This window comes from Catenovulum sediminis, assembly GCF_007289895.1.
Lineage (GTDB): Bacteria > Pseudomonadota > Gammaproteobacteria > Enterobacterales > Alteromonadaceae > Catenovulum > Catenovulum sediminis.
This window is the reverse complement of sequence record NZ_CP041660.1, coordinates 230,686-288,356: the sequence shown is the minus strand read 5'-3', so window position 1 is coordinate 288,356 and position 57,671 is coordinate 230,686. Positions and strand designations below refer to the sequence as shown.

The 57,671-nt window shown below is 40.7% G+C and carries 45 protein-coding genes (2 of these 45 only partly in view); 27 read left to right on the top strand and 18 right to left on the bottom strand.

The features are described 5' to 3' along the window. The 10 genes from FNT16_RS01165 to speD form a co-directional block, all read left to right on the top strand. Positions 1-5,722, top strand: the end of a protein-coding gene (locus FNT16_RS01165; protein ID WP_143869826.1) for an immunoglobulin-like domain-containing protein. 17,450 nt of this gene lie to the left of the window's left edge; 5,722 of the gene's 23,172 nt are visible here — the last part of the coding sequence; its start codon lies beyond the left edge, outside the window; it ends in the stop codon at positions 5,720-5,722. A gap of 57 nt (positions 5,723-5,779) precedes the next feature. Further along, positions 5,780-7,936 carry a type I secretion system permease/ATPase gene (locus tag FNT16_RS01160; RefSeq protein WP_143869825.1) on the top strand — a complete coding sequence of 719 codons (2,157 nt, stop codon included), beginning with the start codon at positions 5,780-5,782 and terminating at the stop codon, positions 7,934-7,936. A 5-nt stretch (positions 7,937-7,941) separates the two neighbouring features. Then, positions 7,942-9,309, top strand: a complete 1,368-nt coding sequence (locus tag FNT16_RS01155; protein WP_143869824.1) for an HlyD family type I secretion periplasmic adaptor subunit — start codon at positions 7,942-7,944, stop codon at positions 9,307-9,309. Positions 9,310-9,348: 39 nt separating this feature from the next. Continuing rightward, a complete protein-coding gene (locus FNT16_RS01150; protein WP_185976655.1) occupies positions 9,349-10,683 on the top strand; it encodes a TolC family outer membrane protein in 1,335 nt (444 codons plus the stop codon). After that, positions 10,673-11,701, top strand: coding sequence for an OmpA family protein (locus FNT16_RS01145; protein ID WP_143869822.1), 1,029 nt, complete (start codon positions 10,673-10,675; stop codon positions 11,699-11,701). The genes FNT16_RS01150 and FNT16_RS01145 overlap by 11 nt, the downstream gene beginning before the upstream one ends. Next, positions 11,682-12,338: a transglutaminase-like cysteine peptidase gene (locus FNT16_RS01140; RefSeq protein WP_143869821.1), complete on the top strand. Its 657-nt coding sequence runs from the start codon at positions 11,682-11,684 to the stop codon at positions 12,336-12,338. The genes FNT16_RS01145 and FNT16_RS01140 overlap by 20 nt, the downstream gene beginning before the upstream one ends. Before the next feature lie 14 nt (positions 12,339-12,352). Then, the gene (locus FNT16_RS01135; protein WP_143869820.1) at positions 12,353-14,299 is read left to right on the top strand and encodes a bifunctional diguanylate cyclase/phosphodiesterase; all 1,947 of its coding nucleotides are present in this window, start codon (positions 12,353-12,355) and stop codon (positions 14,297-14,299) included. 24 nt (positions 14,300-14,323) lie between these two features. After that, the gene (locus FNT16_RS01130) at positions 14,324-15,466 is read left to right on the top strand and encodes a MalY/PatB family protein (RefSeq protein ID WP_143869819.1); all 1,143 of its coding nucleotides are present in this window, start codon (positions 14,324-14,326) and stop codon (positions 15,464-15,466) included. A gap of 86 nt (positions 15,467-15,552) precedes the next feature. Next, a complete protein-coding gene (locus tag FNT16_RS01125; RefSeq protein WP_143869818.1) occupies positions 15,553-15,894 on the top strand; it encodes a DUF3802 family protein in 342 nt (113 codons plus the stop codon). A gap of 68 nt (positions 15,895-15,962) precedes the next feature. Beyond that, positions 15,963-16,772, top strand: coding sequence for an adenosylmethionine decarboxylase (gene speD, locus FNT16_RS01120; protein ID WP_143869817.1), 810 nt, complete (start codon positions 15,963-15,965; stop codon positions 16,770-16,772). A 100-nt stretch (positions 16,773-16,872) separates the two neighbouring features. Here the strand turns inward: speD and FNT16_RS01115 are convergent, their stop codons facing one another. The 4 genes from FNT16_RS01115 to FNT16_RS01095 all read right to left on the bottom strand — a co-directional run bounded on the left by FNT16_RS01115 (position 16,873) and on the right by FNT16_RS01095 (position 21,733). After that, the gene (locus FNT16_RS01115) at positions 16,873-18,210 is read right to left on the bottom strand and encodes an HD-GYP domain-containing protein (protein ID WP_143869816.1); all 1,338 of its coding nucleotides are present in this window, start codon (positions 18,208-18,210) and stop codon (positions 16,873-16,875) included. A gap of 1,036 nt (positions 18,211-19,246) precedes the next feature. Further along, positions 19,247-20,284 (bottom strand): oxidoreductase, encoded by a 1,038-nt coding sequence (locus FNT16_RS01105; RefSeq protein WP_143869815.1) that lies wholly within the window; start codon positions 20,282-20,284, stop codon positions 19,247-19,249. Continuing rightward, on the bottom strand, positions 20,284-20,916 hold the full coding sequence (locus tag FNT16_RS01100; protein ID WP_143869814.1) for a DUF952 domain-containing protein: 633 nt from the start codon (positions 20,914-20,916) through the stop codon (positions 20,284-20,286). The genes FNT16_RS01105 and FNT16_RS01100 overlap by 1 nt, the downstream gene beginning before the upstream one ends. 61 nt (positions 20,917-20,977) lie before the next feature. Further along, positions 20,978-21,733: an IclR family transcriptional regulator gene (locus FNT16_RS01095; protein WP_143869813.1), complete on the bottom strand. Its 756-nt coding sequence runs from the start codon at positions 21,731-21,733 to the stop codon at positions 20,978-20,980. Between the two features lie 270 nt (positions 21,734-22,003). Here FNT16_RS01095 and arfB point away from each other — a divergent pair, with 270 nt between their 5' ends. From arfB to FNT16_RS01080, 3 genes are all read left to right on the top strand, one after another. After that, positions 22,004-22,420, top strand: a complete 417-nt coding sequence (arfB, locus tag FNT16_RS01090) for an alternative ribosome rescue aminoacyl-tRNA hydrolase ArfB (protein WP_143869812.1) — start codon at positions 22,004-22,006, stop codon at positions 22,418-22,420. Positions 22,421-22,428: 8 nt separating this feature from the next. Beyond that, positions 22,429-22,980, top strand: a complete 552-nt coding sequence (locus FNT16_RS01085; RefSeq protein WP_143869811.1) for a DUF1993 family protein — start codon at positions 22,429-22,431, stop codon at positions 22,978-22,980. 63 nt (positions 22,981-23,043) lie between these two features. Then, positions 23,044-23,289 carry a VF530 family protein gene (locus FNT16_RS01080; RefSeq protein ID WP_143869810.1) on the top strand — a complete coding sequence of 82 codons (246 nt, stop codon included), beginning with the start codon at positions 23,044-23,046 and terminating at the stop codon, positions 23,287-23,289. 8 nt (positions 23,290-23,297) lie between these two features. Here FNT16_RS01080 and FNT16_RS01075 read toward each other — a convergent pair whose 3' ends face one another. After that, a complete protein-coding gene (locus tag FNT16_RS01075) occupies positions 23,298-23,744 on the bottom strand; it encodes a YaiI/YqxD family protein (RefSeq protein WP_143869809.1) in 447 nt (148 codons plus the stop codon). A gap of 14 nt (positions 23,745-23,758) precedes the next feature. Then, positions 23,759-24,850 carry an alanine racemase gene (gene alr, locus FNT16_RS01070; RefSeq protein ID WP_143869808.1) on the bottom strand — a complete coding sequence of 364 codons (1,092 nt, stop codon included), beginning with the start codon at positions 24,848-24,850 and terminating at the stop codon, positions 23,759-23,761. Between the two features lie 231 nt (positions 24,851-25,081). Between alr and FNT16_RS01065 the strand changes: the two genes are divergently transcribed. From FNT16_RS01065 to FNT16_RS01055, 3 genes are all read left to right on the top strand, one after another. Then, positions 25,082-27,214, top strand: a complete 2,133-nt coding sequence (locus FNT16_RS01065; protein ID WP_143869807.1) for an endonuclease/exonuclease/phosphatase family protein — start codon at positions 25,082-25,084, stop codon at positions 27,212-27,214. Positions 27,215-27,244: 30 nt separating this feature from the next. After that, on the top strand, positions 27,245-29,080 hold the full coding sequence (locus FNT16_RS01060; protein ID WP_143869806.1) for a PhoX family protein: 1,836 nt from the start codon (positions 27,245-27,247) through the stop codon (positions 29,078-29,080). Between the two features lie 149 nt (positions 29,081-29,229). Then, positions 29,230-30,945: a hypothetical protein gene (locus FNT16_RS01055; protein WP_221935047.1), complete on the top strand. Its 1,716-nt coding sequence runs from the start codon at positions 29,230-29,232 to the stop codon at positions 30,943-30,945. Positions 30,946-30,956: 11 nt separating this feature from the next. Here FNT16_RS01055 and dnaB read toward each other — a convergent pair whose 3' ends face one another. Further along, the gene (gene dnaB / locus FNT16_RS01050) at positions 30,957-32,360 is read right to left on the bottom strand and encodes a replicative DNA helicase (RefSeq protein WP_143869805.1); all 1,404 of its coding nucleotides are present in this window, start codon (positions 32,358-32,360) and stop codon (positions 30,957-30,959) included. A 318-nt stretch (positions 32,361-32,678) separates the two neighbouring features. Between dnaB and FNT16_RS01045 the strand changes: the two genes are divergently transcribed. The 4 genes from FNT16_RS01045 (at position 32,679) to FNT16_RS01030 (ending at position 35,380) form a co-directional block, all read left to right on the top strand. After that, positions 32,679-32,876: a DUF4250 domain-containing protein gene (locus FNT16_RS01045; protein ID WP_143869804.1), complete on the top strand. Its 198-nt coding sequence runs from the start codon at positions 32,679-32,681 to the stop codon at positions 32,874-32,876. 155 nt (positions 32,877-33,031) lie between these two features. After that, positions 33,032-34,633: an NAD+ synthase gene (locus FNT16_RS01040; RefSeq protein ID WP_143869803.1), complete on the top strand. Its 1,602-nt coding sequence runs from the start codon at positions 33,032-33,034 to the stop codon at positions 34,631-34,633. Between the two features lie 17 nt (positions 34,634-34,650). Next, entirely contained in the window at positions 34,651-34,989 is a 339-nt protein-coding gene (glnB, locus tag FNT16_RS01035; RefSeq protein WP_143869802.1) for a nitrogen regulatory protein P-II, read from the top strand. A 16-nt stretch (positions 34,990-35,005) separates the two neighbouring features. After that, positions 35,006-35,380 (top strand): rhodanese-like domain-containing protein, encoded by a 375-nt coding sequence (locus tag FNT16_RS01030; protein WP_143869801.1) that lies wholly within the window; start codon positions 35,006-35,008, stop codon positions 35,378-35,380. 2 nt (positions 35,381-35,382) lie between these two features. Here FNT16_RS01030 and FNT16_RS01025 read toward each other — a convergent pair whose 3' ends face one another. After that, on the bottom strand, positions 35,383-37,812 hold the full coding sequence (locus FNT16_RS01025; protein WP_143869800.1) for a PilZ domain-containing protein: 2,430 nt from the start codon (positions 37,810-37,812) through the stop codon (positions 35,383-35,385). Positions 37,813-37,863: 51 nt separating this feature from the next. Beyond that, a complete protein-coding gene (locus FNT16_RS01020) occupies positions 37,864-38,091 on the bottom strand; it encodes a hypothetical protein (protein WP_143869799.1) in 228 nt (75 codons plus the stop codon). 196 nt (positions 38,092-38,287) lie between these two features. Here FNT16_RS01020 and FNT16_RS01015 point away from each other — a divergent pair, with 196 nt between their 5' ends. Next, the gene (locus FNT16_RS01015) at positions 38,288-39,175 is read left to right on the top strand and encodes an aspartoacylase (protein ID WP_143869798.1); all 888 of its coding nucleotides are present in this window, start codon (positions 38,288-38,290) and stop codon (positions 39,173-39,175) included. Positions 39,176-39,307: 132 nt separating this feature from the next. Here the strand turns inward: FNT16_RS01015 and FNT16_RS01010 are convergent, their stop codons facing one another. Further along, a complete protein-coding gene (locus tag FNT16_RS01010) occupies positions 39,308-39,964 on the bottom strand; it encodes an RluA family pseudouridine synthase (protein ID WP_143869797.1) in 657 nt (218 codons plus the stop codon). Positions 39,965-40,127: 163 nt separating this feature from the next. Here FNT16_RS01010 and FNT16_RS01005 point away from each other — a divergent pair, with 163 nt between their 5' ends. Further along, positions 40,128-40,454 carry a VOC family protein gene (locus FNT16_RS01005; RefSeq protein WP_143869796.1) on the top strand — a complete coding sequence of 109 codons (327 nt, stop codon included), beginning with the start codon at positions 40,128-40,130 and terminating at the stop codon, positions 40,452-40,454. Here FNT16_RS01005 and FNT16_RS01000 read toward each other — a convergent pair. The 3 genes from FNT16_RS01000 to pdsO all read right to left on the bottom strand — a co-directional run bounded on the left by FNT16_RS01000 (position 40,441) and on the right by pdsO (position 43,778). Next, on the bottom strand, positions 40,441-40,977 hold the full coding sequence (locus tag FNT16_RS01000) for a hypothetical protein (protein ID WP_185976654.1): 537 nt from the start codon (positions 40,975-40,977) through the stop codon (positions 40,441-40,443). The two genes, FNT16_RS01005 and FNT16_RS01000, sit on opposite strands and share 14 nt — an antisense overlap. A gap of 72 nt (positions 40,978-41,049) precedes the next feature. Continuing rightward, entirely contained in the window at positions 41,050-42,780 is a 1,731-nt protein-coding gene (locus FNT16_RS00995) for an ABC transporter substrate binding protein (RefSeq protein WP_185976653.1), read from the bottom strand. A gap of 209 nt (positions 42,781-42,989) precedes the next feature. After that, positions 42,990-43,778 (bottom strand): sortase-associated OmpA-like protein PdsO, encoded by a 789-nt coding sequence (gene pdsO, locus FNT16_RS00990; RefSeq protein WP_185976652.1) that lies wholly within the window; start codon positions 43,776-43,778, stop codon positions 42,990-42,992. Positions 43,779-44,044: 266 nt separating this feature from the next. On the opposite strand from pdsO, the gene pdsR reads away from it, so the two are divergent. The 3 genes from pdsR to FNT16_RS00975 all read left to right on the top strand — a co-directional run bounded on the left by pdsR (position 44,045) and on the right by FNT16_RS00975 (position 49,365). Beyond that, positions 44,045-44,749, top strand: coding sequence for a proteobacterial dedicated sortase system response regulator (gene pdsR, locus FNT16_RS00985; protein WP_143869793.1), 705 nt, complete (start codon positions 44,045-44,047; stop codon positions 44,747-44,749). A gap of 2 nt (positions 44,750-44,751) precedes the next feature. Further along, positions 44,752-46,905: a proteobacterial dedicated sortase system histidine kinase gene (gene pdsS, locus FNT16_RS00980; protein WP_185976651.1), complete on the top strand. Its 2,154-nt coding sequence runs from the start codon at positions 44,752-44,754 to the stop codon at positions 46,903-46,905. Positions 46,906-46,971: 66 nt separating this feature from the next. Further along, a complete protein-coding gene (locus FNT16_RS00975) occupies positions 46,972-49,365 on the top strand; it encodes a PilZ domain-containing protein (protein ID WP_143869791.1) in 2,394 nt (797 codons plus the stop codon). A 373-nt stretch (positions 49,366-49,738) separates the two neighbouring features. On the opposite strand, the gene FNT16_RS00970 is transcribed toward FNT16_RS00975, so the two are convergent. After that, a complete protein-coding gene (locus FNT16_RS00970) occupies positions 49,739-50,746 on the bottom strand; it encodes a phospholipase A (protein ID WP_221935046.1) in 1,008 nt (335 codons plus the stop codon). A 368-nt stretch (positions 50,747-51,114) separates the two neighbouring features. On the opposite strand from FNT16_RS00970, the gene FNT16_RS00965 reads away from it, so the two are divergent. Beyond that, positions 51,115-51,549 carry a hypothetical protein gene (locus FNT16_RS00965; protein WP_143869790.1) on the top strand — a complete coding sequence of 145 codons (435 nt, stop codon included), beginning with the start codon at positions 51,115-51,117 and terminating at the stop codon, positions 51,547-51,549. Between the two features lie 46 nt (positions 51,550-51,595). On the opposite strand, the gene miaE is transcribed toward FNT16_RS00965, so the two are convergent. Both miaE and lldD read right to left on the bottom strand, forming a co-directional pair. Next, complete coding sequence (gene miaE / locus FNT16_RS00960; protein ID WP_143869789.1) at positions 51,596-52,354, bottom strand: tRNA isopentenyl-2-thiomethyl-A-37 hydroxylase MiaE; 759 nt, start codon at positions 52,352-52,354, stop codon at positions 51,596-51,598. A 906-nt stretch (positions 52,355-53,260) separates the two neighbouring features. Beyond that, positions 53,261-54,400, bottom strand: a complete 1,140-nt coding sequence (gene lldD / locus FNT16_RS00955; protein WP_143869788.1) for an FMN-dependent L-lactate dehydrogenase LldD — start codon at positions 54,398-54,400, stop codon at positions 53,261-53,263. A gap of 103 nt (positions 54,401-54,503) precedes the next feature. On the opposite strand from lldD, the gene FNT16_RS00950 reads away from it, so the two are divergent. Then, positions 54,504-55,406: a LysR family transcriptional regulator gene (locus FNT16_RS00950; protein ID WP_143872825.1), complete on the top strand. Its 903-nt coding sequence runs from the start codon at positions 54,504-54,506 to the stop codon at positions 55,404-55,406. A gap of 11 nt (positions 55,407-55,417) precedes the next feature. Here FNT16_RS00950 and dbpA read toward each other — a convergent pair whose 3' ends face one another. Together dbpA and tsaD are read right to left on the bottom strand one after the other, a co-directional pair. Next, positions 55,418-56,806 carry an ATP-dependent RNA helicase DbpA gene (gene dbpA, locus FNT16_RS00945; RefSeq protein ID WP_143869787.1) on the bottom strand — a complete coding sequence of 463 codons (1,389 nt, stop codon included), beginning with the start codon at positions 56,804-56,806 and terminating at the stop codon, positions 55,418-55,420. An 82-nt stretch (positions 56,807-56,888) separates the two neighbouring features. Continuing rightward, a protein-coding gene (gene tsaD, locus FNT16_RS00940; RefSeq protein ID WP_143869786.1) for a tRNA (adenosine(37)-N6)-threonylcarbamoyltransferase complex transferase subunit TsaD crosses the window boundary here: on the bottom strand, positions 56,889-57,671 show its 3' portion. The gene runs 228 nt beyond the window's last position; 783 of the gene's 1,011 nt are visible here — the last part of the coding sequence; its start codon lies beyond the right edge, outside the window; it ends in the stop codon at positions 56,889-56,891.

Below are 57,671 nucleotides of genomic sequence, written 5' to 3'. Positions count from 1 at the left end.
TAGCGTATTGGAAGGCGGTACTATTACTTATACCGCAACCTTAAGCCATGCAGCCGAGACTGACATGACGATTGCTTTAACCAATGGCCAAAATATTACGATTGCAGCGGGTAGCACATCTGGCACAGTTAATGTGACCGCTAGCGATGATGTTTATATCGGCGCAGATGCGGTGACTGCAGGTATTGCACAATTAGAAGAAGGCTTCAACATTACCGGCGGTAATTTCGAGAATTTAGTTGTTGAAACCAGCTCTGCAACCACATCAGTATCTGATGTTGACACAGACGTCACCTTAAATTTATCAGCGACAAGCAGCGTACTAGAAGGCGGTATTATTACTTATACCGCAACCTTAAGTCATGCAGCCGAAACTGACATGACAATTGCTTTAACCAATGGTCAAAGTATTACGATTGAGGCGGGTAGCACATCAGGCACGGTTAATGTGACAGCTAGCGATGATGTGTATGTTGGTGCGGATGCGGTCACTGCAGGTATTGCACAATTAGAAGATCAAAGCTTCAATATTACCGGCGGCAATTTCGAAAACTTGGTTGTTGGCACCAGCTCAGTAACCACATCTGTATCTGATGCCGACACAGACGTCACTTTAAATCTATCAGCCACTTCTAGCGTATTGGAAGGCGGCACCATCTCCTATACCGCAACCTTAAGCCATGCCGCCGAAACTGACATGACGATTGGCTTAACCAATGGTCAAAGCATTACGATTGCAGCGGGTAGTACCTCTGGTGCGGTTAATGTGACAGCCAGCGATGATGTGTATGTTGGTGCGGATGCGGTGACTGCGGGTATTGCGCAATTAGAAGAAGGCTTCAACATTACCGGCGGTAATTTCGAGAATTTAGTTGTTGAAACCAGCTCAGTAACCACATCGGTTTCTGATGCCGACACAGACGTTACCCTGAATCTATCGGCGACATCTAGCGTATTAGAAGGCGGCACCATCTCCTATACCGCAACCTTAAGCCATGCAGCCGAAACTGACATGACGATTGCTTTAACCAATGGTCAAAGTATTACGATTGAGGCGGGTAGCACATCAGGCACGGTTAATGTGACAGCTAGCGATGATGTGTATGTTGGTGCGGATGCGGTCACTGCAGGTATTGCACAATTAGAAGATCAAAGCTTCAATATTACCGGCGGCAATTTCGAAAACTTGGTTGTTGGCACCAGCTCAGTAACCACATCTGTATCTGATGCCGACACAGACGTCACTTTAAATCTATCAGCCACTTCTAGCGTATTGGAAGGCGGCACCATCTCCTATACCGCAACCTTAAGCCATGCCGCCGAAACTGACATGACGATTGGCTTAACCAATGGTCAAAGCATTACGATTGCAGCGGGTAGTACCTCTGGTGCGGTTAATGTGACAGCCAGCGATGATGTTTATATCGGCGCAGATGCGGTCACTGCAGGTATTGCACAATTAGAAGATCAAAGCTTCAATATTACCGGCGGCAATTTCGAGAATTTAGTTGTTGAAACCAGCTCGGTAACCACATCGGTATCTGATGTCGATACAGACGTCACCTTAAATCTATCAGCGACATCTAGCGTATCGGAAGGCGGTACCATTACTTATACCGCAGTGCTCAGCCATGCCGCCGAAACTGAAATGACGATTGGTTTAACCAATGGTCAAAGCATAACGATTGCAGCGGGTAGCACATCTGGTACGGTTAATGTGACAGCTAGCGATGATGTCTATGTCGGTGCGGATGCGGTGACTGCAGGTATCGCACAATTAGAAGATCAAAGCTTCAATATCACCGGCGGCAATTTCGAGAATTTGGTTGTTGAAACCAGCTCGGTAATCACATCGGTATCTGATGTCGATACAGACGTCACCTTAAATTTATCTGCTACCACGAGCGTATTAGAAGGCGGTACTATTACTTATACCGCAACCTTAAGTCATGCTGCCGAAACGGAAATGACGATTGCTTTAACCAATGGTCAAAGTATTACGATTGAAGCGGGTAGTACATCTGGCACTATTAACGTTACGGCTGGCGACGATGTTTATATCGGCGCGGATGCGGTGACTGCGGGTATTGCACAATTAGAAGATCAAAGCTTCAATATTACCGGCGGTAATTTCGAAAACTTAGTAGTTGAAACTAGCTCGGTAACCACGACCGTTTCAGATGCCGACACAGACGTCACCTTAAATCTATCAGCCACTTCCAGCGTATTGGAAGGTGGCTCCATCACTTATACCGCAACTTTAAGCCATGCTGCCGAAACTGAAATGACGATTGGCTTAACCAATGGGCAAAGTATTACGATTGAGGCGGGTAGCACATCTGGTACGGTTAATGTGACAGCTAGCGATGATGTGTATGTTGGCGCAGATGCGGTGACTGCAGGTATTGCGCAATCAGAAGAAGGTTTCAATATCACAGGCGGCAATTTCGAAAACTTGGTTATTGAAACTAGCTCTGTGACCACGACCGTTTCAGATGTGGATACCGATGTTACCCTGAATCTATCAGCCACTTCTAGCGTATTGGAAGGCGGCACCATCTCCTATACCGCAACCTTAAGCCATGCTGCTGAAACTGACATGACAATTGGTTTAACCAATGGTCAAAGTATTACGATTGAGGCGGGTAGTACATCTGGCACTATTAACGTTACGGCTGGCGACGATGTTTATATCGGCGCGGATGCGGTGACTGCGGGTATTGCACAATTAGAAGATCAAAGCTTCAATATTACTGGCGGTAACTTCGAAAACCTAGTGGTCGGCTCCAGCTCTGTTACCACGACAGTAACTGATGATCAAGATGTGACTCAATTGACGCTTAAAGTAGATACTGGAAACTTTGCACAAGGCAATATTACACTGACGCTAACCCTTGATAATGCACCAGAAAGTGACTTGAATTTAACATTAACCAATGGTGCGCAAGTGACAATTTCTGCTGGTGAAACAGAAAAAGAAATTAATATATCTGTACCGTTAATTAATCAAGGAAACACCTTTAATATAGGCGTGCAAAGCTACACCGGTGGTAATTACGAGTCACTCACATTGCCGGAAACAATTCAAGTAGAATTACCACAAGGCCCAGATATTAACGTAAACGATGAAAATAGCGAAGATGTCGGTCACATCACGGTTAACGAGCAAGGGTTAACCGATCAAAGTAACAGTCAAATTGCAACGGGCACCTTTACAATATCATCCGAAGCTGCGTTATCGAGTCTGTCTGTTGCTGGCACAAACGTCAGTGCCGCTCAGTTAGCTTCAGTATTAATTCAGCCGATAGTTATAGAAACAGATAACGGGCAAATAACATTAAACTCATACAACGCTTTAACCGGTGAAGTGGGTTATAGTTATCAACTTAACAACGCTGTTGATCATGGTAATGGGAGCAGTATCACTGAAAGCATAAGCATTCAAGTAACAAACTCATTGTTGCAAACTGCGAATGAAACTTTAAATGTGAATATTGTTGACGACACACCAAGCTTAACAATCAGCCAGCCAGCAATATCTAAATTTGAGTTATTGGATCACAATATCGTAATTGTGCTGGATATCTCAGGTTCGATGGATGACGCATTCGATGGTACAACGGGCCTCGCAGCCTCTATAGACGGTATCGAACAATTATTAAATACCTACTCAGCGATGGGAAATGTATCAGTAAAACTAATCCCATTCTCATCAAATGCGACAGAGCAAGGTTGGACAAACACAGAGTCTGCAATTAATTCATTAAACAATTTAAATGCTTCGGGCGTCACAGACTATGATGATCCGTTAAAAGCCTTGGTAGATGGTTACTCAGTGCCGCAAGAAGCCCCAACAAAAGTGTACTTTATATCGGATGGTAATCCGTATGGTTCGGGTGAAGGTCAAGATAATATTTCAGCTATAACAAACTACCAAGCGACTTGGAAGAATTTTATAGAAGAAAACAATATTGATGTTGAAGTGATCGGTATAGGTAACTCGGTCACTTACGAATATCTCAATATGGTTGGAGCGCCAACGCAAACGATAAAAGATGAAAGTGGTAATTTTGTTGCAGCAGATAACGTGGTATCAGTGACTACAGCGATAGGACTGGCTCAGGCCATGCTTGCAACAATTACAAGTGGTTCATCGGGTGCGGTGCAGGCTTCTCAAGGCAATATTGGAGTAATAGATTATGGTGCAGACAGCCCAGGTGAAATTGAATCAATAACGGTTGATGGGGTTGAATATACAGCTACACATGCCGACGTAGAAAACAGCGTATTAGAAGTAGATACTCAAAATGGCGGAACATTAACTTTTAATTTCGCAACCGGCAATTACGACTACCAAGTGCCATTTACGAACAAAGAAAATGCAAATGCAGAAAACCCAGCATGGAGCAAAATATCGATACAAAACCAAGGCACTGAATGGCTGTTAACTGAAAGCTTTACCATAAAAGTCGCAGACGCAGATGGTGATAGCGTTTCATCAGATTTAATTGTTAGAACTCAATTCCCGGCGACATCGGCTGAATCTGTGCCTGAAGCGCTTGACGATACGACATCTATTAATGAGTTAAACGGAACACTAGCCAGTGATATAAGCCAAATACAAGTTGCTGGTAATGTTCTGGACAATGATGACATAAGCTTTGATGTTAGTCAGCCAGTAGCCGGAGTTAAGCAAGGTGTAGGTGTTGTCCAAGAAGGAAACGTCGGAACTAATATCACAGGTTTGTATGGTTCTTTAGTGATGAATGCAAATGGTACATACAATTACGTACTAGACAATTCAAATGCCGCGGTTCAGGCATTGAATAATGGCGAAAAGTTAGTAGAAACATTTACCTATCTTATTAAAGATAACGACGGGGATGTTTCTACCGCGACACTCAGTATCGATATCAATGGTAAAACGGATACATTGCCTGAACTGACAGGTCAACCTGTGTATGGTTTTGGCGGTGACGACATCATTGCGGTCGCGTGGTGGGGATATACTGTTACTCAAGCTGGATCGTATAAAGATCCAGCCGATGCAGATGCATTGAATGGGTTACACACTTTCAATGCGACAGAGTTGCAAAATGCAGGGTTTGATTTTTACAGTGGTATAGGCCAAGTTACAGCTGCAGGTTACACCGCATACAATGCAGCAGAAGGTGCTGTACTGGTTGGTGGTAAAGGTGCAGATCAAATAACCGGTGGTAGTGGTGATGATATCATTATAGGTGGTAGCAATGGTAATGGCGATTCATCATTAGCAGGTAGTCTTTACAACGGCGACTATATGACGGGTGGCAGTGGAAGCGATATGTTTGTGTGGCTGGCTGGCGATGACCAAGAACTGGGTTTCTCAAACATAAGCAATAATCCAACTGTAGCAACCGACTATATCTCTGATTTCGAAGTGACAGAACGTGCGATAACAGGGGAAGTGAACCAACAAGGAGATGTACTGGATTTATCAGACTTGTTAGAAGGTGAAAATGATAGCAATCTGGATGCATATCTGAATTTCGAAGTGGTCGATGGTGATACTGTTATCTCAGTGTCAAAAGAGGGTGAATTCGCCGAAGATGAAAACGACGAAAATAAAACAGATATGAAAATCGTGTTGGAAAATACAGATCTCAGTGCAGGTACCACTGGTACAGATGCAGACATCATCCGCAAATTGATGGAAGATAATCAATTAAATACGGACAACTAATAAAATCGGGCTAACACATGTTAGCCCGTACAACATAAGAAAAAAATAAATATAACTATGTCTGAGCAAAGAGACCGATTACAAGAATCGCTGCAATTAGCCGCTGAACATACAGATCCCTTGTTAGGGAGTTTGGCTTTTTTAAGTAAATATCATGGTACCCCGTTTTCAGCTCAAGTAATGGGAGCCGGTTTACCGCTCATTGATGGTAAATTAACGCCAGAGCTATTACCCAGAGCTGCCAGTCGAGCAGGGTTAGATGCAAAATTGGTAAAAAAAAGCCTAGAAAACATTTCTAAGTTACTACTGCCGTGCATACTATTACTAACTGAGAATAGAAACTGTACCTTAATATCAATTGACGGAGACACAGCAAAAATAGCATGGCCTGAACTAACCGATGGCTTTGATGAAATACCGCTGCAAGAGCTCGCAGAGATTTATACCGGTTTTTGCTTTCTGGTTAAAAAGCGCTACAGGTTTGACGAAAGATCGCCAGAAGTTCTAAAAACAAACAAAGGGCATTGGTTTTGGAGCACCTTAAAAGATAATCTTCCTATTTATAAAGACGCGTTAATCGCTGCGTTTTTCATCAATCTATTTGCGGTCAGCACACCATTATTTGTTATGAATGTGTACGATAGAGTCGTACCTAACTCTGCCATTGATACCTTATGGGTACTGACCATAGGTATGATTATCGTTATGGTTTTTGATTTTATACTAAAGCAGACACGTTCCTATTTATTAGATCTGGCAGCCAAAAAATCTGACGTTATTCTATCCAGCAGATTATTTGAAAAAACCCTACGCATGAACATGGCATCAAGACCACAATCTGTCGGTGCATTTGCTAGAAATATTCAAGAGTTCGATTCAATACGAGACTTTATTACTTCAGCGACCATAGCCACATTGATTGATATACCATTTTCAATAATTATTATCACGGTTGTCGCATTAATTGCAGGCCCTATCGCGATAGTTCCAATTGTTGCGATTATCATAATGCTGACTTATTCAGCATGGATAAAACACAAAATGCGGCAACTCGTCGAAGAAGGCAGTCGATACAGCACAATGAAAAATGCACACTTAATTGAAACATTAAGTGGTATAGAAACACTAAAACTTAATAGCGCAGAAAGTCAATTCCAACAAAAATGGGAAGAGCTTATCGGCAATATCTCAAGTTGGAATATCGGCATTAAAAAGCTGGCGACTACAGTCGGCTCAGTGAGCGGCTTTTTGACACAATTGGCTTCCGTTCTGGTTGTTGTCGTCGGTGTATTTTTAATTAGCGAAGGCGATATTAGCATGGGGGCTTTGATTGCCGCGGTGATGTTGAGCAATCGAGTGATGCAGCCATTTACACAAATCTCTTTATTGGCAACGCGATACAATCAAGCAGAATCAGCATTAAAAACGCTTGATGACATTATGCAACTGCCGGATGAATCATTAGAAAAATACCTTCACAGACCCTATTTTGACGGCAACATAGAATTTAACCAAGTTTCATTTGCTTATCCAGAAGCCGACAACAAAGTGCTTAAAAACATCAGTTTTAACATCAAAGAGAAAGAAAAAGTTGCAATCATTGGAAGAATTGGTGCTGGTAAATCGACTATAGAAAAGCTTTTGTTAGGTTTTTATCAGGCAAAAGACGGAGCCATCCGCTTAGATGGAATTGATATCAACCAAATAAGTCCTGCCGATTTACGAACAAAAATTGGCTGTTTACCGCAAGATATTAACCTATTCTATGGCTCTATCCGAGACAACATTACACTGGGTGTACCGCATGTCGAAGATGAACGAATATTAAGAGCAGCGCGCCTTGCAGGCGTGACCAGTTTTACCAATGTTGACCCAGATGGGCTAGACAGGCAAGTCGGCGAAAAAGGTGCGTATTTATCAGGCGGGCAGAGGCAGGCTGTAGCGCTGGCTCGTGCATTATTATTCAACCCGCCAGTACTGATTTTGGATGAACCAACCTCAAACATGGATAATTACTCAGAACAACAAGTGAAGCAAAAGTTAGCCGTATTAGCACAAGATAAAACATTTATTTTAATAACACACAAAATATCTATGTTGGAATTGGTTGACCGGGTTATTGTGATGGAACGCGGACAAATAGTTGCAGATGGTGCACGCGATCAGGTTTTACAGCAGCTCAGATGCGGGCAAGTTAAATACCCACAGGCATAAATGCAATGACAAAAAAAATACCAGAATCAGAAATCCCATATATTAACAACTTAAACGCAGCACTTTTAACTAAGACACCCAATGCCAGCCGCAGAGTCATTTACATTGTTGCATTGTTTATAACAACCATTATTGTTTGGGCGGCATTTGCAAAGCTGGATGAAGTCACAGTTGGCCTTGGCAAAGTGATACCCTCGCAACAAGTGCAAGTCATTCAGAATTTAGAAGGTGGGATACTAAAAGAAATTTTTGTAAAAGAAGGTGATGTAGTAGAAGCAGGCGAAAAACTCATTAGTATCGATGAAACACGATTTTTATCAGAGTACCGAGAACAAGAAGCGTTAGCCTATAGCTTGCGAGCTGAAATTATTCGCCTAAGAACTGAGCTTGAAAGTATCCAAGTTGAAAGTGGCTTAAGTAATCAATATGCCGTTCAGGTCAAAGTATTGCAATTTGGCGATATTATGCAAACCAACCCCGAAGTCGTTAGCAGGCAAAAAGCACTATATAACGAGCGAATTAGAAATTTAGAAAATCAGGTGAGCATACTAGAACAGCAAGTTACACAGAAAAAACAACAACTCGCTGAATTAGAGTCAAAAATAGATCATGCCGAAAGAAGCTACAACTTAGTCAGAAAAGAATTGGATTTAACCCGTCCATTGGCAAACAGAGGCGTGGTTTCAGAAGTTGAACTTATTAAACTAGAACGCGCAGCGAATGATGTAAAAGGAGAGCTTGAAAGCAATAGATTACTCAAGCCTAAAATTCGTGCAGAAATAGAAGAATCGCTAAATAAACGAAAAGAAGTTATTCTTAAATTCAGAAGTGAAGTGCAAAAAGAGCTATCGAAAGCTGAAACAGAACTTTCATCACTAGACGAGGCTTTGGTATCATCGCAAGACAGGTTAACACGAACGAGCGTTTATTCACCTGTCAAAGGTACTATTAAAACTATTAACATTAATACGATTGGCGGTGTAATACAGCCAGGTATGGATTTGTTAGAAATAGTACCGATGGCGGATAGTTTATTAGTAGAAGCAAAAATTTTACCTAAAGATATCGCATTTTTGCGACCGGGCTTGCCTGCCGTGATAAAATTAACCGCATATGACTTCGCGATTTATGGTGGATTAAAAGGTACAGTAGAGCATATCAGTGCCGATACTATACAAGATGAGAAAGAAAACAGCTTTTATCTCATCAGGGTACGAACAGAAGATAGTTATTACGATAGCAAAGACAACCCATTACCTATAATTCCGGGAATGACAGCAACAGTTGATGTTTTAACTGGTAAGAAAACCGTGTTAGATTATATACTTAAGCCAATCGTTAGGGCTAAGCAAAATGCAATGCGCGAAAGATAATAATTAAATGCAAAAAAAAGAATTGGGGAAGCGTCACAATTGAAAAAATTGAATATGCGCACACATATTTTGTTGGCTATCAATATTTGGATTATCAGTTTTTCTGTTAGTTATGCAAAGTCGGTTGAAGAAGCTGTAGCAACGGCTTTTAATACGAATCCAGAACTAAAAGCCGCTTACAATAGATATCGCTCTGCTTACCACCAACATAAAGGTAGTAAAGGTGCTTGGTATCCAAATATAAATGCCCGCGCAAATATTGGGCAGGGTAGGCAAAACACACCAGAATCACGAGCCGGTATTGAAGATGAACAAACAAAACCAATTGAATATAGTATCAGTTTAGAGCAAGTCTTATTCGATGGCTTTTTTACCCGCAATGAAGTTAAGCGCACCGAACAGGAAATGCGCTCTGAATATTATGCGCTAAAAGAAACGGCTGAAAATAAAGCATTAGATGCAGTATCTGCATATTTAGCAGTATATCGGGAACGGCAATTAAAAACGCTGGCAGAGAAAAACCTGGCTTCACATCAGGAAATATATGAACAAATAAAAATGCGAGCAGATAGTGGGTTAGGCTCTAATTCAGAATTGTCGCAAGCGTCAGGGCGACTGGCCCGAGCACATGCCAGCGCGCTTGCTGCAGAAAATAATTTGCAAGACGTCTTAGCGCAATACAAAGCAATTATTGGCGAGTCTGCAGATGAAATTATTGTACCTAAAGTCAATCAAGTAAAAATACCTACTAGCTTGGGTGATTTGTTAAATCAATCAAAAGAACAACACCCAACGCTTTATCTAGCAAAAGCAGATATAGCAGCAACACAGGCTCAGTTGAAAACCGCAAAAGCGGCCTATTATCCGCGAGTTACATTTGAAGTATCAAAATCAAAAGTGGATGACCGAGGATCAGACAATGCATTTCGTGATGAAACCCGAGCAGATATCGTAGTAACTTATAACCTGTTTCGAGGCGGAACAGACCGGCACGCAGAGCTCAACGCTGCATATCAAATAGAACAAGCAAAAGAAATTCGTCACCAAGCCGAGAGGCAAGTATTAGAAGGGGCCAAATTATCTTGGAATGCGATGACCTCAATACAGCAACAGCTAGAATTTTTGCGAATTCATGTAGAGCAAAGTTACATTACGCAACAAGCATATAAAAAGCAATTTGATTTGGGGCGCAGAACTTTGCTCGACTTACTGGATACTGAAAACGAACTATTTGAAGCCAGAAAATCTTATGTCAATGCCGAAGCATCCTATATAACGGCACAATATCGTGTATTAAACGCAATGGGGCGCTTATTAGAAGCACTGGAAATAAACCCTCAAGAGTATTGGCAGGTCGCGCGAAATGCAAACTAAGCTACTAAAATTAATTGCTACATCAAGCCTGTTTATTGTTTTAAATGCATGCAGTGTATTAAATCTTGAATCCTATAGAGATCGGCCTGAATGGCAAAACATCTCTAAATCCAGTTACCAACGACTAAACGACAGTGATTTAGACGGCGTGATAAAAGCACGCGAAATGTGTGCTGACACTAAAGTCGGGCACCAAGTAGACAACTATGGTTGCTCAACACTGGTAGATAACTTAAAAGAACATCAGACCCGCTTATATTTTCAGTATCAAGAAGCGAAATGGGGTGAGGTTTCACTCAGTGCTGCACATGACTTTTTATCAAGCTTAAACCCAGATTACAAATGGTCAATCGTGATAAAAAACGAGCAGAAAAATAATGTTCACTACATCCAAAGAAGCCAGTTAATATTGTCACTTATTCAAAAAGAATACCCGAATTTATTTAGCAAAATATCAATACAACAAGCAGGTGAAACATTAAAAACCATCAGTGCAGAAAATACGGTAGAAACGCCCAGTGACAAAGTATTCATTGTCTATTTTGACAATGACAGTGCCAAGTTAAACGCGCTAGATCAGCAAAAAATAAGCGAGTTTATAAACGCATATAAAAGCAAGGGCACAGGTAAATTATATCTGAGTGGTCACGCATCAATGCACGGCGAAAATGACTACAACCAAGCATTAAGCGAGCAACGCTCACAAGCACTCATTGGCTACTTAACCGCAAAATACCAAATTCAGAAAGACGCAATCGACGCAACAGCAATGGGCGAAGAAATGCCTTTGGTGATTGATGAAACAGAAGAAGCGCAAAGATTAAATCGTAGAGTTGAAATGATTTATCAGGAAAGTGCACAAGCAAATACGCAAAATGATGACGACGGAAGAGTCGAACTTGTAGCACAAAGTTTAGTCACCGAAGCAGAACTCAAGTGGCACATCTACATTATGGAAGCGCAAAACAGCGAAATGGAAACTGAAAATTCTGACAATTATGAAGCGCTTGGCTGGTAAATTAATTACCGCCAGCTTTATCATTCTAACCCTCATATCAGTATGGGCTGCTGAGCAGCTCAATACGGCCAAATTAATACAACACGTTGTGCAAAAATACGGCGAAGATGCCGGCAAACGAGCTAATGCATGGCGCAATATTGTAGAGAATAACCAACATCTGTCAGACAAAGATAAATTGAAAAAAGTCAATCTTTTTTTCAATTTATTTGATTTTGTTGACGACCAAATCATGTGGAAACAAGAAGACTACTGGGCCACCCCACTAGAATTTATTGGGCGCAAAGGCGGAGACTGCGAAGACTTTACAATCGCCAAATATTTTACTTTATTAGAGTTAGGCGTGCCGATAGACAAATTGCGCCTAACCTACGTAAAAGCAGTCAGGTTAAATCAATTTCATATGGTATTAGCTTACTATGAAACTCCAAAATCCATGCCTTTGATATTAGACAACTTAGACGGCGAGATTAAACCGGCGATAAAACGAAGAGATTTAATCCCCATTTTCTCTTTTAATGGTCAACAACTGTGGCTTAATAAACAAAAAGGAAAAGGGCAACTTGTTGGCAGTTCTGAGCGTTTAGACCACTGGGATAACCTCAGTAAACGCTACCAATTAACTGAATTTAAATAGTACCAGGTGATATTATGACTTTGTTTCGACAAATTCTGCTGATGATAATAGTCTGCTTTTCGCTGAACTTAGTAGGTGTTTTGTGGTTAGAATTTAACTCTACACGAAACTACTTAGCGAACCAATTAGAGTCAGACTTAAATAACACGTCTACGTCATTAAGTATGGCGCTGCAACCGCATTTACAAAGTGATGACAAAGTGATGATTGAATCTACCATCAATACTTATTTTGATGGTGGATTTTATGAATCTATTGAGTTGGAAACCTTTGTAGATGAAAAAACCATATCAAGAAAAAATCCGGTACGTATTGCAGGTGTGCCAGAATGGTTTATCAACTTAGATTTATTAAATATCCCACAACAAGAAACCACAATCACAGACGGCTGGATGCAAGCAGGTACACTTAAAATAAAAGGACACCCCGGATTTGCATATAAACAATTATGGGAAGCATTCACCGCCATGTTTATATGGATTTTCTGTTTATCGATTGCGGTAATTATTTTTACTGGCTTTGGTATTCGAGTCTTGTTGGGGCCGCTTAGAAAAATACAGAAAAAAGCACAAGAAATTCAAGAAAGAAAATTCGGTAATGCACTAGAACTGCCCGCAACAAAAGAGCTTAAGCAAGTCACCGAAGCCATCAACAAAATGACAGAAAAACTAAAAGAACAATTTCAAGAAGAAGCAAGATTACACGACAAACTGAAACAACAAGCGTTTCAAGATCCCACCACAGGGCTAGGGAATCGCTCGTTTTTTAATCGACAGCTCAATGCATGGTTAGAAGAATCAGCGCATGGCTCAGTACTACTGCTCGAACTCAATGGGTTGGAGACTATTAAAAAACGCGATGGATTCACACAAAGAGATGACGTAGTAAAAGCCGCAGCACAACGGCTATTAAATGTGTTTAACCCCGACAATGGTCACGTAGCCTGCCGATTATCAGTGAATGAATTTGCAGTATTAGTACAAGGCGCTGACTTACAAGCAATTGAGTATAAATTAGAACAATTGCAACAAACGTTAGAATCACCACACTTTACCAAACAGTTTTATGACGAGCCAATATTCTATATTGGCACCGTGGTCGTTAAAGAAAAAACTGAAGCTACCAAACTAATGGGTATGGTTGATTCAGCCTTGCAACAAGCAAGGCAAAGTGCCAAGCACATTAATATCGTGCAACAGAACAAAGAAAATACCGCCAGTACCTTAGTTAAAACCGAGTTACGCGATAAAATATTAGGCGCAATTAACAACGCTAACCTAGGCTTTTCTAGGCAACCTGTCATTGAATTTAATAAACCACAAGATACATTGCATTTTGAAGCATTTGCGCAGTTAAAATTAAAAGATTTAGGTTCAATTAATGCAGCATCATTTATATCTGTCTTAGATGAATATGAACTTGGCCAAGTATTTGATAAAAAAGTCATCGAAACCATCTTTGCACATATCAACAAACACCCAGATAAATCTTATGCCATCAACCTGACAGCCAGTGCGCTAAAAGATGAAAATTTCATCTTATGGTTAATTGATATTATACGTGCTAACTCACACTTAGCCGCGCACATCTGTTTTGAATTCAGTGAAGAAAGTGTCATCTATAACCGAGAGCGTATCGAAAACTTGTGTTATCAGTTTACAAATATGGGCATTCAATTTGGTGTAGACAGAGTCGGTCGTAATTTTTCATCGTTAAGTTATTTGCAGTCAATTCATCCAAATTACGTTAAAATCGACCATGCATATACACAAATGGCGCTCAGCAACAAAGATGACGCCTATTTTGTTGGCTCATTATGTACTACCATTCACAACTTAGACGTTGCGGTAATTGCAACTCGGGTAGAAAATGAAGCCCAACTGGAAATCTTAAAAGAATATCATTTTGATGGCTATCAAGGGTTTATTTACAAACCAGAACACTTTGAAATAAGCCAGTAAAAGAAATTAGAGGCGAAGAAAAAAATGTCTTTTGACTTTGACAAAATTATAGACAGAAAACCAACTCATTCATTTAAATGGGATAAATATCAAGATCAGGACATTATCCCAATGTGGGTTGCCGATGCCGAATTTCAGCCGCCGCAAGAAATTATCGATGCAATCAAAGAAAGGTGTGACCACGGCATACTGGGCTACACACTGCCTTACGAATCACTGAATCAGGCAACCTGTGAGTGGATTGCAAAAGAACATAACTGGCACATTTTGCCCGACTGGATAGTCTGGACACCAGGCGTAGTCCCCGCATTCAACGTAGCCTGTAAAGCCTATTGTCAACCAGGTGATAAAATACTGATTCAAGTACCCAACTATCCACCCTTATTAAAAGCGCCATCGCTTAACCAATGTGAGCGGGTTGATATTCCAAGTGTACTCGAAAACGGCGTTTGGAAGCTGGATATGGCCGAGCTAGAAAAGCAAGCAGCTGATCCGAAAACTAAACTATTTATCATGTGCAATCCAATGAACCCATGCGGTTCAGTGATGACAGAAAGCGAACTTAAGCATGTTGCCGAAATATGTTTACGCCACAATGTCATACTATGCTCAGACGAAATTCATTGTGATCTCATCTTAGAGCCGGGCGTTAAACATATTCCAGCGCCCTCATTGCAAGAGATATCCGGCAAAGCCATCAGCCTAATGGCGCCAAGTAAAACATTTAACATTGCAGGTTTAGGCGCATCATTTGCCGTTATTCCAGATAGCCGCGTTCGCATGCAATTTAGAAATGCAGCAATGGGCATCGTACCCTGGGTACAAGTATTAGGCCTCGTCGCAACAGAAGCCGCTTTTAAACATGGGGATAAATGGCATAAAGCACTGCTAGCCTATTTAAAAGAAAATCGCGACTACTTATATCAAGAAATTAATGCCTTAAAAGGCATGAAAATGGTAAAAGCAGAAGCAACCTTTTTAGCATGGATTGACTGCTCAGAACTACCGGTAGAAGATGTGCAAGAATTCTTTGAGCATGCAGGTGTAGGCCCATCACCGGGCAGAGACTTTGGTGAACCTAAATTTGCACGCATCAACTTTGCATGCGCCAAAGCACAGTTAGAAGAAGCGGTGCGCAGAATTAAAAAAGCGCATAGCGCACTATAAATAGTTTAAGTTGTGATATACAGGTTATTCGTTACAATAATCAGCGAATAACCAACACCAACTTAAAAGTAGTAGCAGAGGGTCACATGGTCACAGAATCGCAGGCTTATATCGAACTGGTATCCTATTTCACCGAAAATTTGGATTTATTCCAGCCGGATAGCAGTGAACAAACGATAGATAAATCTGTACGTGATCTAATTGAAGAACATATCGCGCAAAAGATTATGTCATTTTTTGCGCAGCACGATGGCTTAGATCAAGACACACGCCTTGACGTGGTGCGCGAAGCCGACGCAATCGTGACTGATTTAGAAGAGTTTTTATCCAGACGACTCGATCAACCGGCGACTAAAGCGCAAGAAGCGTTTGTTGTTGAATTTGCCGGATTGATAAAAAATCTGTTTGACTCGGCATTTATCAAATAATATTGCTTTTTATCAAAGCAAAATTTCACTAGAATACGCGAAATTTTAAACCATGGAGTGCACTCGCATTGACACAACCTGCACAAAAAATCAAACTACACGGCTTCAATAATTTAACTAAAAGCCTAAGCTTCTCAATATATGATATTAGCTGGGCGAAATTAGATAAACACAGAAGCGAATACATCGAATATATCGATGAGCAGTATAATGCCGATCGTTTAACCGATATATTACGTGAAGTTGTCGATATTATTGGTGCAAATGTACTTAACATAGCGCGTCAAGATTACGAGCCTCAAGGGGCCAGTGTTACAATATTGATTAGTGAAGAACCGGTACTAAACGCAAATCAATATGACAACAACGAAACGCCGGGGCCACTGCCAGATTCAGTTGTAGCGCATTTGGATAAAAGCCACATCTGTGTGCACACCTATCCAGAAAGCCATCCAGAAAATGGCATCAGTACATTTAGGGTTGATATAGAAGTGTCTACCTGCGGCATTATCTCGCCACTAAAAGCGTTAAATTTCTTAATTCACTCTTTTGACTCAGACGTTGTCACCATAGACTATCGTGTCCGTGGGTTTACGCGTGACGTAAATGGTGTAAAACACTATATCGATCATGATATTAACTCGATTCAAAATTACATGTCAGAAGATATACACCAGCTGTACAACATGATTGATGTGAATGTATATCAAGAAAATATCTTCCACACCAAAATGGTACTAAAAGACTTTGACGTCAGCCGACACTTGTTTGGTACAGGCGTAGAGGATTTAGGCGACAGCGAATTAGAAGACGCGAAACGCAAACTACAGCAAGAAACACAGGAAATATTTTACGCCCGTAATTTACCAAACCTGTAAAACAAGCGAACACTTTACACATACACCCGTTAAATAGCTTAGCGTTTATCGTTAGCAAAGCGGGTGTAATTTAAAGATAGTAATAAAGCTAGTAATAGAGCTAGAGTAAATCCGCTTTAAAATGTCCCATCATCGCTTTTAAGATCCTATATATATCTTTGTATTCTGACACTTGTTCCTCAGGCCCTTGTAAATGAGTGATGATTAAAGAAAAAACTTTACGTAGCTCATTTAGATGCCAAGACATTTCATTTAACATCAGTGCATATTGCTCAATTTCTTCTACCTCCTTGTCTGATATTGATTGAAAATCAACTTCTTTAAGCCAATTAACAAAACGGTTATCGTCAATACCAGAACGTGTCAGCAAACGTCTTAACCAACTAATCCGCTCAGTAGAACGTACTATTGCGGCCCCAGAATAGACCGAAGACAGGCCCGCATTGAGTATTTCAGCTTGCACAAACCACTCGTTAATATGTTTATGGCGTAGCGGAATTTTAGCCGACAAAACAGCTAACTCTTGGTTACTGTGAATACGCTTATAAGACTTAACCAACTTACCAAATAAGCGAATGCACGCATCGGTATTTTCTATACCATGTGCACCAGCGTTAAACTGCATTATCGGTAACAGCGCCTTAAACGGGTATTTTAAAGCGAAAATATATTTATAAAACATCCCTATAAAGCTGTCGGCAAAAGCAACCACTTGCCCTTCTAAAGACAACTGATGCTCAAATTTTTGCTTAGGGTAACCAAAACCATCGCACCTTTCATGATGCTCAAAAATCGCCCTAGGGATCACGTTTGGAATATTATTTTCTAACCTTACATAGTGATAACCTATCGACACATGGCCTTGTAACATTAACCAGTCTTGGGCAGATAAAACACCAGTGCCCATAACAATTTTAGGCTCGATATGTAACAGACCAATATCACGTACCAAGGTTGCGATAAATATATTACTGCTTGTTTTAACATCTAAATTGCGTTCTAAACTGATCAACAGCGCAACGTATGCACCCATTACCGCTTTTTTATATATTTCAGGATAGCTTGCTTTCAGCACCGTTAATTTTTGTAATAACAACGGATAGTACTTTAGCGCCTTGCCGTGATTTTGGAATTGCTCGACACCAACACCGTTTTCAATCAAAACTTTCACCTCAGGGTGAGACGGCAATGCAAAGAGCTCTTGCTCAACTTTACAGGTTTTTTCTAGGGCAATTTGTTGCTCTAAAGGGATCAACAGTTTATGGCGCGCTATTTTTTCAGCGATTTGTTGGTTAATTCGCGTATTTTTGGCCGCAACGAGCACGCCCGCAGTGTTGCGTATATCCCCCGTAGCAATAATCTGATTATCTTTAGTGACATTCCCTAAGTGTGTCGCGTAATGTTGGTGTAAATCAGACGATTCTAAATTTTTTGTCACGATATCAGAGTACCTCTAAATAGCTCTGAGAAAAGTATACATTATGTATACCACTTGTTTGTAAAAGTTCATAATGTAAATTTAATATTTAAATTAAGTTAATGTTGTTGCTGGTGTTTTTTCACGCAGCCAATTCTAAAAAGGCGTATTAATAATTGCATTATTGGGTTCACTGCCGCACAGGCAGCTTAGAAATGTTTAGTTTAGGCGCAGTCCATAATTAGAGTGTGCGCTGTCAGATTTTAGCGACACTTGTTTTGTCGGGCTGAAGCCGCGACCTACATTTTAGGTACGAATTTCAAGTTTCAAGTTTCAAGTTTCAAGTTTCGAGTTTCAAGTTTCAAGTTTCAAGTTTCAAGTTTCAAGTTTCGAGTTTCAAGTTTCAAGTTTCAAGTTTCGAGTTTCAAGTTTCAAGTTTCAAGTTTCAAGTTTCAAGTTTCGAGTTTCAAGTTACGAGTTTCGAGTTTTAAGTTTTAAGGTTCGAGTTGTATGTTTTAAGTGCAAGTGTGCAGGATTTGAGTGAGGGTTGATGTTCAGTTTATCTAAGCAGACTTTCGCAGCATGGATGCTGCGGTAAAGCTATAGGGATATATTTACGCGTGTCTGTGTGATAAATGAATATTAACGTGAACGGGGGTTGAGTTGAGAGCAGCGAGCAGCGGGCGATGAGATTAGAGTAGCGAGTTATAAGTTTCAAGTTATGAGGCTGAGGTTGTAGGAATGGGTGTTTGTTGGGAGATTTTGTCGGGCTGAAGCCGCGACCTACATTTTAGGTACGAGTTTCAAGTTACGAGTTTTGAGTTTTGAGTTTCAAGTTACGAGTTTCAAGTTTCGAGTTTCGAGTTTCGAGTTTCAAGTTTCGAGTTTCGAGTTTCAAGTTTCAAGTTTCGAGTTTCGAGTTTCGAGTTTCGAGTGGCGAATTTCAAGTTTCGAGTTTCAAGTTTTAAGGTTCGAGTTTCAAGTTGAGTGTTGTGTTTTTTGTTGGATTGAAGCTGCGACTTACATTTTGGGGGTAAGTCGCGGTGTTGTTTTGTTTTTATACGGTTAAGGTTTTGCCTTGTTCGCTGCTTTTTATGGCAAGTTCTATTAGTTTTATATTTTCCAGTGCTTGCTCGGCGGTTACCGGTTCGTTTTTATTTAAACGGATGGCGTCGGCCATGGTTTTAAAGTAGTGTTGGTAGCCGCCGCGTTCGGTTTGTATTACTTCTGCGGCTTGTCCTTCTTTATACACGGTGCCGTACATTTCTGGCGTTTCGTCTGCCCATTCGGCTTTATCTGGCATAATGCCGGCTTTTAAATAATCTTCTTGTGGGTCTAGACCAAATTTTTGATATTTGCCTTCGCTGCCCAAAATATTAAACCGAATGTTGGGTTCGCAGCTGTACAAATTGGCATGTAATTGGGCGTAAAAATCAGGGTAGTGCAGCATAATATTAAAATAGTCGACATTTTTAGAGTTAGGTCGCATGCTGCGGCACTGGGCGGTTATTGCAGTGGGTTTACCAAATAACTGCAATGCCTGATCAAGCAAATGCGGGCCTAAATCAAATAAAATGCCACCTCCTTCGGTTGATTGTTCACGCCATCTGTCACGTACGGTTGGACGAAAACGATCAAAATGCGCTTCAAAATGTTTAATTTCACCAATTTTATGGTCGGCAATTAATTTTTGTATCGTTAAAAAATCGCCATCCCATCTGCGGTTATGAAATACACTGAGTTTTAAACCTTTATCTTTTGCCAGTTTAACCAGTGTTTCACCGTCTGCCACATCTAGCACAAAGGGTTTTTCTACAATAACGTGTTTGCCGTTTTCAAGCGCTAATTTGGCCAGTTTAAAATGCACATTATTGGGGGCCGTTATTATCACCAGCTCGGCATCACTTTGTTCTAGCATAGCTTCGGCACTGGCAAAATACTTGGCTTGCGGTTGTTCGGTCGTCACTAACTGTTGCTGGCTGCTACTAATCGCGCAAAGCGATAGTTCTGGTAGGGTTGTAATAAATGGCAAATGAAAGGTTTTGGCTGAAAAGCCATAGCCTACTATGGCTGTTTTTATCGGGGAATATGACATTAGAGGATCCTGCTATGTGCATCAATGAAAAATTCGCCAGACTCGTTAAGCGCGATTGCTTCTGTTTTTACAACCGCATCAATATTTAACGGCCCGTATATGTGCGGGTATAAACCGCCTTTCGCTGGCTCCCATTTTACTGGGGAGGTTATTTTTGTTTTGTCTACCACTAATATAAGGGGTGATTGGGTATTTTTATAAAACTTATTTGCTACACGGTTTAGCTGGCTTTTAGGTGAAGCGTGAATAAACCCTTCTGCTTGCAAACTGTCTCTGATAATTTGGCCACTTATTTGGCTTGCTTGATACTCTGCTTCACTCGCTATCAAATAGATGAAAGGATCATTTAAACCAACATACATACGGCTAAAAATGTTGGCTAAAGTTTGCTGTTCGTCACCTTGATATAAATAATCTACTCTAAAGCGGCCAGTTAAACCGTTGTTTTCAAGTGTTTGTGAAATGATGCTAATTTCTGCAAGCGGCAACCAGTTGAGGTTGGTTAACCAAATAGGGGTTTCGTTAGAAAAAAAGCGGTTACCGGGGATATTAAACGGGTAAAGTTTACCCACTTTTAACTCATATTTTTGCTCGGTACAGAGTACTGAATTAACTTCTAGCTTTACGCCCATTTTTACCCATTTTAGTTATATTCAAATATTTCAACTATAGTGGGGTATTTTGTCAGTTAATTCAATTTGATTTTTGTGGCATGCCCAGCCGTTTACTAATACGCGCAGCCGCCTCTTTTGCTAAGTTTATCGCTGCAAGTTTGTCTTGTGTTGCATCGTTTAGGTAATTTAAATAACTGATAACCAAACACGCGGTAATTTTTTCTTCTTTGTCAAAAATCGGAAAGGCTATTTCTTCAACGCCAGATAACAGTGTACTGGCAGTCAAGGCATAACCTTGCTCTTTTATGGCTTTAAGTTGGGCAGTAAAGCCTGCGCTGTGTTCTATTGAATCATCTACTGCATGGGCTAAAAACACATGCCCTGAGCTTGAATCTGTCAACGGGCGTTTGGCCCCTAAACGAACTGAAATAACTGCATCCATAGGGCCGTCTTTATGCAGCAAAACAATACTTTCATTTTCGTAGCGGGTTGTTAAATAACAAGATTGATTAATCTGTTTACTGAGTTGGTCCATTTCCGAAGCTGCTGCGCGCGTCACGCGCTCAACCGGTGTGTTTTGACTGGCAATTTCAAATAGTTTGAGTGACAAACTATAACGGTCTGTCAGTGGATCAAACTTTAAGTATTCTCTGCCTTCTAACACAGTCACCATACGAAATATTTCTGAAACAGATTTACCTAAATTGGCTGCAATATCTTTAAGGCGCAATCCTTCGTGCTGTCTCGCTAATAACTCTATTATATCTAGCCCTTTTTCTAGCGCTGGGGCGGTGTAGCGGGCACTTTTTAGTTTGCTTTTTTCAGTATTTAACATGGTGTAAACGGTTAACTCTAACTCCGAGGCATTAAATAATACGATAAAGTCACCACGAATAATAGATAAAGGCGACCCTCTCTAACGTAAAGAAAGTGTAAATTCGTTATTTTCGACGATTTTTTGCTCACTAAACCGGTTTTTAATTAGGCTTCTTATCAAAATGTTTCAAGCAAAAACTTTGCTCAGTTTAAAAGCGCATAGTATTTGTTTTAAGCTATGCTGCTTTTTAAGTTGACAGCATAAGTCTGAATCTCTAGATTCAGACTTATGCTAAAAATATCCAATAAAGTGTTGATACCTGAAAACGAAATCGAATGGCAATTTATACGTGCCAGCGGTCCGGGCGGGCAACACGTTAATAAAACTTCAACCGCGGCTCAATTGATCTTTGATATCAAAGCCTCTTCGTTGCCTGATTTTTATAAATCACGTTTATTGAATTTGGCCGATCACCGCATTACCAAAAGTGGCAAAATTATTATTAAAAGCCAAAGTACACGTAGTCAGGAAGATAATCGTTTACAGGCGCAGCAGCAGTTTGTTGAGCTGATTCAAAAAGCCACTGCGGTACAAAAAAAGCGTATCGCCACTAAACCCACGCGTGCCAGTCAAAAGCGCCGTGTTGAACATAAAAAGCAGCGTGGGGCGGTTAAAGCAATGCGCCGCAGTAAAACCGATTATTAGAGCCTTCTATGCTTGCAAAACAGACACAAGCGCTTTGCCTGCGCTATTTACAGCAATTAGATAAAATGCTGTTAAAAATTAAAACAGAGCTTCAAAAATCAAGTAACCAAAGTGAACACACCATATTAGCGGCTAAATTAGCAGACGATATGTTTGCGCTGCATGTGCAGGTGCGTATTACCTGTAACTTCGCTTTGCGAGGCTGTTGCCGGTTGGCTGGACGCGAGGTGATTTATTTTGATAATCAGGATGTCAGTTTTGCCGGTTTGCAACAGCAAATCAGCCAAACCGTGGCTTATATTAAAGCATTAGAATTCGCTGAGCCTTTGCTTAGTAAACCAGCGCTGGGTGAATTAAAGCAGGGCGAACCCATTTTGCATGACACTGCCGGGCAAAACACAGTGTCTTTGCCACAAAGTAAATTTATTCAGCAGTATATTTTGCCTAATATGTTTTTTCACTTAACTTTGTTTTATGCAATCGCGCGCAGTCGCGGCATTCATTTAAGCAAAGGTGATTTTGACGGTTATCACTTTTATCCTGAAGGTTTTTCGTTTTAGCCTTGTTATCTATCGTGCTAAACTTTGGCCTGTTATTGATATCGGTTTGCAGAGATTTAATTTATGGCGTTTGCCCACAGAGATCCATTACACGGCGTTAAGCTCGAAGACATTTTGCGAAAATTAGAAGCTGAAATTGGCTGGCAAGGGATGAGTGCTTGTGTTGATATTAATTGCTTTAAAAAAGATCCTAGTATTAAATCGAGTTTAAAGTTTTTACGTCGCACGCCTTGGGCGCGCGCAAAAGTCGAGCAGCTTTATATAGAAACCTTTCATAAAAACGATAGCCCGTGGGGCAGTTGGCCGTAACTCGCTGTTTACTTGTGCTTGGCCAACCATTGATCTAATTTATCAGCAAACGCTTTTTTATCAGCTGCGTTGAGCGCCGGCGGCCCGCCAGTTTGTACACCACTTGAGCGCATGGTGTCCATAAAGTCTCTGATATTGAGTTTAGCTTTTATATTTTCTTTTGTTAGGGCTTCGCCTCTGGGCGTTAACACTAAGGCTTTTTTGCTGATAACTTCATCGGCGAGCGGAATATCGGCCGTTATAACTAAATCGCCTTCGTTGACACGTTTTACAATTTCGTCATCGGCGACATCAAAGCCGGATGAAACCTGATAAAAGCGAATATTCGGTGAAGGCGGCACTGCAATTCTATGATTGGCCAATAACGTCAGTTGCACACCGGTGCGACGCGCTGCGCGAAATAATATCTCTTTTATTGCAACCGGACATGCATCGGCGTCCACCCATATATTCATTTCGTTTCCTGTTATTATTGATTGATGTAATGTTTTTCGACACGCTGCGTTATTTGACAAACCAGCTCGTACGCTATGGTATCTGAGTTTTCGGCAACCAATTCAATGGGCAAGTTTTCGCCCCACAAAGTAACTGCATCACCTACTTTATCCTGACAATCTTGCCCTAAATCTACGGTTATCATATCCATCGAGACGCGGCCCACTAAAGGTACAATGCGGCCATTGATATAAACCGGCGTGCCATCTTTAGCATGTCTGGGATAACCGTCACCGTAACCGATAGCCACAACACCAATATGAGTTTCAGCCTGAGTTAGCCAGCGAGCACCATAGCCGATATAAGTACCTGCGGGTACTTTTTTGACAGAGATAAGCTTGCTTTTTAAGGTCATGACCGGTTTTAACTGATATTCATCGGCGTGCGAATAGAGCATCGGGGATATGCCATATAACATAATACCCGGCCTAACCCAGTCAAAATGCGCTTCGGGTAAGGTTAATACGGCAGCTGAGTTAGCCATAGAGGCTTGTAACGCCTTTTGTTTAGAATGTGTGGCTAAGATCTCGTTAAAGCGTTTTAATTGGCTGTTAGTGAGCGGATTGTCTAGTTCGTCGGCACAAGCAAAATGGCTAGATAATACGGTTTCAGAAATAGTGTAATTTAGTTTTTCTAAGCGGCTTAAGGCTTGTTCGACTTCGTGATGATAAAAACCTAAACGAGTCATACCCGAGTCGACTTTTAACCAAAGGGGTTCACTTGGTTTTATTTGGGCTTGTTCTAGCTGAGAGAGTTGCCAATGGTTTTGCAAACAAATTGTTATTTTATGTTTTGCAATTAACGCTATGTCTTGTGTATTAAAAAAGCCTTCAAGTAATACAATGGGCTTTGTGATACCGGCATTTCTCAGTTCGATTGCCTCTTCAAGTCGCGCCACACCATACGCATTTGCTGCATTGAGCGCCGTTGCAACTTCAACAATACCGTGCCCATAACCATTTGCTTTACAAACCGCCAGTATTTTGCTGTTTGGGCAGTGTTTTATCACGACATTCAGGTTGTGGTTAAGTGCTGACAAATTAATTTCAGCAACGGCTGTTTTCATTTCATGGTCTCTGTTCTGGGCTGCCTCTAAATGCTAACACCGGAATAAATATCCGGCAAATTTAACACCATTATAAAATGTGCTAAATACTTGAGTTGGCTGGTTATTATACAATTGTCATTAATTTGAATAAAAACCTTAACCTGGCAGTCACTTTATAGTCACTATTTAAATCTAACTTATCCGACCAGTTATATTCCAATTATTTTAATGACTCTGGACGGGGACAAAATGATTACTAAAAAATTGTTAGCTGGATTATGTGCATTCGCATTGATTCCAGTCGCGCAAGCTGCAACTGTATTTCAGGAAGACTTTTCAATTGGCTTAGACGGTCAGTTTACACCTTATAGTCAAGCCAGTGATAAAAACTGGTTTAACGATACTTTTAATGGTACCAGCACTGCTGCAATGAATGGACACAAAGGCTCCACTGATAGTGATGACTGGTTTATCTCTCCCGCAATTGATTTAACGCAGACGACAATTGATTCTGCGACTTTAACTTTTAAATCACGCGTTCGTTTTGATGGCATGAATCTAAAGGTTAAAGCATCGAGCGATTATGTTGCCGGAACCGATCCATCCACCGCAACCTGGACCGAATTAACGGCCGTTTTACCGCAAGACGGGCAGGGTTCAGATGGCTCTGATTTTGTCGAATCAGGTGACATTAGTTTAGATGCATATAAAGGCGAATCTGTTTATTTAGCGTTTCACTATATGACGCAAGCTGACGCCGACGGCGATAATGGCGCTTGGTATATTGATGATGTTGTGGTTGATGTACAAGGCAGCAACATTGATTTACCGCTTGTAGCTGCAATGACCGCGCAAAACACAGAGCTGAAACTTGCACAAGATACTGAATTTAAAGCAACTGCTTATAGTGGTGCAGGCGCACCTTACACATTTAGCTGGGATTTTGGAGATGGTACAACTGCAACAGGAGCCGAAGTTGAGCACGCCTATAGCTCTAATGGCGATTTTGTTGTTTCATTAACCGTTGCAGACGCGAATGCTGTGAATAGCATCACTTTGCAGCAAGGTGTGAAGGTTGAAGAAGATGTGATCGTTGAAGACGAACCGCCAACTCCTTATATTGTTAAAAGCAAAATGGATGATTCACATATCCGTGTAGCGTCCTTTAATGTCAGTATGGAAGCTACAAACTACCCCTCAGATGATAACGCAACACCTCAATCGCAAATTTTAGTAGACGAATTAGCGGCTGGTGATAATGCACAAATTCAAAATATTGCTGAAATTATCCAGCGTGTCAGACCCGATATTGTTTTATTAAACGAGTTTGATTATATCGCGGATGAAAATTCGGGTGTGCAAATGTTTATCAGCCAGTATTTGAATATTGCTCAGGCAGATGATGCTCAGTCGATTGATTATCCATATTATTTTGTCGCCCCTTCAAATACCGGTGAGCCCACTGCATTTGATTTAAACAATGATGGCAATTTTGATAGTTACATGAATGATGCATTTGGTTTCGGCCGTTTCCCTGGTCATTACGGCATGGTGCTTTTGTCACGCTATCCAATTGTTGAAGAAGATGTACGTACTTTCCAAAAATTCTTATGGAAAGACATGCCGGGTAATTTAATGCCTGTCGATCCTGAAACGGGTGAAAATTGGTACAACGAAGCAGAAACCAACGCATTTAGATTATCTTCAAAATCACATTGGGATGTACCCGTTAGCATAAATGGCGAGGTAGTTCATATACTGGCAAGCCACCCAACACCACCTACTTTTGATGGTGAAGAAGATCGCAATGGTACACGCAACCATGATGAAATCCGTTTTTGGGCAGATTATGTTGCACCAGCGCATTCTGCTTATATCTACGATGATGAAGGCGAAACAGGTGGCTTACCAGCCGGCGTTCGATTTGTGATCGCAGGTGATTTAAATGCTTCTATAGAAGGTGATGCATATCCGGGCACGATTGATCTGCTTTTACGACACCCATCTATTTATAGCGACTTTACCCCAGCATCTGAAGGTGGTGTTGCAAATGATCCAGATAACCGCTTGGCGGCTTATCACACGGCCTCATGGAAAATGCGTGCAGATTACGTATTAGCCTCTAAATCGGGTTTGCAAGTAGAGCAGGGTAATGTCTTCTGGCCAACAGAAGATCAGGATTTATATCCATTAGTTGCATCGCGCGCAGCATCATCCGACCACAGATTAGTATGGTTAGATCTAGACGTCACAGAAACAAACGAGGTTGCTGAATCAGATGACGATGATGATTTTGTGATTGAGGGTGGTTCAGCTAATTGGCTAATCATTATCGCAGGCTTTGCGTTGGCGTTATTTCGTCAATTCAAGGCGAAAGTCTAGGTTAGATATTTAGTTCCTACGGAGAATAAAATGAAAACAGATAACATATTTAAATTGAGCTTGGTTTCAGCAGCATTAGGTATCGCGTTAACGGGTTGTTCAGTTGACTTAGATTTTAACGATGATGACGACGATTCTGCACCCACTGAAAATCCGGTGACTCAGGTTGAGTTTGCTGAAATTTCAGTACCGCTGTCTTTAGATGCTCAGCAACAGGTGAGAGCCAGTCGCGAAGTAGTCGTTAATGGGCAAATTCAATCTATTGCTTATAACCGCATTATGGCAACTGCCTACGAAGATACACAAACGGGTGAAATCTTTGGCTTATCCAAAGACTATATGGATGAAGTAATCACCTTTGAAGATGGCAGTGATTATATTTGTAATGGTACCAATGCCGGTGTTGGATCGGGTTTAGACTTCAATAGTATCTTGCAAAAAAATGGCACTTTATACATGGTTTCACAATTTGAGTGTCAAATTGGGTCAATCTATGTACAGGAATTAGCGCAAGATGAATACGGTCATTTGTCACCTGTTGAAGGCACATTAGAATTTGTAAGCCAAAAAGATGAATTTGGTGGCTGGGTACACTGTGCTGGTCAAACGACACCTTGGCAGTCTCATCTAGGTTCGGAAGAATATGAGCCAAGTGGTGACTTAACGGTGGGTGACGATGGTAAAACCGGTAATTTCTATTACGATGCAATCGCGCCGTACTGGAAGGGCGACTTAACCATGGCAAGCCCATATTATTACGGTTGGACGCCAGAAGTTCAGATTAACAGTCAAGGTGAAGCTGAATATACTAAACATTACAGCATGGGCCGTATGTCACATGAGTTGGCTTACGTCATGCCGGATAACCGTACTGTATATTTAACAGATGACGGTACCAATGTTGGTTTATATATGTTTGTTGCAGACCAGCCAACAGATTTATCTGCAGGTACTTTATATGCGGCAAAATGGGTACAAACATCTAAAGAAAACTTTGGTGAAGCAAACTTAGAATGGATTGATTTAGGCCATGCTACCAATGATGAAATTCGCGCTGAAGTTGCGAAAAAGCCGCATTTAACCGATATTTTCGATTTTGTTGACCCAGACGAAAATGATCAGTGTGCGGATGGTTACAAATCTATTAGTACATCTGCTTATCATGAATGTATTAAGTTAAAAGATATTAACCAAGATTCTGTTATTGATGAAAAAGACGAAAAAATTGCCTCTCGTTTAGAAACCCGCCGCTTCTCTGCATATATGGGCGCGACAACTGAGTTTCGTAAAGAAGAAGGCATTACTTACAATGCGAAAGATAAAAAGTTATATCTGGCAATGTCTGAAGTGGCACGCGGCATGGAAGATGGCAGTTCGAGTGAAACCGGCGGTTATAACCATATAGCAGTTGACGACAACCCGTGTGGTGTTGTGTACGAGCTAGATGTTGCGGCTGACAGCAACATGGGGTCTGATTATGTTGCACAAAACATGAAAGGTTTAGTTGCAGGTATTCCGGCAGATTATGCCGACGGTGATACGTATGCCGGTAATAGCTGTGATGTCAATTCAATTGCTTCACCTGATAATGTGGCTTATCTAGAAGATTCAAACAGCTTGATTATTGGTGAAGATACCAGTGCGCACATCAACAACATGATTTGGTCTTATAACTTGGACAATGGCGAATTAACGCGTATTTACACTGCACCATTAGATGCTGAGACTACGTCACCGTTCTGGTACAAAGACATTAATGGTTTTGGTTATTTAACGGCTGTTGCACAGCACCCAGAAGGCCGTGAAAGCGATATGGAATCTGAAGTGGGTTATGTCGGTCCGTTTCGTTTTAACAACCAAGATTAACAACCAAAATTAACAACAGGCTAACGAACGATTAAGTTCGTTATTTGAATAAAAAGAGAAGCTTCGGCTTCTCTTTTCTGTTATTTCATCTTTTTTACATCTTCATTTTGTAAATTGATTTTTCGTATTTTTATACAGAAGTTACGCACATGAATCGATTTTTATGCTTATTGCCGCTCACTTTTATCGTGTTACTCGGTTTAACCGGATGTGAGCCAGCAGATAAAAAAAACAGTGAACAAACACAAATCACGCAAATGTTAGAAGCTGCTTTAGGTAAACAAACTTTTGCGCGCGCCAAAACCATGTACAACGAAGCGGCTTACATACCACCGCAATGTTATACCAAAACACAAGACGAAAGCGGGCAGGGGCATAATCCGTGTTTTGTTTGCCATGCAAATGGTAAACGGCCAAATTTTTTCAATGATACTGATTTACAATTAGAGTACGGCTTTACGGCTGAATATACGCAAACCAACCGTTGGAAAAATTTGTTTCGTGATTTTTCACCGCAAATATCGAAAATATCTGATCAACAAATACGCGATTATGTAAAAGTTTCAAATTATCTGGATAAAAATGGTGAAATTATACTTGCCCGCCAGTTACAACAATTACCTGAACAATGGGATGTTAATAAAGATGGCAAGTGGAATGGCTTTATGCCAGATGTCTATTTTAATTTTGATGAACTGGGGTTTGATAGAAATTTGCAAGGTGAGTTTACCGGTTGGCGGGTGTTTGCCTATGCGCCGTTTGCGGGAGCATTTTTCCCAACCAATGGTTCGACCGATGATGTGCTGATTCGTTTGCCTGAAGCATTTAGACATAACGAACAAGGTGAATTTGATCAGAATGTTTATCGTCTGAACTTGGCCATAGTGGAAAGTATGATAAAAGAGCAAGCCATCGATATTAGTGCGGTTGACGAACAACAATACCAAGTTGATTTAAATAAAGACGGTCAGTTAAATATCGCAACACAGATCGTATACGACTGGGCGCCAAAAGAAAATAAACTGATGTCTTATGTAGGGCAGGCGCGTCTTTTATTTCAGCAAGGCAAGATTAACATGGCAGCGGGTTTGTATCCAAATGGCACTGAGTTTTTACATACAGTACGTTATTTAGATAGCAATGAACGCGGTGAGATGCAAATGTCGGCGCGCATTAAAGAGGTACGCTATAGCAAGAAGATTAGCTGGAATAATTATGCACAATTAAGTAATTATGCGCTGAGCGAGATAAAAGAAAAACACGATTTTCCAGAGCGTTTAAGAACCTTTAAAGGCGATAGTGAGCGCGGTTTGTACTCTGGAATGGGCTGGAAATTGCAGGGTTTTATCGAAGATGCTCAAGGGCAACTCAGACCACAAACCTACGAAGAAACGGCATTTTGTATCGGTTGCCATTCAGGTACCAGTGCAACAACCGATGGTAGTTTTGCGCTGCCTAGAAAGTTTGCCAACAATCATTTTAAAAACGGCTGGTATCACTGGTCTGAAAAAGGGTTTAAAGGCACACCAGAGCCGAAAATGGCAGATGGTCGTTATGAATACACCACTTATTTACAGCACAATCGCTGGGGTGATGAGTTTCGCAGTAACCAGCAGGTTTATGATAAATTTTACACGCAAGATGGCGTGTTAAATCAGCAAGCTATAACTGAGCTTAATCGGGATATCAGTATTTTGCTAGAGCCGGATCTTCAGCGCGCGATGGCATTAAACAAAGCCTATAAAGTGATTGTTGAAGAACAGAGTTACATTTGGGGCCGGCAAGCCATGTTAGAGCCTGCGGTGAATGTACATGAATTTGTTAAAACAGGTACACCCACAGGTTTAAACGCAGTACTTAGGTAAACTGCGCTATTTTAATATCCTTGATAATCAGGCCGTGCAAGGTTATCAAAGCGCGAAAACTGACCCAGAAACGCAACGTCAACGTGCCCAATCGGGCCGTTACGTTGTTTGCCGATAATGATCTCTGCAACGCCTTTACGCTCTGATTCTGGGTAATACACTTCGTCACGATAAATAAACATGATTAAATCCGCATCCTGCTCGATAGAGCCAGATTCACGCAAATCAGAGTTAACAGGTCTTTTATCGGCACGTTGTTCCAAACTCCGGTTAAGCTGAGAAAGCGCAACAACGGGCACTTGTAGCTCTTTCGCTAAGGCTTTTAACGAGCGAGATATTTCAGCGATTTCCAAGGTTCGGTTTTCGGATAAGCCGGGGACTTGCATTAATTGCAGGTAATCGACCATGATTAGACCGATTCCACCCTTGTGATCGCGCGCTACGCGTCTTGCACGTGAGCGCACTTCGGTTGGCGTCAAACCCGATGAATCATCAATGTAGATATTGTTTTTTTCTGCCAGCAAAGCCATGGTTGAAGAAATTCGCGCCCAATCGTCATCTTCCAGTTTACCGGTACGAATACTGGTTTGGTTTACTCGGCTCAGTGAGGCAAGCATCCTCATCATTATCTGCTCAGCCGGCATCTCTAAACTAAACACCAGTACCGCTTTATCAAACGACATTGCCGCATTTTCACACAGGTTCATCGCAAAGGTGGTTTTACCCATTGATGGCCGCGCTGCCACAATAATTAAATCAGATGGTTGTAAACCTGATGTCATGTCGTTTAGATCGGTAAAACCGGTGGTCACCCCAGTTACACCATCTGCACCATTTTTCATCGCATCTTCGATGCGGGTGATCGTCGTTGCTAAAACATCTTTTAACTGTTTTGGGCCTTCATTCGCATTCGCTCTTTGTTCTGCTATTTTAAAAACCCGGCTTTCGGCTAAATCGAGTAGTTCGCTACTGGTTCGGCCTTGTGGATCGTAACCGGCTTCTGCGATTTCATTGGCAACCGCTATCATTTCGCGAATAACGGCGCGTTCTCTGACGATATCCGCATATGCCGTTATATTGGCTGCGCTCGGGGTGTTATCGGCTATTTCAGCTAAATAGGCAAAACCGCCTACATCTTCCAATAATTTTTCTTGTTCGAGCGACTCAGAAAGCGTAATCAAATCAATTGGTTTGTGTACTTCAACCAATTTTGCCATATGCTGAAAAATAGTACGGTTAGCATGGTGATAAAAATCTTGTGCGACCACTCGTTCTGCGACTCTGTCCCAAGCTTCATTGTCGAGTAGCAGGCCCCCAACAACGGATTGTTCCGCTTCGGCGGAGTGTGGAGCTGACTTTATATCTTCTACAGATTGAGTCGGTTTTTTTGCTTGCCAAGTAATATTCTGTGCCATTGTACTTCTTTGTCTGCTTGAAACTCGAAAGGCTATTATGCCGCAAACTGACGCGTCGTTATATAGTGGATTTAGTGGATTTAGTGGATTTAGTGGGTTTAGTGGATTTTTATCAATTTTTGTATGTTCAGCAAAATTTACGAATGGACCTTTTGCTCAAACAGGATTTTAGTCATGATTTGGAATTTCTGATGAAGCCCAGCTAAGTTTATTATTGCTAGAGTGGCCTACTGGTCGGCTTGCGTACACGCAACAGATAGCTTTAATAACATGAAGTGAGTTTATTGAGTAATTTTAGACAAGAAGTCGGAGGGCGAGATGGATTTACATAAAGCTGTTTTTATGGATCCAAATATATTGCTGGGTATTGTAAATGATCATCTGCGGCATGAATGTCGTGATTTACATAGCTTGGCCTGTTTAATGGAGGTAGACGAGTTTATGCTGGAAGATAAATTGGCACGGATTGGCTACCACTACGAACCTGAAATTAATCAGTTTAGTCCTGATTTGTAAGCTTGGATTGTAGTTTTAAAAGCACAAGACGGCTCTGTATAAAGGGCCGTTTTTCTTACTATTTATAACCAAAATAAAGCCAAATCGTATATTTTACCCCAACTTAGGTATATCATTCACTCATTCCCAGAACTTTCAAATTATTTGGCCGTGTTATGCAAATATTGATTGCTCAGTGCAATTTTACTGTTGGCGCGATTGCGCAAAATTATCAACTTATTATCGATACCGTAAAAGCAGCTCCGCAAGGATCCGTTGTTGTATTTCCAGAGTTGGCACTCACCGGGTACCCACCCGAAGATTTATTATTAAGACCTGACTTATACGAAAGATTAAATGAAGCAGTAGAGAAAATTCAACAGGCATCGGCGCAGCATGTCATTGTTTTCGGCCACCCTTGGCAAGAAAATGAAAGAACCTATAATGCCGCCAGCGTTTATTATCAAGGTAATTTATTAGCGCGCTATTTTAAACAAGCCTTACCAAATTATGGCGTTTTTGATGAAAAACGCTATTTTGCAGCGGGTGATAGAGCTTGTACTTTTGAATACCAAAATTACAAAGTTGCGTTATTGATCTGTGAAGACTTGTGGGATGATCAGCCAATTGCCAAATTTGATGGTCAGGGGGTTGATTTACTCTTATCTTTAAATGCATCGCCATTTAATTTAGAAAAACAAAATGAACGCGAAGCTCTGATTAAAAAGCGCAGCGAAAATCACAATTTGCCTATTGTTTACGTTAATCACGTATGTGGACAAGATGAGCTGGTTTTTGATGGTGCGTCGTTTGCGGTTAACCGGAATGCAGAATTGGTGACGCGTTTACCATTTTGCCAAAGCGCGACTCAGTTAGTTGAATATGATCAAGATCTACAAATAAGCGAGATAGCTGATTTACCTGAATCTGAAGAAGCTGAAATTTATCAGTCTTTGGTCTTGGCAACACGTGATTATGTGCAGAAAAACGGCTTTTCCGGCGCTGTTTTAGGCTTGTCCGGTGGGATAGACTCGGCTTTAACACTAGCCATTGCGGTTGATGCATTGGGCGCAGACAAAGTGCAGGCGGTTATGATGCCCTTTAAATACACAGCGCAAATGAGTGTTGAAGATGCAAAAGAAGAAGCCGAAGCATTAGGCATAGAATTTGACATAGTGTCGATTGAACCTATGTTTGATAGCTTTATGAATGCACTTGAACCGCTTTTTAAAGATAGCGCAAAAGACACAACAGAAGAAAACCTGCAAGCGCGCAGCCGTGGTGTGATTTTGATGGCGTTGTCCAACAAAAAACGAAGAATTGTGCTAACCACTGGCAACAAGTCTGAGATGGCGGTGGGTTATTGTACTTTATATGGTGATATGGCCGGCGGTTTTGCAGTAATTAAAGATGTACCGAAAACAATGGTTTACAAATTGTCTCGTTACCGCAATACTTTATCTCAGGTGATCCCTGAAAGAGTTATTGTGCGCCCACCATCGGCTGAATTAGCTCCTGATCAGGTTGACCAAGACAGTTTACCACCGTACGATGAATTAGATGCTATATTAGAAGCATACGTCGAGAACGACTTGTCACTAGCGGATATTGTTGCTTTAGGCCACGAAGAAGCAATTGTTCGTAAGGTGATGAGATTGGTAGACATTAATGAATACAAACGCCGCCAGTCGGCAATTGGTCCAAAAGTTACACCTCGTAATTTTGGTAAAGACAGACGTTATCCAATTACATCCGGTTTTGGTCGGGAACATGGATAAATAAAGAGGAAAAAAAAATGAAAAAAGTCGAAGCCATCATTAAACCTTTTAAATTAGATGACGTACGTGAAGCACTCGCTGAAATTGGTATTACTGGTATGACAGTAACAGAAGTTAAAGGTTTTGGCCGTCAAAAAGGGCACACTGAGTTATATCGCGGTGCTGAGTACAATGTAGATTTTTTACCTAAAGTGCGTTTAGATATCGTTGTTGATGATGATAGTGTTGAACGCTGCGTTGAAACCATTACTAAAGTGGCTCAGAGCGGTAAAATTGGTGACGGCAAAATCTTTGTCACGAATGTAGAGCGCGTTGTTCGTATTCGTACTGGCGAAGAAAACGAAGACGCAATTTGATAATCGTAGGGCAACTATGAGTCAACATAATCAGGCATTTTTAAAATTAGTTAATGATGCTCGCAGCCGTATTCGTGAAATAGATATAGAAACCATGCTGAAAATGAAAGATTCTGGAGAGTCTTTTATTTTGGTGGATGTACGCGAACAAGATGAATGGGCTGCAGGCCATCTGCCTGATGCTGTGTACATGGGAAAAGGCGTGATAGAACGCGATATACAGGCTAAATTCCCAGATACCGAAACCACTTTTGTTTTATATTGCGGCGGTGGTTTCCGCTCTGCATTAGCGACTGATAATTTGGTTAAAATGGGTTATAAGAACTGCATTAATTTGGACGGTGGCTTTCGTCGCTGGAAAGAATTAGGCCTTACCCTAGTGAGCCCGTAAACTTAGTTTTTAGCCTTATCTTTTTGATTGATATCGTACGAGCCAAGTGTTTGCCAAAACGCTTGGTTGTCTAACACTTCCAAAATACCGGTTAATTTACTCGCAAAACTTTTGATGTTTTCAGCCTGATGTCTATTGTAGCGACTGACGTAAGCAAGCTGCTCTTCTATGGCCTGTGTGCTGTTGTGTGCAACCGGCTGAATTTTAAGATTAAATACTTTCAATGTGTCAGTTTGCAGCGCCTTGCGGATAAACTGATTTTGTAGTCTGGGGTTAGCACCTGCGCGTGCTTGTTTGGCAATATCCACTCTGTTGGGAATAAGTTGAAACGCAACCTCATCATCACAAGATTCTTTGTTACGAACAAAGCGGCTTATTGAGCGTAAATAGGGTGGGTTACGTTTATCATCATAAATCAATTGAAAAACCGAAATGTGCTGGTTTTGAATGGGCGACTGGAGTTTTTGTAAGCTGGCCAGCTCGACGCTATTAAAGTCTGCCGTTAATAAGCGCGAGACTTCAAAAATTTTCTTAGGGCTTTTGCTGATACCAAATGCGATCGACGGATAATTTGTGATGAAAGCAACGCACAGCGCTTTTTGTAAAATAACAAACTTGTCATATTGATCGTTGATATTCAGTTTAGCTCTATTATTTTGTATAAGTTGGCGCATAAAGTGGCGAATTAAATCGCTTTTATCACTATTATATACTTGAAAGTGCAGAGTTTTAGAGCGTCTGTTGATACCCACAATTTTATAAAATGCATTATGAATTGCGTTGCGTTCACCAAATTGGTCAAATTTGGGAATGGTAACGGCGAGCACTTTTGCCACTTCAAGTGTGTCAGCTATAGCAGGCAATTGAGCGGGTAATTGAGCAGGTAATTGCACACTTAAGCCGCTGACAGATAAATCTATTAAATTTCCATTAATGGCTTGTTTGTTTTCCGGTATTGTTAAGGTTACAGCTGTTGAGTAAAAATACCGCATTTCTTGGCGGGCACATTTGGGGCGAATATCAAAATGCCCGATAACATGGTTTTTAATACTTGGACAACGAAACGCGGATAATTTTTTGAGGTCATCTGGCTTCAGTGTATGTTCGCCGAAGAGTTCAAAAGCAGATATTTGCTGATCTAAAGGGTACAGACTGATAATTTGATTAATTTCGGTCAGCGGTTGCAAAGCCTGATCTGCTTCTTTTGCGCTTTTAAACCAATTAAATTTAATTTCATCTAATTGCCTTTGATCTATGCTTTGTTTACGCAGCATAAATAGCTGTAGCAGACCTTTTTTATTGGCAAATAAACAAAAGGCTTTGAGTAAATCATTGTCTATTAGTTGTTTTAACGTCGCTGCCAGAAAGTGAATTTCACCTTTTTGTTCAAACCGGACAACCACAATTGGCGTTGACTTTTCTGTCAGCTGCGGCCACAAGCGAAGTAAAACGCCATTCAGTCGGTTTATGTTTTGCCCGTCGACAAAAAAATCGTGTTGGTTTTTGTTCGCCGGGTTTGTTAAAACGTATTTTAGCTGCTTTAGTTTATTTTCGTCTGCGTTGGCAAATACCATCAACCAATTGCTGGTTTCCAGTAAATGATCTTCTAATAACCTAGTTTCCGCCAAATCTTTGGCGTTGGTTATATCGACTTTAAACGAAGAGCGATTTTCCAGCACATATTTGTCTAGAAACTGAGTCCATTCGTAATTTTTATCTATCAGCTGCACACCGACGCGCTGAGCGCCATCTTTGTCGGGCGTCGGAGATAAAAATTTGACTTGATAACAGGCTTTTGGCTGTTTATCAAAAGCGAACTGGCTGGTTAAAGCGTTAAAATCTATTTCGAAAATTTCATTTTGTTGCAGAATGGCATAGGGTTTTACCCTTAATAAACAACCACTGCGTGAGATGTTTGAGGTGACCGCATCGATAGGCTCACCAGCTTGGCGTATTATTTTTATCGGTTTAGCGCAGTATAAGCGTTCTTCAAGTCTTTTAGTGGTGCGGCCCAGTTCGGTGATCTGTACTTCAAACTCTTTAATTTTTTGCTCGTATAAAAACTGTTTTTCAAAGCGAGCATATATTTCTGCATTGTTTACTGCTTCAAATACCCCTGCGGTATATTGTTCACCAAATTTGTCTAGTTCAAGCAGAAATATTCTGCGCCCGATATCATCTAGAAAAAAGCGCTTGCCGTTCCAGCTAAATTCAGTGACTTTATATTTGGATTCGCGGGACATGTCTATGGTCCGCTCAAACGGCTTAAACAGGCGTGCGAGTTCTTGTTTAATAAAGAATTTTTTTTGTGTATTCAGACTTGCGGTCAGGTGGTCAAACTCAGCGCTAAAGCTTGGTTTTTTGTAAACCCGAACTAAGGTATCGATAATATTTTGTGTTTTTTTATCAATTTTGATGTTGTTTTTTTGCATTGCATACATCGAATGAGTACAAGTCTAAAACCAAACATTATCATAAGGTTCTTAATCCACCAAGGATAATGCTTGCGACAGATTAATTTTAGTTGTTGAGACGCTCGCAAGTAATTCCGCCGAGTTAAATTGAGCAATATTATTTGCCAATTTAGTCGCTTCTGTTGCCGTTATTACACTCTGGCTGTTTTTAGAAGCTGATGCCTCTGTATTGTTGTTCGTATTCGCGTATTGTGTATTTACAATTGAGTTGTTGCTGTTGTTTATGTTTGAAATCATTTTTAACACCTCTACAAAATATTGACGTTTTTGCATGTATCACAGGAAGATAGCGATGATTATGCAAATAGGTTGCCAATGAAGATTGGTTTTTCTCAAAATCTAATCTGCTAATATATGCTTTTAAGTAATTAAAACCTTTCTGCTTATTCTGCTAAATTTAAAGAAGATTAGAATTAACAAAGGCAAAGTAGTTATGTCGATTAAAAATGTAGCAATTGTGTGTGGCACACACGGCAATGAAATCACAGGTGTATACCTGATGAAAAAATGGCAAAAAGACCTTTCGTTAATTAGCCGGGAAAGCTTTTCGACTGGTTTATTGCAAGGCAATCCAAAAGCATACGAGATAAATCGCCGGTATGTAGATGAAGACTTAAATCGCCAGTTTGCACAAAAAGATTTGGAAAACCCTGAATTAGGATCATACGAAGAAAATCGGGCAAAAGTGATAAATCAAATTTTGGGCCCTAAAGGTAATCCCAAGACAGATTTAATTATTGATTTACATACAACAACCAGCAATATGGGGCCGACCGTACTGATACCGCAAAAAGGGCGCTTCTATAATTTGTTAGCGGCTTATGTAAAACAACAAATGCCAGAAGCCATTGTGTTTTGTGATGAAGATAGCCGGGCGAATGAAGAGCACCATTTGTTATGTACTGTCGGTAAATATGGTGTCATTGTTGAGGTTGGGCCGGTGCCTCAATCTGTATTGAGACATGATGTTTTTGAACAAAGCGAACAGTTAACACAGATCATCTTAGATTTTGTTGAATTGTTTAATCAGGATGCTTTACCTGAATTGCCGGAATCAGTAGAAGTGTTTAGATTTATAAAAAGTCTGACTTTACCGGTAGACGAGCAGGGTGAGCGCATAGGTATGGTTCATAAACATGTACAAGACAGTGATTTTGCACAGCTGAATCCGGGTGATCCGTTATTTATGAAGTTTGATGGTGAAGCCATTTTATATGACGGCGATAAAACGGTGTACACGGCTTTTGTTAATGAAGCGGCTTATTATGACAATAATTTGGCCACTTCTCTGATGGAAAAAGCAACATTGTCTACAAAATGAACTGTTTATAAAATAAAGTGACAACCAAATACCTTAACATTGGCTGCGCTTAATTTATGTTCTGAAGTAAATCACAGGTCTTAAATTAAACATGCCCAAGCATGATGATGCCGGCATGTTTAGCTCGGGTTTTTAAATGAACTCAGCAGGTGCGTAGAAACTACATAACTTAGCAGTGTAAGGATGTGTAAAAGCTAACGATAACGCATGCAGTCTCAGGCGCGATGCGCTTTGCCTGATTATGTCCTCGCCATAAAAATTATCCCCTAAAATGGTATGCCCCCAATGATGCATATGCACTCTCAGTTGATGGGTGCGGCCCGTTTTTGGGGTGAGTTCGATAATAGATGAACGCGCTTTGTTAATCAGGAGCCGATAATCTGTCGAGGCGGGTTTACCATTTTCTAAATCTACTTTTTGTAGCGGAACATTAGATTTATCTGCTATCAATGGCCAACTAATGGTGCCGCTATTGGTGTTTGGTATACCATTGATTTCAGCAATATACACTTTATGTGTTTGTCTTGCTTCAAATTGCTTTTTAAGCGACACCTCGGCTTTTTTGTTTTTCGCAAACACCATAATGCCAGAGGTTTCACAATCTAGCCGATGTACCAAAATGGTGTGCGGACATATGGATTGTAAGCGACTGAGTGCGCAGTCATGTGTTTCTTCTGCCCGTCCGGGGTTAGACAGCAAGCCAGACGGTTTGTTGATAATAATAATATCTTTATCTTGGTGCAGGATCTCTGGTATGCCAGCTGGTGGTGTGTAAATAAATTTTTGCATAAAGACGCTGGTACTCTCTTTTTTTCGCTATTGTAACCCTGTCTTAAAAAAGTCTTCAAACTTAAACAGTAAATTTAATACGATTTGCTATAGTTTTAGTTGCATTCTGCTGGCTGCTTTTTAGTCAACTTTATCTTTTTATCAACAGGCATTGGGCATCGAAATGGAAATGATGATGCGTTTTAGCGAAAGCCCAGAGCCGATGCCAGAAGATATGGTGCCGGCAGGTTATGAAAATAAGATTATGCATGCAAGCTTTAAGTTAGGGGATTCTATCATTATGGCATCTGATGGTTGTAGCCCTGCTGATGCGTTTAAAGGGTTTGCTTTATCGATTGCTCTGCATGATCAAAACCGGGCAAAAGAAATCTTTGCCGCACTAAGTGTTGATGGAACAGTGCAAATGCCGCTTGAAAAGACATTTTGGTCTCCTTTGTTTGGCTCTGTTGTCGACAAATTTGGCGTTAACTGGATGATTAATTGCGTCTAGTTTCAGGTTTAGGCTTAGGTTTAGGTTTAGGTTTTAATAAAGTAAATGTGTAACTATAACCGTAGAGTGCGGTGAAAAAAATACTGGGCGCTATGGTTAGCCATAAATTAGGGGTTTGATTGATTAGGTTTACACTAATCACTAAAATCGATTGGATACTCAGGGGGATGAGTGGCGCAAAGATAACCCCCGCCAGTTGTTTGCCCTTGAAATAGCAAGCGCTTTGCTCCAGCGCATAACTGAAACTACGGAATATCGCTTTGTTTTGCGGTGTTTGCGAATGAACCTTACATAAAATGGGGGTAATAAATGCGAGCGATAGGTAACTTCGCTCAAACTTGCTGACCACTTTTTCTAAAATTAAGGTAAAAAATAAAGTCACAAATGCGCTGTAGCTGGCCTGAACCAACGCAGATTGTAGGGTTTTTTCAATGGCTATCTCGGCAGATAAATTTGCCCAATAACTCCATGCAAAATAAAAAATAAAGGCTACTGTGGCAGAGATAAAAAGCCTAGTGTTCATGTGGTTGCAATCTCGTTAAATTATTCATGGTGCGATTGAGTTGAGTGGCTACTATAAACTAAATGTTTTTATTTACGCACAATAACCTGACTGCTCTTTGTGTTTATTAATTTCAGTATAGAGCATTTCAATTCGGTTTCTGCCATTGCCTTTTGCGTAATACAAGCTCTCATCTGCTCGTTTTAAAATGTACTCAAATGAATCATTAACCTGTTGCTGTGCGATTCCGATACTGACAGTTACAGGTTTGTCATCAGGCGTTTTGATCTCTGCTAAATGTTGTTGTATTCGTGTGCAAGCACTAAATGCACTTTTCACTGGCGTGTTGGAAAACAAAATTAAAAATTCTTCCCCTCCCCAGCGGTAGGCAAAGTCAGTGGGTCTAATGGTATTTTGCAAACAAATAGAAGTTCTTTTTAGGATGTTGTCTCCCACGTTGTGACCAAATTTATCATTGATACTTTTAAAATAATCTATATCTAACATTGCTATGGTTAAGTTATCTTGTGATGGAAGGTAACGCGTCATAAACTTTCTTAAGCGGCGGGCACCTGAGCGGCGGTTGGGTAAATCCGTTAATGAATCGGTATTGGCTAAATGCTTCATTTCTTCCATCATCGCTTTTAACTGATTATTTTTATCTGATAGTTCCTGTGTTCTGAATTTTATCTTATGTTCTAAAGAATCATTTAATTCTAATAATGAAGTTTCAGCTTTGCGTCGCCTTTGTATATTTGCAAACAAAATAAAAATAATTGCAATTAATATGCAGGCAGTCAGAACAGTGCCATGAACTAAACTTTTATTGGATTGATAAAATGATTCTGGTTTAAAATATATCTCGCTATTGAGCGGTAGCCTGTTTAAATCAATATTAAATTTTTGCAGTTGGTTGTAATCAAATGTCGGGCTAAATTTAGAGTTTGCCTCGAGCGGTATATTTGCAATGGGCGTCCCGGATAAGACGCGTTTAGCCATATTAGCCAGTGCTTTGCCATGTTCAAAAGGGTTGTTCATTAACCCGCCAATAACGCCCTGGCCAATCATAATTGCGCCCCACATACCATAAATAGGCGCTTTGCTGATTGTTGCGAAATCTTTTAGTTCTTTTGCAAATGAAAAGTATGCGCCATTTTTATCTTTGTGCACTGCCAGCATCAAAAAGGCAGTTTTGGTTGATGTTTGACTGGCATATGATTTAAATTCTGCAATTGAAAAGTCATCCCATATTCTGACCAAAACTTGTTTCCCTAAATCATATGGCATCTCTGATCTTGCCTGTTCAACCATACGGATCCCAAGCTCGGTTTTATCTGCCAATAGAATGATTTCTTTAACCTGTGGTTGCAGTTGGTAAATAAGCTCTACATTTCCTTTGATTTCCATGCCTTCGAGTATGCCACTGAAGTTAGTTTTGTTTTCGATAATATGGGGTTTAAATACGTTTACGCCACCAAATATAATCGGTGTATTGGGGAATAGCTCGTCGACTTCATCTGCTAAAAAATGAAATGCAGCATCGTCACTGGAAATGATGATGTCAGGCTTAAATTGCTGGTACTTATATAATAGCAGTTGGCGCCATTTTTCATGATAGGTCGGATCCGAAACAAATCGTCTTTCATCCATGTACTCTATATGTAAGTTTTCTGCTTCAATTAAGTTAGCGAGTTCAGATTTTACACCCTGAGTTAACGCCTCGGTCCATAAATACTGTGGATGGTATGAGTTTAGCAATAACACCCGTGCATGCTCAGGTGTTGCCGCTGAGGTGCTATATATGGCGAGCATACTGACTATCATTAAGATCCTTTTTGCGAGGCAGCTCAGATAGAAAACGGCGTTGTGTAGCATAATTAGCACTCTTTTAATTATCTCTATCAATATAGCGCATATGTCAAAAGTTGGCTAAATAAATGTCTAATAATTTAGGCGTGCAGAAAGCTGGAATTTCCTTTACAGCTATCAATACGCGCCTTGATGCCTTGTAAAATGCTTACAAAAAGAAAGTGCTATTGGACACTCTGAACCAATTGGGCATGTTGTTTAGCGAGTGTGACGGTAACACGGCGTTGAAAAAAGTTATTCTCTAAATCATCCTCCGCTTGGGTTAATTCGCCAATGGCTTGCAGTTTTATTCTGTTTGTTTCCACGCCTAATGATTGTAAAACTTGCGCGACAGCTTGTGCGCGTTCGAGTGCCAATTGCTGGTTATACTTGGCGCCGCCGCGGTTGTCGGCAAAACCGTCTAAACTGATTTTTAAATCAGGAATGGCGTGCAACAAACGGCTAATCCCCACTAATTGTTTCTGATACTCGGGCGTTACATCGCTCGAGCCAGTTTTAAACTGTACTTGAAATTGTATATTTCTCCCCTGTGTAAAAGGTGCTTCTAGCATATCGATTTGTTGTGATACTTGTCGAAGCGTGATGACTTGCTGGCGTTTTTGTTTGTGCAGTGTATCGTTTAATTGTGCTAACGCATCTAACGATTGTTGATGCTGTTGGGTTAATGTTTTTATTTTGTCATCCTCTTCTTCGGCGTGGCCGATTAAACCGCCGATTGTCGCACCTATTACCGCACCTAAAGGACCGGCTACTAAAGCGCCCAAACTGCCGCCTGATAACAGGCCGACATTTTCAGGCTCTTGGATTTTTTCTTTCGCATTTTCTATGGTTTGTTTACCTGCGGCCAACCACTTTTCTGGGGTTGATAATCTGCTTTGTTCAGATGCGAAAGCGGGTAACCCAAGGCTGCACGAAACTAAGATTGCGATGGTTGATTTGTTTATTTTATTCATATCAATTTCCTCGTTATTCATTGTTGAGCACTAAGTGTTGAGAATTAGTGTTGAAAATTAGTTTTGAGAATTCAGTTTTGTGTTTCGACAGAAATGATTAAAACGTAAAAAAAGGGCATAACGGGGGTTGTAAAATGGCAATCTAAAGGTCAATTGTGGCGAAAATATGGCTTTTGTCGCCTTTTGCCCAAGCAGCCTTGTATCCAGTCTGGCATCCGGTATATTGCCTAATTTACCAGCTATTAAATATGCAAACGTGTGTATGTATGAAAAAACATTTAGCGATAATTGAAGATGAAAAGGCCATTCGCGACAACTACGCAGAAATGTTGCGGCAGCAAGGTTATCAGGTCGATTGTTATGCAGACAGAATCAGTGCACAGCAAGGATTAAACGAAAATATGCCGCAATTGGCGATTATCGATATTGGTTTAGCTGATGAATACGATGGCGGTTTTACTTTATGTCAATGGCTGCGAAACCAATCGATGAGTATTGCGATATTGTTTTTAACCGCGCGTGATAGTGATATCGATATTGTCACAGGGCTTAGAATTGGCGCTGATGATTATTTGAGTAAAAATATTAGTCTGGCTCATTTATCGGCGCGGATATCCGCCCTGTTTAGGCGTATTGAATTGCAAAATCAGCCGCAGCAGCAAGCGGCGGCTTCCGCTTTGCTCAAAGTGGGGGATTTGACGATAGATGTAAATAGAATACGGGTTCACTGGCAAAACCAGTTGGTAGATTTAACGGTTACTGAATTTTGGATGTTACATTCTCTGGTTCGCCACCCCGGCCATGTTCGCAGCCGCGAACAACTGATGAAAGATGCACAAATGGTGGTTGATGATTCAACGATTACGTCACACATTAAACGGATGCGCAGAAAGTTTGAACAATTGGATGGTCAGTTTAAACAAATTGATACTGTATATGGCATGGGGTATCGTTGGAACAGTGGTGAATGAGAGTGCGCTTTTCGTTAAAAAGTAAGTTACTTTTGCTCTCCAGTGTGATGTTTGTATTGCCATGGCTGGGCTATCAATACGTTTGGGAAATGGAATCTTTTCTACGGTTGGGGCAAGAAAAAACTTTATCGGGAACCGCGCAGGCGGTTGCCACTGCATTACACGAGCGGCCAGTGCTATTTGAGCAACACGCTGCATATCAACAGGTGGTTGTGCCGGGCAAGGATTTGTATGCGTATCAATTAAAACAGCCTATTCGGTTGGATGGCGATTTGTCAGAATGGACTGATTTTTCGAAACGCAGTGTGTATTACAATCAACAAAATTTATTGCCGGAATTTAAAACGCTTACCCCCTCTAGTATTTCGTTTAATCATACGGTTGGGCAATATCAGCAACATTTGTATCTGGCTTTTGATGTGCAGGATAATCATGTGGTATTGCGTGAACCAAACAGCTACCGAATAGACAAAAATGACTACTTAGAAATATCGATAGAAGACAACGACGGTGTTTTCAAACGTTATATTTTTGCTTCAAATCAGCAAGCCGGTTGGGTTAATGCGTATCCGGTGGATATCAATAATCGGGCCGAACTACCCGAGCGAAAAATTCAAGGTTATTGGCAAAATAGCCCAGAAGGATACCGGCTTGAATTGAGGTTACCTGTCAGTTGGGTTGGTGCGAAAGCTGGGTTTGCGATTTATGATGTAGACGACAAAATAGAGCGCTCAGTTGTTAGTGCCATCGGTACGGCCAATACACAAAAAGCGGCAGATTTGGGGACTATATTAGTGCCTTCTCCAGAGATTGATTCGATCATCAAGGGGTTAAGTTATAATCAGTCGCGTATTTGGGTAGTCGATAAACATGGTCGAGTACTTGCAAAATCGGGTTCTATTTATGCTTCGGCGCAAAAAAGTGCAAAACCCGACAGCCATCCTTTGATGCAATCGTTGCAGTCATTTTTACAACCTTTATACGATACTATTTTAACTCAGCCAGCACAGACGTTTATCGATCAATTAAAAGATGCAGTGCAACTGCAAGATCAAGCTTTATTGAGTGCATTAAAAGGTGTTCCAGACACTTTATGGCGATTATCACCAGATAAACAAGCCGTTATTATTTCTGCAGCGCACCCCATTTTTATCGGTGGAGAGGTGTTAGGCGCTGTTGTCGTTGAAGAGACGACACATGGTATTCGCAGTTTAAGAAATCAAGCGCTGGAATCATTGTTTAACCAAATCGTGTTGCTATTGTTGGCGGGTAGTTGTGTCTTTTTGCTGTTTGCGTTTCGTATTTCTGGGCGTATACAGACGCTACAATCACAATTAATTGCTGCAGTTGATAAACAAGGGCGTATTACCGGAAACGTTAAGGCGGAGAAAACTCAGGATGAGTTAGGCGATTTGTCGCGTAGTGTCAGTGATTTAGTGCAGCGGTTAGCTGAATATAATTTGTATTTACAAAGTATGTCTTCTCGTATGTCACACGAATTTAAAACACCATTGGCGGTGATCCGCTCGTCTATTGATGCACTTAAACAACAGGAAAGTCAGTTACAGGGTAATGCATTTGTGATCCGTGCAAATGAAGGATTGCAGAGATTAGATGCCATGTTAACAGCAATGACAGAAGCCACGCGATTAGAACAATCGATTCAAAATGAAGATAAAGAAATATTTGATTTAGCACAGGTTGTAGAAGGCTGCATTGCAGGCCATACTTTAGCCTTTAGTAAGCAAAAGTTTGCATTAGAGATACAAAAAGCAGACTATCGAGTAATGGGTAGCCCTGATTTAATAGCGCAGATGATGGATAAGATACTGGCAAATGCAATTGAGTTTTCAGTTGGCGACAATCAAATAGAGATTGAATTAAAAGCTGTGAAAAGCAAAGCAATTCTGGAAGTTAAAAATGTAGGGCAACCTTTACCCGAAACCATGTACGACAGGTTATTTGATTCTATGGTCTCAATTCGCAAAGAAAATACAGCGACTCAGCAGCAAAAACCCCATTTAGGCTTAGGTTTATATATTGCCCGTTTAGTGAGTCAGTTTCATGAGGGGAAAATATCTGCTTTTAATCGTCAGGACGGACAACCCGGTGTATGTTTACAATTTGAAATTCAACGACTAAATTTAACTCAGTGAGCGTTACTTTGAATTATAGACTTTTTCTCTGCCCACTCGTTCTAAATTGCACGCTAAGGTGAGACGGTGGAATATTCAGCGCATATTAAACAAATTATCGAGCAATTGACGCCACTGAGGCAAGATCCCGCATTTGAAGAAACTTTCGTACAGCATACTCAAGATCTTTCTAACGCAGATCGTTTTCAAATAAAAATGGAAGTGAACCGTCGTAATAAACCGTGCCAAAGGCCAATTGATTTACGCCAGCGTTATAAGTCTGAATGCCAACTGTTTGAACATAACAACATCGCACATTATATGCCAGAAAAAGCGATTGACGCCTATAAGTCATTGCTTGAATTATATGCTGGAACCTACACTTTCGCGATTTATGAGCACATTTTAGCGCGTTTTAAAGTCAAACCAAAAAGTGAACAATTTGAATCTAAAACACAGCAAAGTGAGGTGGAAAGAACTTTACAGATGCCGGTAGAATTCGGGCAGCGTTTAATTCGAAATGAAGAAAGGATGAATTACACCACGCAAGTTAAACTTAAAAGTGGTAAACGGGTTGTCGATGCAATTACGCGAGATATTTCACCTTCTGGTTTGCGGATTAAAATTAAATCGATTCAACATTTTGATAGTGATATTCCATTGCTTGTGTCTTTTTCACACTGGCAACAACAATTTGTTGATCAGATTTGCGAAGCAAAATATAAAATTTGTTGGCAAAAAACAGAAAAAGAAACCACGATTTTAGGCTTAGCAACGCTAGATGATGATGTTAGCCAGTCGTTCGGCAAGTTTGTCGAAAAGTATGTGCGCAGCTATAAACGAAAATATCGATTAGATGCCTGTAATACGCTGCAATCGGCGCGCAACATATTGTTTGAGCAATGTTATTTTTATACGCACAGTGCGTTACCCCTGTTTATTGCGCAAAAGGGAATGGAAGTACATATTCCCTATGTTTGTAAACAGCAAAGCAATGCGCATGTATTAGACTACTGGCAAGATGAAAATGGTATTTGCCAACTTCGAGAGCTCTTGTCAGGTCGTCGTTTATCGCATTTGTTAAATCAATTAACACCGGTTAAAAACGAATACTTGTTCTGTTTTACCCATGTACAGCATGGTAAAAAACATTATTTTAGTGCGACTTATGATGAGTTAGAGAGGTTTGAGCTCACTGATTTGTTTTTAGGGTTTGGTGCTCAAAAGCCGGGATGGCGGGTTTTTAAAGTCCAGTTGCAGGAAATTGATTTAAATAACGCGTGGCGAGCCGTCTCTATACCTGAGTCTGCTGGTGAAGAAATTAAAAAGCATAATCAACCTATTGGTGCTTCGGTTCAGCAACGCTTGAGTCAGATATCACATTTTGCTTTGTTATTAGATGTGACCAATAGTGTCGCTAAAAATAGTTACTTAAACCACGAAGTTGAAGTTAAACATTTAGACCGATTGATGAGCTTTAAGCAGGAAAAATTAGAAGCGACACAAACTCAGGCAATTCGTTATGAAATTTTAGGCAAGCGCAAAGAGTTACGTATGCGCTACGATACGCTGGTTAAGTTGGAATGCGCAGGCGCGCATTGCGTTGCTAAAACCGTTAATGTTTCACCCAGCGGGCTGCAGATTCGCGTTGATAAATGGTTTGATTTTGAAAAAGGTAGTAAGGTTAAGCTAAGTTTTCCCTTGTTAGAGGGCAGTGTAAAAGGGGGGATCGGCGCTCAAGCGTATCAAGTGATGGCAACTAACCCTCAATATAAAGTATTGGGGTTACGCATTATCAGCCCAGTTGGTAAAGTATCTGGGGTTTTTAGCCGGCTGATTCATAATCAACATTTAGATAACAAGAAAGCTGGGCAAGATATTGAAGGATTAGAACTGGCTTTAAGAAATCTGATTGTGATGTCAACGTCTCAATGTTGTGGTTTTTTATTAAAGCCTAGTAAGGATCTGTATTGTATTTTGGCACAATCGGCAACCGCTAACCGGTTAAGTGCGTTGATCGATAAAGCACATCAATTCCATCAAAATGCATTTGAAGCTTTTTTATTAGAGAGATTTAAATTAGATGAAAAAGCGCAAAATCAACTACATGCAGAGCTGTTGCTGGTTTGTAATGAGCATCAAGTAGAGCCTGTTGCCTGGCTTGAACAAGAGGTCAGTGAGCCAGAGCGGCAAAAACGTTTGCAACAGGAATATAAAAGAGGCTGTATTTGGGTTATTCGCCTTGAGTCACATGCAGCTATTCAGCCAGATTACAAATCGATAGAGCTCGAGCTCACTTATCTAAATTCCTTTCAACCCGCCGCAGCTCAACAGTTAGAGCGTTATATTGAAACCGTGCAAACCTGTTTTACCTTAACAGATGTCACCCGAGAAGCGATGATCCGCTACAATTTTGACAGTGCGACGATTGCCAAAAACCATCAACAACAAAACGAATTTGTTTTTGACGTTTTGGATTAAAAGCGTATTTAATATTAATACTGGTATTTAATCATCCACAATTAAATGGTTATGAATGGTTTATCGCACCAAATTGGTTTGTTTATTTGGTGCGCTGTATTAATTCTAAGTTTTAGGGAATCATAGTTTGTTTTTAAGTGATTGAAAAATAATGGATTTATTTTTTTTGTTGTTTGTTTGGCTTTGTGGAATGGATTTTGTATATCTATTGATAGGCTAGTGGTAGCTAAGCTCGCCATAAAAGTTTTGTATTGAATTAATAATAACAAAACTACTCAGTAGTTCTCCTAAGTATTTTGCCCGGGAAGTGTGCACCCCGGGCTTTTTTTCTACATATTGAGTCTGTGAATTTCTTATATATTATGGACTTAAATTAGAGTAAATCTGTGAGGGCGATGCCTAATCCTAACCTTTGTTGCGCGTTATTATAGTCAATTAAACTTTCCCCATAACCATTGAAATACTGCAAGTAACCGCGCAGCCGTCCCCATATCGGAAATGTAAAGCCAATTTCAAATGCGCCTTTATGTGTATTGATATTGTGACGTATTAAAAATTGAGTTTGCATGTTTTGATCAATTCTATAGGCGCCTTTGAGTTCAAAATAGCCCATATAATATGCAATATCTGGGTTGTCGTCCCTGTCAGGATCGCTCGTATCATTGTTTTGGTTTTCAGGAATGCGCCACCATGGCTGTAAATTTAATACCCAATCTGGATGTTCTACTAGTATACCCATATAGATTCGGTTCCAACTGCGAGATATGGGGAGTTCACGGCCGTTCGATTGATGTTCTAAACCAAATATTAAACTGGTACTGGTATTTAGTAGCTGCCAGTTGACCGGTAAAAAATAAAATATTTCAGGTTGGTAGTTTGTTTCACGAAAAGGTTTTGAATGTACGCTACTATAAACCTGCCACCAAGATTGCATTGTCATACCAAAAAATAAGGCGTCATTTTCGGTAAACATTGAGGCATAATTTAAAGGTACTTTAAAACTAATCTGCATTTTGGCTTCAAATCGCTGAGAAGCATCCGCCAAAGGTGAATCTGCATAAACGGCTTCATTGTAGCCCGTCGTATAAGTAATCGGTAGAATGTAATTCATTAAATGCGGGGTAATGACATACGGATTAAATGCCGTTTTACGCTCTTCTTTGAGTCGTAGTGATAGAGCACCATTAGAGTGTGTTGTGTCTTTATTTTTTAACGAATTGCAAAGATGATTAATTTGTTCTATTGATATATTTTCGAGCGAGCTATTAAGCTGTTTTAGCTGGCACCGTTCATACTCTGACAGTTCGTCAGCGTAACTGGATAGCGAAAATAAAAATAATAATTTAGCTAATAATACTAATAGGTTACGGCTTATATTCACGTTTTTTACTCTTAGCTGTGGGATCAATCAAAAGGGCGTTCATATTTCCAATTTTTGCTGACAATCCCGTGTTTAGGTGTGATAGAGTTTGTTTAATTTGCAATATATTACTATCCATAGAAGGACACCATGTTTAGTCTTAGAATGACGTTGTTATTATTCTTTTTTTATTCGTTTTGTGCAATTGCCGCTGAATATCATGTAATGAGTTTTAACGTACGCTACGGTTTGGCAAATGATGGGATATGTTTTGCAAAATAATTTTGATTATAATCAGTGTTAGTTTTTTATCTAAGAAAGTTTGATTACCGCTGATTACCGCTATATGTGTCAGTATATCTAATCAAGCAATTTTTTTGGAGGGGGATATGAAAGTTAAATTGGACGACCTTTTATTAGCCATGGATTTTGTATCGGGTGGTTATTCTTTTGACAATGAAGCATTTATTGATACTGAAACCGGTGAAACCTATCTGGCAGGCGAGGCAGTTGACGAAGAGCTACCTGCTGATATCTACGAAAATGAAAAATATATTAGTATTCCTTCAAAAAATGACCTCGGGATAGGTAAAAAAACGGTTATACGTTTTACATTGTTAGAAATGCCAAATCAGCTTGATAAAGTATCTGCCATGTTTGAACAAAGAGGTGCTTACGGCAAGTTTAAATCGCTTTTACAGCGATTAGATTTAGTTGAAAAGTGGTATGCTTACGAAGATCAAGCAACAGAGCAAGCCTTGATCGATTGGTGTGAACTTAATTCAATTCCCTTGGACAATGAGAATCGAGTTAAGAACTCATAAGTATCAATTGGCAAAGTATCGCAGACCTGTATCTCGCTAACAGGGCTTAAGATGCTGGTACGCCACTATGAAATTTGAAATCTTTATCGGTGGATAAAATAAGTTCCGCCTCAACTTGTCCAAAAAACTCGATACGCTGGGAAATATCTTGGCCGGCGATTTGTTCGGCTAATGTCAGGTAATCTTGATAGTGGCGGGCTTCTGAGCGCAGTAAAGATATATAAAACTTTTCCAGCTCAGTGTCTAAGTGTGGGGCTAGTTTGGCAAAACGTTCACACGAACGGGCTTCAATGTACGCACCACAAATGAGTTTGTCGATAAGCGTATCCGGTTCATGGTTTTTAACATGTTTGATAAGCCCTTTGGCATATCGCCCCGCGCTGATGTTATCGTATTTGATATCACGCGCAGTAATAATTTCTAATACCTGATAAAAATGGTGTAACTCTTCTTTAATTAACAACACCATTTTATCGATGAGATCTTGTCCATAAGGCGAATCTTCGCGCGCTTTTATTTGTTTGGACAAACCATTTTTAAGCTTGGATAAACTTTCAAAGCTGCCGTTTTTACGGTAAATAAAATCTTCATAAGGGGCTAACCAGGCAAGTAATGCGTCACCACTTTCTTTATCAACCGCATAACGGCGAATAAGCCACATAGCGGTTTGTGCGGCCTTAAGCTCACATATCATGTGATCGGTTAGTAAAACCGTTCTGTTTTCAGATTTGACTGCTGCATCTACCCATTCATCAGGCGTGCTACAATGTAGAAAATTGTTTATCGGCGCTAATAATTCTTTCAAAGTGGTTGGTTGCTTTTGATATTATTTGGGGCGCTATTGTAACTATTTTTTATGCTTTTTTATAGTGGTGAGCTTCGAGCTTCGAGCTTCGAGCTATGAGCTTCGAGCTATGAGCTTCGAGTTGCAAGTTACAAGTTTCAAGTTTCAAGTTTCAAGTTTTAAGTTAAGTATGAAAGGTGGGTCGTCCCTTTAGGGCGAAAATTGAGCGGCGAGCTTTGAGCAGCGAGCTACGAGCTACGAGTTACAAGCGACGAGTTTCGAGTTAATATCCATTTATTTCTATACGCGGCTATCTTCAATACATGTGCATTCTGCTTTTGTTGATCTAAATGCAGGCCTTAACGTCAATGGCAAATCTATCTTGTATGAGTTCTTAGCTCAATGCTCGAAGCTCGTGACTCGCAGCTAAAAGGTGGGTCGTCCCTTTAGGGCGACAATTGAGCGGCGGGATTTGAGCTACGAGCTACAAGCTACAAGTTTCGAGCTACAAGTTTCAAGTGACAAGTTTCGAGTTAATATCCAATTCTTTCTGTACACTGCCATCTTCAATACATGTGTATACTGCTTTTGTTGATCTAAATGCAGGCCTTAACGTCAATGGCAAATCTATCTTGTATGAGTTCTTAGCTAAATGCTCGAAGCTCGTGACTCGCAGCTAAAAGGTGGGTCGTCCCTTTAGGGCGACAATTGAGCGGCGGGATTTGAGCTACGAGCTACAAGCTACGAGCTGCGAGCTACAAGTTTCGAGTTAATATTAAAGCTTTTCCCTATATGTGACGGTTTTAATTCGACATATTTACATTAAGCAGTGCTTGTCGGCGTAAACGCCGACCTACATTTTAGTTACAAGTTACAAGTGACAAGTTACAAGTGATAAGTGACAAGTTACAAGTTTTAAGTCGCGAATTATTTAATGTTAACCAGTGAATCTCGGTTTAATTCACTGATTCGCTTGGCGCCGGTGAGTGTCATGGCAACGCGCATTTCTTTTTTATATAAATCCAATAAGTTTTCAACACCGGCTTGACCTTGCGCTGCGAGCGCATAGATAAACGAGCGACCTAACATGGTGCAGTCAGCACCTAAGGCCAACATTCTGACAACGTCTAAGCCGTTTCGTATCCCCGAATCGACGAGTATTTTCAAGTCACCTTTAACAGCATCAGCAATCATTGGGAGTGCTTTTGCCGAAGATAAAACACCATCTAACTGGCGGCCACCATGGTTTGAAACGACAATGCCATCCGCACCAAACTTCACTGCGTCTTTGGCATCATCGGCATCTAGAATCCCTTTGATTATCATAGGGCCATCCCAAAAATCTCTAATCCATTCTAAATCTTTCCATGAAATAGAAGGGTCAAAATTTTCACCTAACCAACCAATATAATCCTCTAATTTAGTCGGGGTACCGCGGTAGGTCGAAATATTGCCCAAGTCATGCGGTTTGCCTAACAAACCCACATCAATAGCCCATTGTGGGTGGCATACAGCTTGTAAATTTCTTCTCAGCGCAGCATTTGGGCCACTCATACCAGAATGCATATCACGATAACGGGCACCGGGTACGGGCATGTCCACTGTGAAAACGAGTGTTGTAACACCTGCTGCTTTAGCGCGCTCTAATACGTTGCGCATAAATCCACGGTCTTTTAAAACGTAAAGCTGAAACCACATTGGGCGTTCAATTTTAGGCGCTACTTCTTCAATAGGACAAACAGAAACCGTCGACATAGTAAACGGAATGCCTTTATTGTCCGCTGCTTTTGCTGCCTGAACTTCGCCTCGTCGGGCATACATGCCAGTTAAACCAACAGGCGCTAAAATGATAGGCAAGTCTAACTTTTCACCGAAAATCTCAGTTGATAAATCAAGCTCTGACATATTGTTTAATACACGTTGTTTTAGTGCGATTTCTGCCAGATCTTCACTGTTTTTTCTCAGTGTATGCTCGCTATATGAGCCGCCATCGATATAGTGAAACAAAAAAGGGGGCAGTTTCGCTTTTGCCGCTTTGCGATAATCAGTTGAAGCCGAAATAATCATGCTATAAATCCTGTTAGTCGTTCTAATTCTTTTAATTTATCGCTTTATTTTTTATAAATAAATGGAAATAATGAATAACACTATTTCCAAAATATTGATAAATATGCTGGCGAATGACTTAATCTTATTTTCTCAAGTGATCGAATTGGGGAGTTTTAGCAAAGCTGCAGAGGTAAATAACCTGACAAATTCGGTTGTGAGTAAACGAATTGCACGGTTAGAAGCCGAACTTGGCGTGCAGCTTTTATATCGTACAACACGTAAATTAACCCCTACTGAAGCGGGGCGTATTTTGGCTGTGGGCGCTAAAAATGTTAGCCAAGCGACAACCGATGCTGTAAATACGGTTTCTGGGTTAGGAGAGCAAATATCAGGACATATCAAGATGTCAGTACCGACGATCTCTGGTGAATTACTGCTGGCCGGTGCAGTGGCTGAATTTTGCAATCTGCACCCAGGCTTAACGGTTGATATGTCGATGGACAATCGTTTTGTCGATTTAATTAATGAAGGTTACGATTTAGTTATTCGAACCGGACATTTGAATGACTCTAGTTTAATTGCCAGACACTTGATTGACTCTCAGTGGGTGGTTTGTGTTGCCCCTGCTTACCTTGCAAAAAATGGAACGCCTAAAACGCCGGAAGACTTAATTCATTACAATTGTTTGCAATATGCTTATCAAACAACGGGCGCGAACGAATGGGCCTTTAAAACCGAACATCGAAATTATTCCGTGCAGGTTCGTGGCTCGTTTTCAACCAACAATGCCAGTGCATTACGCAAAGCGGTGCTGGGCAGTCATGGTATTGCGTATTTACCTAGGTGTTTGGTTTATCCAGATTTGTGTTGCGGTGATTTGTTAGAGCTATTCCCCCAACACGTTGCCAAGCGACTGGGGGTGTATGCAGTTTATCCCTACACTAAACAGCCATCGAACAAAATAAAAATGTTGGTTGAACATATCAAACAACATTATTTATCGATGTCGCATTATTTTTGTTAGCTTTTCCTGACTTAACCGCGCAGTAGTCGGGCGCGAAAGGTGCGTCCTTTGAGTTTTCCTTTAACAATTTTTTCTAATGCTAGTTTGCGTTTATCGCGGGGCACGGCGACGTATGCCCAATTATCAAATAATTGGATCTTGCCAATATCATCACCGGTTAAATCTTTATCACGTGTCAGCGCACCTAAAATATCTCCCGCACGCACTTTTTGTTTTTTCCCGCCATCAATCTGAATAGTCGCCATCCTTGCCTGTGTGATTGGTTTTTCTAATACACTGGGGCGGGGCAGGCTTTCTGCACGAATATCTCGGCCTAATAATTCACTTAGTAATTCAATTTTATAACTGTCTTTTTCGGTAAAAAATGAACAGGCGAGGCCCTTATTACCAGCGCGTCCGGTTCGCCCAACACGGTGAACATGGACTTCGGAGTCATGCGCTAAATTATAATTAAACACAGCGTCTAAATTATCAACATCCAAACCTCGAGCAGCAACATCCGTTGCTACTAATATACTGGCGCTTTTATTGGCAAATTGAACTATGGTTTGGTCCCGCTCTTTTTGCTCTAAATCACCATTTAATGCAAGCGCACTATAACCATAAGCGTTTAATTCACGGCAAACGGCTAGCGTATCCTGTTTAGTGTTACAAAAAACAACACTCGATTCAGGTTGGTGTTGCTGTAGTAACAAGCGTAAAGCCATGAGTCGATCATCATTGTTGTTCACTTGAAAAAAGTGCTGACTAATTGAATTTTGGTCGTGGCTTGCTTCTACTTTAACCATCAGCGGGTTTTGCATTATTTTTCGACTGATTGCTTCAATTTTATCGGGATAGGTTGCACTGAATAATAAGGTTTGGCGAGCTGTTGGCAAAACATCCGTTACTGCATCAATAGCTGATTGAAATCCCATTTCTAACATGCGATCCGCTTCATCCAACACAAATGTGTCGACGTGTTCAAAGGTCAAGGTTCCACGGTTTAAATGATCTTCAATACGGCCCGGTGTACCTACAATGATATGCGCGCCATGGTAGAGCGAGTCTATTTGTTTACCAATGGGTACGCCACCACACAGGGTTAAAATTTTAATATTGTGGATAGTACGGGCGAGCTTTCTAAGTTCAACCGCAACTTGATCTGCCAGTTCTCTTGTTGGGCACAAAACTAATGTTTGAATGCGAAATTTTTTAACATCTAGTTTGTTTAATAAACCTAAACCAAATGCGGCCGTTTTACCTGAGCCGGTTTTGCCTTGGGCAATAACATCTTTACCTTGTAAAATGGCCGGCAGGCTTTGCGCTTGTATTTCGGTCATCGACTGATAACCCAGCGATTCAATATTTTTTAATAAGTCAGGATGTAATTTTAAAGAGTTAAACGCTGTGTCAGTCACAAATGCGGCCTAAATTGAAAATGATGGGCCGCATTATAGCAAGTTATTTGATTAGCGCGTTAATTTAGCGGTGAAATCGTAGTTAAATTGCTTGTAAATCGGTTAGCGGCCAGCGCGGTTTAATTTCGGTATCTTGTCCAGCTTGACCCGCTTTTAATCGTTGTAAACCTGCATACGCTATCATTGCACCATTATCCGTACAAAACTCTAACCTTGGGTAATAAACCTGGCCTTGTTGAGCCTGCATTAAAGCCGCTAGCTTTTCTCGTAAAAAAGTATTTGCACTGACACCGCCTGCGACAACAAGTCTTTTGTGCCCAGTTTGTTTTAACGCGCGTTTACATTTGATGACCAGTGTATCGACAGCCGCTTCCTGAAAGGCATAAGCGATATCCGCCAATGTTTGTTGATCTTTTCCGTTGTCGCGTAATGTATTGGCTGCAAACGTCTTTAAACCAGAGAAAGAAAAATCTAAACCCGGTCTGTCAGTCATTGGTCTTGGAAATTTGAAACGGCCAGCGGTGCCTTGTTCAGCCAGTTTTGCAAGCCTTGGTCCGCCCGGATAATCCAAACCCATAATTTTAGCGGTTTTATCAAAAGCTTCACCCACCGCATCGTCAATGCTTTCACCTAACAGTTCATACTGGCCAATGCCCTTTACTTCAACCAATAACGAATGACCACCAGAAACTAACAAGGCAACAAACGGAAAATCTGCCTTTTCCTCTTCTAACATAGGCGCTAACAAATGACCTTCCATATGGTGTACACCTACTACCGGTTTATTCCAAGCGTAAGCTAACCCTCTGGCGACGGTCGAACCAACCAATAGTGCACCAATAAGTCCGGGACCTGATGTAAAGGC

Excerpts from the sequence above, each read along its gene's own strand:
- FNT16_RS01000 (WP_185976654.1), bottom strand. The coding sequence starts at position 40,977 with ATGAACACTAGGCTTTTTATCTCTGCCACAGTAGCCTTTATTTTTTAT.
- lldD (WP_143869788.1), bottom strand. The coding sequence starts at position 54,400 with ATGATTATTTCGGCTTCAACTGATTATCGCAAAGCGGCAAAAGCGAAA.
- arfB (WP_143869812.1), top strand. The coding sequence starts at position 22,004 with ATGCTAAAAATATCCAATAAAGTGTTGATACCTGAAAACGAAATCGAA.
- FNT16_RS01045 (WP_143869804.1), top strand. The coding sequence starts at position 32,679 with ATGGATTTACATAAAGCTGTTTTTATGGATCCAAATATATTGCTGGGT.
- FNT16_RS01145 (WP_143869822.1), top strand. The coding sequence starts at position 10,673 with ATGCAAACTAAGCTACTAAAATTAATTGCTACATCAAGCCTGTTTATT.
- FNT16_RS01100 (WP_143869814.1), bottom strand. The coding sequence starts at position 20,916 with ATGGGCGTAAAGCTAGAAGTTAATTCAGTACTCTGTACCGAGCAAAAA.
- FNT16_RS01105 (WP_143869815.1), bottom strand. The coding sequence starts at position 20,284 with ATGTCATATTCCCCGATAAAAACAGCCATAGTAGGCTATGGCTTTTCA.
- FNT16_RS00950 (WP_143872825.1), top strand. The coding sequence starts at position 54,504 with ATGCTGGCGAATGACTTAATCTTATTTTCTCAAGTGATCGAATTGGGG.
- dnaB (WP_143869805.1), bottom strand. The coding sequence starts at position 32,360 with ATGGCACAGAATATTACTTGGCAAGCAAAAAAACCGACTCAATCTGTA.
- FNT16_RS01040 (WP_143869803.1), top strand. The coding sequence starts at position 33,032 with ATGCAAATATTGATTGCTCAGTGCAATTTTACTGTTGGCGCGATTGCG.
- FNT16_RS01140 (WP_143869821.1), top strand. The coding sequence starts at position 11,682 with ATGAAGCGCTTGGCTGGTAAATTAATTACCGCCAGCTTTATCATTCTA.
- alr (WP_143869808.1), bottom strand. The coding sequence starts at position 24,850 with ATGAAAACAGCCGTTGCTGAAATTAATTTGTCAGCACTTAACCACAAC.
- FNT16_RS01130 (WP_143869819.1), top strand. The coding sequence starts at position 14,324 with ATGTCTTTTGACTTTGACAAAATTATAGACAGAAAACCAACTCATTCA.
- FNT16_RS01030 (WP_143869801.1), top strand. The coding sequence starts at position 35,006 with ATGAGTCAACATAATCAGGCATTTTTAAAATTAGTTAATGATGCTCGC.
- FNT16_RS01125 (WP_143869818.1), top strand. The coding sequence starts at position 15,553 with ATGGTCACAGAATCGCAGGCTTATATCGAACTGGTATCCTATTTCACC.
- FNT16_RS01025 (WP_143869800.1), bottom strand. The coding sequence starts at position 37,812 with ATGCAAAAAAACAACATCAAAATTGATAAAAAAACACAAAATATTATC.
- FNT16_RS01160 (WP_143869825.1), top strand. The coding sequence starts at position 5,780 with ATGTCTGAGCAAAGAGACCGATTACAAGAATCGCTGCAATTAGCCGCT.
- FNT16_RS01085 (WP_143869811.1), top strand. The coding sequence starts at position 22,429 with ATGCTTGCAAAACAGACACAAGCGCTTTGCCTGCGCTATTTACAGCAA.
- FNT16_RS00965 (WP_143869790.1), top strand. The coding sequence starts at position 51,115 with ATGAAAGTTAAATTGGACGACCTTTTATTAGCCATGGATTTTGTATCG.
- pdsO (WP_185976652.1), bottom strand. The coding sequence starts at position 43,778 with ATGAATAAAATAAACAAATCAACCATCGCAATCTTAGTTTCGTGCAGC.
- FNT16_RS01010 (WP_143869797.1), bottom strand. The coding sequence starts at position 39,964 with ATGCAAAAATTTATTTACACACCACCAGCTGGCATACCAGAGATCCTG.
- FNT16_RS01095 (WP_143869813.1), bottom strand. The coding sequence starts at position 21,733 with ATGTTAAATACTGAAAAAAGCAAACTAAAAAGTGCCCGCTACACCGCC.
- FNT16_RS01055 (WP_221935047.1), top strand. The coding sequence starts at position 29,230 with ATGAATCGATTTTTATGCTTATTGCCGCTCACTTTTATCGTGTTACTC.
- FNT16_RS01015 (WP_143869798.1), top strand. The coding sequence starts at position 38,288 with ATGTCGATTAAAAATGTAGCAATTGTGTGTGGCACACACGGCAATGAA.
- FNT16_RS01065 (WP_143869807.1), top strand. The coding sequence starts at position 25,082 with ATGATTACTAAAAAATTGTTAGCTGGATTATGTGCATTCGCATTGATT.
- FNT16_RS01135 (WP_143869820.1), top strand. The coding sequence starts at position 12,353 with ATGACTTTGTTTCGACAAATTCTGCTGATGATAATAGTCTGCTTTTCG.
- FNT16_RS01020 (WP_143869799.1), bottom strand. The coding sequence starts at position 38,091 with ATGATTTCAAACATAAACAACAGCAACAACTCAATTGTAAATACACAA.
- FNT16_RS00995 (WP_185976653.1), bottom strand. The coding sequence starts at position 42,780 with ATGATAGTCAGTATGCTCGCCATATATAGCACCTCAGCGGCAACACCT.
- FNT16_RS01005 (WP_143869796.1), top strand. The coding sequence starts at position 40,128 with ATGGAAATGATGATGCGTTTTAGCGAAAGCCCAGAGCCGATGCCAGAA.
- FNT16_RS01075 (WP_143869809.1), bottom strand. The coding sequence starts at position 23,744 with ATGAATATATGGGTGGACGCCGATGCATGTCCGGTTGCAATAAAAGAG.
- pdsR (WP_143869793.1), top strand. The coding sequence starts at position 44,045 with ATGAAAAAACATTTAGCGATAATTGAAGATGAAAAGGCCATTCGCGAC.
- glnB (WP_143869802.1), top strand. The coding sequence starts at position 34,651 with ATGAAAAAAGTCGAAGCCATCATTAAACCTTTTAAATTAGATGACGTA.
- FNT16_RS01060 (WP_143869806.1), top strand. The coding sequence starts at position 27,245 with ATGAAAACAGATAACATATTTAAATTGAGCTTGGTTTCAGCAGCATTA.
- FNT16_RS01080 (WP_143869810.1), top strand. The coding sequence starts at position 23,044 with ATGGCGTTTGCCCACAGAGATCCATTACACGGCGTTAAGCTCGAAGAC.
- FNT16_RS01155 (WP_143869824.1), top strand. The coding sequence starts at position 7,942 with ATGACAAAAAAAATACCAGAATCAGAAATCCCATATATTAACAACTTA.